General features: G+C 56.7%; 55 protein-coding genes and 1 tRNA gene (2 of these 56 running past the window's edge). 21 read left to right on the top strand and 35 right to left on the bottom strand.

The genetic code is table 11. The features are described from left to right. From xerD to der, 8 genes are all read left to right on the top strand, one after another. Positions 1-713, top strand: the 3' portion of a protein-coding gene (gene xerD / locus QP752_RS05335) for a site-specific tyrosine recombinase XerD (RefSeq protein WP_070362504.1). It extends 205 nt beyond the left edge of the window; the window shows 713 of its 918 coding nt (coding positions 206-918); its start codon lies beyond the left edge, outside the window; its stop codon occupies positions 711-713. A 50-nt stretch (positions 714-763) separates the two neighbouring features. Further along, positions 764-1,798 carry a hypothetical protein gene (locus tag QP752_RS05330; RefSeq protein ID WP_284804745.1) on the top strand — a complete coding sequence of 345 codons (1,035 nt, stop codon included), beginning with the start codon at positions 764-766 and terminating at the stop codon, positions 1,796-1,798. A 67-nt stretch (positions 1,799-1,865) separates the two neighbouring features. Further along, complete coding sequence (locus QP752_RS05325) at positions 1,866-2,738, top strand: ParA family protein (RefSeq protein WP_070362502.1); 873 nt, start codon at positions 1,866-1,868, stop codon at positions 2,736-2,738. Positions 2,739-2,749: 11 nt separating this feature from the next. Beyond that, a complete protein-coding gene (locus QP752_RS05320) occupies positions 2,750-3,568 on the top strand; it encodes a ScpA family protein (RefSeq protein ID WP_070977091.1) in 819 nt (272 codons plus the stop codon). Between the two features lie 17 nt (positions 3,569-3,585). Continuing rightward, positions 3,586-4,140, top strand: coding sequence for an SMC-Scp complex subunit ScpB (gene scpB / locus QP752_RS05315; RefSeq protein WP_070362500.1), 555 nt, complete (start codon positions 3,586-3,588; stop codon positions 4,138-4,140). Positions 4,141-4,202: 62 nt separating this feature from the next. Then, positions 4,203-5,129, top strand: a complete 927-nt coding sequence (locus QP752_RS05310; protein WP_070362499.1) for a pseudouridine synthase — start codon at positions 4,203-4,205, stop codon at positions 5,127-5,129. 12 nt (positions 5,130-5,141) lie between these two features. Continuing rightward, positions 5,142-5,834 carry a (d)CMP kinase gene (gene cmk, locus QP752_RS05305; RefSeq protein WP_070363526.1) on the top strand — a complete coding sequence of 231 codons (693 nt, stop codon included), beginning with the start codon at positions 5,142-5,144 and terminating at the stop codon, positions 5,832-5,834. Further along, entirely contained in the window at positions 5,831-7,324 is a 1,494-nt protein-coding gene (gene der / locus QP752_RS05300; RefSeq protein WP_070362498.1) for a ribosome biogenesis GTPase Der, read from the top strand. Before cmk ends, der begins: the two co-directional genes overlap by 4 nt. Positions 7,325-7,326: 2 nt before the next feature. Here der and QP752_RS05295 read toward each other — a convergent pair whose 3' ends face one another. Then, positions 7,327-8,100, bottom strand: a complete 774-nt coding sequence (locus QP752_RS05295; protein ID WP_256008191.1) for a class I SAM-dependent methyltransferase — start codon at positions 8,098-8,100, stop codon at positions 7,327-7,329. A gap of 44 nt (positions 8,101-8,144) precedes the next feature. Here QP752_RS05295 and QP752_RS05290 point away from each other — a divergent pair, with 44 nt between their 5' ends. Genes QP752_RS05290 through QP752_RS05280 form a run of 3 tightly spaced genes read left to right on the top strand, consistent with a single transcriptional unit; the run spans position 8,145 to position 10,665 of the window. Continuing rightward, complete coding sequence (locus QP752_RS05290; protein ID WP_256008190.1) at positions 8,145-9,143, top strand: PHB depolymerase family esterase; 999 nt, start codon at positions 8,145-8,147, stop codon at positions 9,141-9,143. After that, entirely contained in the window at positions 9,140-10,087 is a 948-nt protein-coding gene (locus QP752_RS05285; RefSeq protein ID WP_176754856.1) for a diacylglycerol kinase family protein, read from the top strand. The genes QP752_RS05290 and QP752_RS05285 overlap by 4 nt, the downstream gene beginning before the upstream one ends. A 41-nt stretch (positions 10,088-10,128) precedes the next feature. After that, positions 10,129-10,665 carry a gamma carbonic anhydrase family protein gene (locus tag QP752_RS05280; protein ID WP_256008189.1) on the top strand — a complete coding sequence of 179 codons (537 nt, stop codon included), beginning with the start codon at positions 10,129-10,131 and terminating at the stop codon, positions 10,663-10,665. A gap of 68 nt (positions 10,666-10,733) precedes the next feature. On the opposite strand, the gene QP752_RS05275 is transcribed toward QP752_RS05280, so the two are convergent. The 3 genes from QP752_RS05275 to QP752_RS05265 form a co-directional block, all read right to left on the bottom strand. Continuing rightward, positions 10,734-10,807, bottom strand: a tRNA-Pro gene (locus tag QP752_RS05275). A gap of 74 nt (positions 10,808-10,881) precedes the next feature. Further along, complete coding sequence (locus QP752_RS05270; protein WP_070477164.1) at positions 10,882-11,247, bottom strand: YchJ family protein; 366 nt, start codon at positions 11,245-11,247, stop codon at positions 10,882-10,884. 1 nt (position 11,248) lies between these two features. Beyond that, the gene (locus QP752_RS05265) at positions 11,249-12,421 is read right to left on the bottom strand and encodes an alpha/beta fold hydrolase (RefSeq protein WP_070976963.1); all 1,173 of its coding nucleotides are present in this window, start codon (positions 12,419-12,421) and stop codon (positions 11,249-11,251) included. A gap of 158 nt (positions 12,422-12,579) precedes the next feature. On the opposite strand from QP752_RS05265, the gene secA2 reads away from it, so the two are divergent. The 5 genes from secA2 (at position 12,580) to QP752_RS05240 (ending at position 17,490) form a co-directional block, all read left to right on the top strand. After that, complete coding sequence (gene secA2 / locus QP752_RS05260; protein WP_284804740.1) at positions 12,580-14,871, top strand: accessory Sec system translocase SecA2; 2,292 nt, start codon at positions 12,580-12,582, stop codon at positions 14,869-14,871. 117 nt (positions 14,872-14,988) lie between these two features. Continuing rightward, a complete protein-coding gene (gene odhI, locus QP752_RS05255) occupies positions 14,989-15,420 on the top strand; it encodes an oxoglutarate dehydrogenase inhibitor Odhl (protein ID WP_070362492.1) in 432 nt (143 codons plus the stop codon). Between the two features lie 82 nt (positions 15,421-15,502). Continuing rightward, positions 15,503-16,213: a MerR family transcriptional regulator gene (locus QP752_RS05250; RefSeq protein ID WP_336621660.1), complete on the top strand. Its 711-nt coding sequence runs from the start codon at positions 15,503-15,505 to the stop codon at positions 16,211-16,213. Continuing rightward, positions 16,188-16,790 (top strand): bifunctional nuclease domain-containing protein, encoded by a 603-nt coding sequence (locus tag QP752_RS05245; RefSeq protein ID WP_284804738.1) that lies wholly within the window; start codon positions 16,188-16,190, stop codon positions 16,788-16,790. The genes QP752_RS05250 and QP752_RS05245 overlap by 26 nt, the downstream gene beginning before the upstream one ends. A 124-nt stretch (positions 16,791-16,914) precedes the next feature. After that, a complete protein-coding gene (locus QP752_RS05240; protein ID WP_070362489.1) occupies positions 16,915-17,490 on the top strand; it encodes a MerR family transcriptional regulator in 576 nt (191 codons plus the stop codon). Positions 17,491-17,574: 84 nt separating this feature from the next. Here the strand turns inward: QP752_RS05240 and QP752_RS05235 are convergent, their stop codons facing one another. Genes QP752_RS05235 through gndA form a run of 6 tightly spaced genes read right to left on the bottom strand, consistent with a single transcriptional unit; the run spans position 17,575 to position 25,166 of the window. Continuing rightward, positions 17,575-18,966 carry a hypothetical protein gene (locus QP752_RS05235; protein WP_284804737.1) on the bottom strand — a complete coding sequence of 464 codons (1,392 nt, stop codon included), beginning with the start codon at positions 18,964-18,966 and terminating at the stop codon, positions 17,575-17,577. Positions 18,967-19,017: 51 nt separating this feature from the next. Continuing rightward, the gene (locus QP752_RS05230) at positions 19,018-19,884 is read right to left on the bottom strand and encodes a 3-methyladenine DNA glycosylase (RefSeq protein WP_256006599.1); all 867 of its coding nucleotides are present in this window, start codon (positions 19,882-19,884) and stop codon (positions 19,018-19,020) included. Then, a complete protein-coding gene (locus QP752_RS05225; RefSeq protein WP_071572636.1) occupies positions 19,881-20,933 on the bottom strand; it encodes a hemolysin family protein in 1,053 nt (350 codons plus the stop codon). The genes QP752_RS05230 and QP752_RS05225 overlap by 4 nt, the downstream gene beginning before the upstream one ends. Beyond that, positions 20,930-22,324: a hemolysin family protein gene (locus QP752_RS05220; protein WP_070477150.1), complete on the bottom strand. Its 1,395-nt coding sequence runs from the start codon at positions 22,322-22,324 to the stop codon at positions 20,930-20,932. Before QP752_RS05220 ends, QP752_RS05225 begins: the two co-directional genes overlap by 4 nt. Before the next feature lie 3 nt (positions 22,325-22,327). Further along, positions 22,328-23,635: a DEAD/DEAH box helicase gene (locus QP752_RS05215; RefSeq protein WP_070477214.1), complete on the bottom strand. Its 1,308-nt coding sequence runs from the start codon at positions 23,633-23,635 to the stop codon at positions 22,328-22,330. A 46-nt stretch (positions 23,636-23,681) separates the two neighbouring features. Next, positions 23,682-25,166 carry an NADP-dependent phosphogluconate dehydrogenase gene (gene gndA, locus QP752_RS05210; RefSeq protein WP_284804736.1) on the bottom strand — a complete coding sequence of 495 codons (1,485 nt, stop codon included), beginning with the start codon at positions 25,164-25,166 and terminating at the stop codon, positions 23,682-23,684. A 36-nt stretch (positions 25,167-25,202) separates the two neighbouring features. On the opposite strand from gndA, the gene QP752_RS05205 reads away from it, so the two are divergent. Further along, the gene (locus tag QP752_RS05205; RefSeq protein ID WP_070362482.1) at positions 25,203-25,625 is read left to right on the top strand and encodes a PaaI family thioesterase; all 423 of its coding nucleotides are present in this window, start codon (positions 25,203-25,205) and stop codon (positions 25,623-25,625) included. On the opposite strand, the gene QP752_RS05200 is transcribed toward QP752_RS05205, so the two are convergent. Together QP752_RS05200 and QP752_RS05195 are read right to left on the bottom strand one after the other, a co-directional pair. Continuing rightward, the gene (locus tag QP752_RS05200; protein ID WP_284804735.1) at positions 25,622-26,695 is read right to left on the bottom strand and encodes a magnesium and cobalt transport protein CorA; all 1,074 of its coding nucleotides are present in this window, start codon (positions 26,693-26,695) and stop codon (positions 25,622-25,624) included. The genes QP752_RS05205 and QP752_RS05200 overlap by 4 nt on opposite strands. A gap of 142 nt (positions 26,696-26,837) precedes the next feature. Then, on the bottom strand, positions 26,838-28,175 hold the full coding sequence (locus tag QP752_RS05195; protein ID WP_284804734.1) for an NAD(P)/FAD-dependent oxidoreductase: 1,338 nt from the start codon (positions 28,173-28,175) through the stop codon (positions 26,838-26,840). A gap of 135 nt (positions 28,176-28,310) precedes the next feature. Between QP752_RS05195 and QP752_RS05190 the strand changes: the two genes are divergently transcribed. Further along, on the top strand, positions 28,311-29,639 hold the full coding sequence (locus QP752_RS05190; RefSeq protein WP_284804733.1) for a cyclopropane-fatty-acyl-phospholipid synthase family protein: 1,329 nt from the start codon (positions 28,311-28,313) through the stop codon (positions 29,637-29,639). 129 nt (positions 29,640-29,768) lie between these two features. On the opposite strand, the gene QP752_RS05185 is transcribed toward QP752_RS05190, so the two are convergent. Both QP752_RS05185 and QP752_RS05180 read right to left on the bottom strand, forming a co-directional pair. Next, positions 29,769-30,479 (bottom strand): YceI family protein, encoded by a 711-nt coding sequence (locus QP752_RS05185; RefSeq protein WP_070362479.1) that lies wholly within the window; start codon positions 30,477-30,479, stop codon positions 29,769-29,771. 6 nt (positions 30,480-30,485) lie between these two features. Next, a complete protein-coding gene (locus tag QP752_RS05180) occupies positions 30,486-30,833 on the bottom strand; it encodes a hypothetical protein (RefSeq protein WP_071572633.1) in 348 nt (115 codons plus the stop codon). Between the two features lie 128 nt (positions 30,834-30,961). Here QP752_RS05180 and QP752_RS05175 point away from each other — a divergent pair, with 128 nt between their 5' ends. Continuing rightward, the gene (locus QP752_RS05175) at positions 30,962-31,339 is read left to right on the top strand and encodes an RNA polymerase-binding protein RbpA (RefSeq protein ID WP_070477143.1); all 378 of its coding nucleotides are present in this window, start codon (positions 30,962-30,964) and stop codon (positions 31,337-31,339) included. Positions 31,340-31,415: 76 nt separating this feature from the next. On the opposite strand, the gene QP752_RS05170 is transcribed toward QP752_RS05175, so the two are convergent. From QP752_RS05170 to pdxS, 14 genes are all read right to left on the bottom strand, one after another. Next, entirely contained in the window at positions 31,416-32,288 is an 873-nt protein-coding gene (locus QP752_RS05170) for a polyprenol monophosphomannose synthase (RefSeq protein WP_284804732.1), read from the bottom strand. Further along, positions 32,242-33,870, bottom strand: a complete 1,629-nt coding sequence (gene lnt, locus QP752_RS05165; RefSeq protein WP_284804731.1) for an apolipoprotein N-acyltransferase — start codon at positions 33,868-33,870, stop codon at positions 32,242-32,244. The genes QP752_RS05170 and lnt overlap by 47 nt, the downstream gene beginning before the upstream one ends. Beyond that, positions 33,867-34,406 (bottom strand): FxsA family protein, encoded by a 540-nt coding sequence (locus QP752_RS05160; protein ID WP_070363522.1) that lies wholly within the window; start codon positions 34,404-34,406, stop codon positions 33,867-33,869. The genes lnt and QP752_RS05160 overlap by 4 nt, the downstream gene beginning before the upstream one ends. Before the next feature lie 27 nt (positions 34,407-34,433). Then, on the bottom strand, positions 34,434-35,648 hold the full coding sequence (locus QP752_RS05155; protein ID WP_284804730.1) for a lipase family protein: 1,215 nt from the start codon (positions 35,646-35,648) through the stop codon (positions 34,434-34,436). Between the two features lie 12 nt (positions 35,649-35,660). After that, positions 35,661-36,800 (bottom strand): Xaa-Pro peptidase family protein, encoded by a 1,140-nt coding sequence (locus tag QP752_RS05150; protein WP_284804729.1) that lies wholly within the window; start codon positions 36,798-36,800, stop codon positions 35,661-35,663. A 30-nt stretch (positions 36,801-36,830) separates the two neighbouring features. Beyond that, positions 36,831-39,605: an RNA helicase gene (locus QP752_RS05145; protein WP_284804728.1), complete on the bottom strand. Its 2,775-nt coding sequence runs from the start codon at positions 39,603-39,605 to the stop codon at positions 36,831-36,833. A gap of 4 nt (positions 39,606-39,609) precedes the next feature. Next, on the bottom strand, positions 39,610-40,527 hold the full coding sequence (tatC, locus tag QP752_RS05140; RefSeq protein ID WP_070362473.1) for a twin-arginine translocase subunit TatC: 918 nt from the start codon (positions 40,525-40,527) through the stop codon (positions 39,610-39,612). 115 nt (positions 40,528-40,642) lie between these two features. Further along, the gene (gene tatA / locus QP752_RS05135; RefSeq protein WP_070362472.1) at positions 40,643-40,933 is read right to left on the bottom strand and encodes a Sec-independent protein translocase subunit TatA; all 291 of its coding nucleotides are present in this window, start codon (positions 40,931-40,933) and stop codon (positions 40,643-40,645) included. A gap of 36 nt (positions 40,934-40,969) precedes the next feature. Next, complete coding sequence (locus tag QP752_RS05130; RefSeq protein ID WP_252930890.1) at positions 40,970-41,911, bottom strand: YafY family protein; 942 nt, start codon at positions 41,909-41,911, stop codon at positions 40,970-40,972. Next, a complete protein-coding gene (locus QP752_RS05125) occupies positions 41,908-42,864 on the bottom strand; it encodes a YafY family protein (protein ID WP_070477132.1) in 957 nt (318 codons plus the stop codon). The genes QP752_RS05130 and QP752_RS05125 overlap by 4 nt, the downstream gene beginning before the upstream one ends. Next, on the bottom strand, positions 42,854-44,269 hold the full coding sequence (gene pafA, locus QP752_RS05120) for a Pup--protein ligase (RefSeq protein WP_284804727.1): 1,416 nt from the start codon (positions 44,267-44,269) through the stop codon (positions 42,854-42,856). Before pafA ends, QP752_RS05125 begins: the two co-directional genes overlap by 11 nt. Continuing rightward, the gene (locus tag QP752_RS05115) at positions 44,266-44,451 is read right to left on the bottom strand and encodes a ubiquitin-like protein Pup (protein ID WP_070362468.1); all 186 of its coding nucleotides are present in this window, start codon (positions 44,449-44,451) and stop codon (positions 44,266-44,268) included. Before QP752_RS05115 ends, pafA begins: the two co-directional genes overlap by 4 nt. Beyond that, complete coding sequence (gene dop, locus QP752_RS05110) at positions 44,444-45,955, bottom strand: depupylase/deamidase Dop (protein ID WP_284804724.1); 1,512 nt, start codon at positions 45,953-45,955, stop codon at positions 44,444-44,446. Before dop ends, QP752_RS05115 begins: the two co-directional genes overlap by 8 nt. A gap of 41 nt (positions 45,956-45,996) precedes the next feature. Continuing rightward, positions 45,997-46,890, bottom strand: coding sequence for a pyridoxal 5'-phosphate synthase lyase subunit PdxS (pdxS, locus tag QP752_RS05105; RefSeq protein ID WP_284804759.1), 894 nt, complete (start codon positions 46,888-46,890; stop codon positions 45,997-45,999). Position 46,891: 1 nt separating this feature from the next. Here pdxS and QP752_RS05100 point away from each other — a divergent pair, with 1 nt between their 5' ends. Further along, complete coding sequence (locus QP752_RS05100) at positions 46,892-48,325, top strand: PLP-dependent aminotransferase family protein (protein ID WP_284804722.1); 1,434 nt, start codon at positions 46,892-46,894, stop codon at positions 48,323-48,325. On the opposite strand, the gene arc is transcribed toward QP752_RS05100, so the two are convergent. From arc to QP752_RS05085, 3 genes are read right to left on the bottom strand one after another with little or no spacing between them, the layout of a single operon-like run. Beyond that, on the bottom strand, positions 48,314-49,831 hold the full coding sequence (gene arc / locus QP752_RS05095) for a proteasome ATPase (protein WP_284804720.1): 1,518 nt from the start codon (positions 49,829-49,831) through the stop codon (positions 48,314-48,316). The two genes, QP752_RS05100 and arc, sit on opposite strands and share 12 nt — an antisense overlap. 10 nt (positions 49,832-49,841) lie before the next feature. Next, a complete protein-coding gene (locus QP752_RS05090) occupies positions 49,842-50,675 on the bottom strand; it encodes a tRNA (adenine-N1)-methyltransferase (RefSeq protein ID WP_070477125.1) in 834 nt (277 codons plus the stop codon). A 15-nt stretch (positions 50,676-50,690) separates the two neighbouring features. Continuing rightward, on the bottom strand, positions 50,691-51,935 hold the full coding sequence (locus QP752_RS05085) for a M18 family aminopeptidase (RefSeq protein ID WP_256059482.1): 1,245 nt from the start codon (positions 51,933-51,935) through the stop codon (positions 50,691-50,693). A gap of 44 nt (positions 51,936-51,979) precedes the next feature. Between QP752_RS05085 and QP752_RS05080 the strand changes: the two genes are divergently transcribed. Next, on the top strand, positions 51,980-52,789 hold the full coding sequence (locus tag QP752_RS05080; protein ID WP_284804719.1) for a RecB family exonuclease: 810 nt from the start codon (positions 51,980-51,982) through the stop codon (positions 52,787-52,789). Positions 52,790-52,818: 29 nt separating this feature from the next. On the opposite strand, the gene QP752_RS05075 is transcribed toward QP752_RS05080, so the two are convergent. The 4 genes from QP752_RS05075 to hisG form a co-directional block, all read right to left on the bottom strand. Further along, a complete protein-coding gene (locus QP752_RS05075; RefSeq protein ID WP_070976923.1) occupies positions 52,819-54,510 on the bottom strand; it encodes a formate--tetrahydrofolate ligase in 1,692 nt (563 codons plus the stop codon). A 15-nt stretch (positions 54,511-54,525) separates the two neighbouring features. Continuing rightward, entirely contained in the window at positions 54,526-55,839 is a 1,314-nt protein-coding gene (locus QP752_RS05070) for an anaerobic C4-dicarboxylate transporter (RefSeq protein WP_070362460.1), read from the bottom strand. Positions 55,840-55,943: 104 nt separating this feature from the next. Further along, positions 55,944-57,365 (bottom strand): aspartate ammonia-lyase, encoded by a 1,422-nt coding sequence (aspA, locus tag QP752_RS05065; RefSeq protein WP_070477119.1) that lies wholly within the window; start codon positions 57,363-57,365, stop codon positions 55,944-55,946. A 101-nt stretch (positions 57,366-57,466) separates the two neighbouring features. Then, on the bottom strand, positions 57,467-57,671 hold the final stretch of the coding sequence (gene hisG / locus QP752_RS05060) for an ATP phosphoribosyltransferase (RefSeq protein WP_070362458.1). It continues 644 nt past the right edge of the window; 205 of the gene's 849 nt are visible here — the last part of the coding sequence; its start codon lies beyond the right edge, outside the window — the gene reads right to left on this strand; the stop codon is at positions 57,467-57,469.

Raw genomic sequence — 57,671 nt, 5'->3', positions numbered from 1 at the left:
CTGCGCCGTTGGCGGCATCTTCGGCTGCGCGCGCACTTGTGGTTGCCCGCGGACTACACAAGTTTGGGGTGCTTGAGGGCGTACTTGCAGGTGATGAATCAGCCCAAGTAGCTCCACCTTCGCCTGGTAAGAAGCTGCCCGATACGCTAAGTATCGAAGAGGTCGGCAAGATGCTGGACTCGTGCCCCACGGAGGAGCCGATTGGGTTACGAGACAAAGCGTTACTGGAGTTGCTCTACGCCACGGGGGCGCGTGTGTCGGAAGTACTGGCGCTCTACGTCGATGACTTCATGGCGCTCGAAGGCGAACAGCACGCGGTACTGACACTGACAGGCAAGGGCAATAAGCAGCGCATCGTGCCGGTGGGGTCGATGGCGAAGGAGGCCGTCGAAAAATATCTGGTGCGCGGACGCCCAGCGCTGGCCAAAGGGCGCTCTCATTCGCTATTTCTGAACGCACGCGGCGGCAGCTTGTCTCGGCAAAGTGCTTGGACGGTCATCAGACGGGCCGCTGAGCGAGCCGGGATCACCAAGCATGTTTCTCCTCACACGTTGCGGCATTCTTTTGCAACACACATGCTCGACGGCGGCGCCGATGTACGAGTAGTGCAAGAACTGCTTGGGCACGCATCTGTGACGACTACCCAAATTTACACACACGTTACTGCGGAAAGCCTTCGGGAAGTCTGGCACGCTACGCACCCTCGTGCATAGGTATGTAGGGTTGACATGTTCTGATGCACGACCGGAAGGATTCTTGCCACATGGCTTTTCGACGACCCCACGTTCTCGCAACTGTCGCTGCTGCTACATGCGCTCTCGGGCTGAGCACCTCGGGAGTTGATATGAACGCGTATGCGCAGTTGCCGGAGGGGCTTGATCCTGCCGCGATCCAGCAGGCCATCCCTTCCGAGATCCACGTGCAGGCCGGGCAGACTACGACTGTCGACACCGGTGTTCCGCTGAGCCTCAATTACAGTTCGGGTGGCTGGACCGTTGTATCATCTGGCACTTCTGTGTCCGTGACTGCTCCTGATACTCCAGGTGCAACGGTGAGCGTTCCGGTCTCCGCTGGGGGATACTCGGCGACCGTGAATCTCGTCGCAGTGGGCGGTGGTGAGACCGTTGATGCTCCACCTGAGAGCGCTGCGGAGCCTGAAAACAATGATGGTGCTGGCAAGCCACATGGCGATAGCGTTGATGACTCAAACAGGGAAGGACACGGATCCGAGACTGGTTCAGACTCAGATCAACGTGTGCACGACGCGCCCGCTGCGCCACAGGCCCACCGTGTCCCAGCCAAGGAGGTGGATACCACGAACGCGAAGCGCTTGGAGTTCGAGGGCGTCATCGAGGACAACAGCATTGTGGTGAAGGTGCCTCTGAGTAAGGCCGGACAGCTGATGAAGTACGCTAAGACCGATAGGGAAGGCGCCACACTTCGTTATGTAGACGTGGACGGCAATATCATTGAAGGCGTGAAGCGTGACGTGGACGTAGCGTCGCGCACGCTGACATTAACGTACCCGGAGGGACAGACGCCGGATAACCCCTTCATCATGGAGGTTGTCCGGGATGGATCGGCGGCGGAGTTCATCGCGGTGATAACGTCAAAGAACGCTCCGACTGCTGCACCAAAGGATGGAAATACGCAGGGAGGCGACAGTCAAGCGGAAACACTTGACGAATCGAGGGCGAATGACGGCCTTCTTGCCCTGGGCATCGCAGGAATTGCGGCACTGGTGGCCTTGCTGCTCATCGTGTTCCTGATTCGAAAGAGGCGACAGGCACATAACTAGGTATGGCATTGTAAGATGATTGCGTCAAGGGCTTACACGTGACGCGCATTGGACGGAAGGGATGACAATGGCAGGCAACGCATTGTTTGACGCTGCTGAAGAAAAGAAGTTTCTCACGGGACGTCCATTCCGCGAGTTCCCTCAGCCTGAACCGCTCGAGCACCACGGCCCGGCGACCATCCTATCGATGGTGAATCAGAAGGGTGGCGTCGGCAAAACGACGTCGACAATCAACCTGGGTGCATGTCTCGCAGAGCAAGGGCGCAAGGTGCTGCTTGTTGACCTCGACCCGCAGGGAGCGCTCTCTGCCGGTCTTGGAGTGTCCCATGATGAAGAGCAAGTCACCGTGTATGACTTGCTTTTTGACAACACTGCGTCGATCCACGCGGCCATTCGGCACTCGAATATGCCGGGGCTGGACCTTGTCCCCGCGAACATTGACCTTTCTGCTGCGGAGATTCAACTGGTCAATGAAGTCGGCCGTGAACACACATTGGCCCGTGCGCTCCGCCCTGTACGAAATGAATACGACATCATCATCATCGACTGTGGCCCTTCGCTCGGCCTGTTGACCGTCAATGCGCTGGCGTGCTCGGCGGGCGTGATGATTCCGATGGAGTGCGAGTACTTTTCGCTCCGTGGTCTTGCGCTGTTGACTGACACAGTGGAAAAGGTGCGAGACCGCATCAATTTCGACCTTGACATCGTAGGCATCCTGGTCACGATGTTCGACCGCCGCACTACACACGCGCGAGAAGTGATGGATCGAGTCGTTGAGGTATTCGGCGAGCGAGTTTTTGACACGGTGATTACCCGAACGGTTCGATTCCCGGAGACCTCGGTTGCCGGTGAACCGATCATTACTTGGGCGCCGCACTCCCAAGGCGCAGAGCAGTACCGGCAGTTGGCGCTTGAGCTGCTCGAGCGCATTGATAAGTAGTTTGTTGCACCGTGTCTGAGGACGCCACCACGGGAGTCCAGCCCGAGATCACCGGTTTTACGTTGGCCCTCCAGAACTTTGAGGGGCCGTTTGATCTGCTCCTGCACCTCATCCACTCCAAGAAGCTGGACGTGACCGAAGTTGCACTAGCTGAGGTGACCGACGAGTTTATTGCATACACGCGTGCGCTGGGTGCAGCAGCGCAACTTGACGAAGTCACTGAATTTCTTCTTGTGGCTTCCACACTGCTGGATTTGAAGACTGCGCGGTTACTTCCGCGCGACGGAGATACAGAGATTGAAGATCTTGAGCTCCTGGAGGCCCGGGACCTGCTCTTTGCGCGTCTCCTCCAGTACCGTGCGTATCAGCAGGTCGCTGACGAGTTCGTGGCCTGGCAACGCAACGCGAAGCGGAGGTACCCGCGTGCGGTCTCAATCGAAGACCGATTCGCTGCGTTGCTTCCACCTGTGCAGCTGGGGCACACGCTTGATTCCTTTGCGGAGTTGGCCGCTGCTGTGTTTCGGCCCCGCCCACCGGAGGAAGTGCGGACGGACCACTTGCACGCGGTCAGCGTTTCGGTGCCCGAGCAGGCCGGGAAGCTACTGAGCGCGCTGCATCTCCTTGGTGCGGAGCAGTGGGTCGCATTTGAGGTGCTCACGAAGGACTGTAGTTCCTCCATGGAACTCGTGGGGCGCTTCTTGGCGTTGTTGGAGTTGTACAAGGCTCGCGCGGTGGAGACCGAGCAGCCAGAAGCCCTCGGTAGCCTGGAGGTTTCCTGGACAGGAATCAACGTCGATCCTGCTGTGGTTGCGTCAAGCAACTGGGAATAGCGATAGAATGCCAGACCATGAATGCTCCCCAAATGGTTTCGCAGCTTCGCGCACGTATCGAATCGATTTTGCTGGTCGCGGACAATCCAGTCACGGTAGATGCATTAGCGTCGGCACTGGGGGCGGAGCTGGGAGACGTCGAGAAGCAGCTCGAGGACTGGTCCGAGGAATGCGAACTGCGCGGCAGCGGGATCGACGTTCGGCGGACAGCTGAGGGGTGGCGATTGTACACGCGCCCAGAATACGCAGACGCCGTGGAGGCATTTCTGCTTGATGGTGCACAGACGAAGCTGAGCCGCGCGGCAATGGAGACGCTTGCGGTGGTTGCATATCGCCAGCCGGTGACACGCACGCAGGTTTCCGGAGTACGCGGCGTCAACGTTGATGGTGTGATGAAAACGCTGACGCTGCGAGGGCTCATTGCCGAGGTTGATCCAGACGAGTCGACCGGCGCGCACCGTTACGTCACTACCGAGCTCTTTCTTGAGTTGCTGGGCATAGATTCACTTGAGCGACTGCCGAACCTGGCGCCATTGTTGCCTGAGATCGACGATATCGAGGAAGCATGGTAAAGGCTGCTACACTTGCGGTCGTTCGAAGAACTGTATAACTCGCAAAGAGAAAAGGACTCAAGATGAATCCTCCCGCTCGCCGAGATGGCATACCGGAACAAGGAAAGAACGAGCCGTTCTATCCTTCGTATGCGAAACCGGCACGTAAACAACATGTCAAGCGTGACAAGCGCGCCAAGGCTGCCAATGAGGCTCCGAACCCACTCGATGACAACTGGTGGGACGACGAAGAAACAAAGCAGCGCAAGAAGAACACCGACGGGATCCGTCTGCAAAAAGTGCTCGCACAAGCAGGCGTCGCGTCGCGACGGCACTCTGAGATTATGATTGATCAGGGGCGCGTTGAGGTCAACGGGAAGATCGTTACCGTCCAGGGCACCCGTGTGAATCCGAACGTCGACGTGATTCGAGTTGACGGTGCACGCATCAATGTAAACGAGGACTTGGAGTATTTCGCGTTTAATAAGCCGCGCGGAGTACACACAACCATGCAAGATGAGCATGATCGCGCCTCTGTTGGTGACTTCGTTGCTGAGAGAGTCGCTGCAGGTCAGCGTCTGTTCCATGTCGGGCGTCTCGACGCCGACACTGAAGGGCTCTTGCTGCTTACCAACGACGGCGAGCTTGCAAACCGCCTCATGCACCCGCGCTACGAAGTTCGAAAAACGTACTTGGCCACGGTACTCGGCGAGTTTAAATCCGCTGATGCTAAGCAGTTGCGCGACGGTATTGAGCTCGATGATGGTGTGGCGAAGGCAGACTACGTGCAGATCGTCGATGTGCACAATGGTCAGTCGATTGTGCGCGTCGAACTACACGAAGGCCGCAAGCACATTGTCCGTCGGATGCTGAAAGCAGCTGGTTACCCGGTACAGCGTCTGGTGCGAACGAAAGTGCACACGGTGCAGCTCGGCGATATGAAGCCAGGATCGATGCGCGCACTTAACTCATCTGAGTTGGCATCACTGTTCAAGGCGGTGGGGATGTAAATGGAGGAAACGATGTTGAGTAACCAGCCAGATAATGGTCTGCTGCTCGCAGTGGATGGGCCGTCGGGTACTGGCAAGTCGACAATGTGCCGAGCGTTAGCCAAGAAGCTTGACGCAAAGTACATCGACACGGGCGCGATGTATCGAGTTGCGACGTTGGCGGTGTTGGACGCCGGCGTGGATCCGGAAGACACTAGTGCAGTCATCGCTGCTACTGCTGATCTGCCGATGGAGGTTTCCGACGACCCCGATGACAAGGCTGTTATTTTGGGCGGCCGGGACGTCTCCAACGTGATCCGAGGGGCGGAAGTAACCAGTGCAGTTTCTGCTGTTGCCGCGATCCCAGAGGTCCGTGAAAATTTGGTGGCCCTGCAGCGTCGCCTCGCCTCTGAGGCGCATCGCGCCATCGTTGAGGGCAGGGACATTGGCACCGTAGTTTTGCCAGATGCACCGGCCAAGGTGTACATGACGGCGTCAGCCCAGGTGCGTGCACAGCGCCGGTTCGACCAAGACACAGCAGCAGGCCGCAAAGTAGAGTTTGAAAAGGTGCTAGCAGACGTGGAACGTCGTGATGCCCTTGACTCCTCCCGTGAGACCAGCCCACTGAAGCCAGCTGATGACGCATTGATCGTAGACACCTCTGAGATGGCTCCTGAACAGGTGCTGGCGGCCCTCGTCGACGTGATTGAAAGGAGCAGCAAATGACCACAGGAGATTCCTTTCCACAGGATTTCAATGAAGCTGACTTCAACGATGCGGATTTCGGTGAGGCGGACTTCGGAGATCTCAACTCCGCTGAGGAGTACACCGAGGAAGAGTGGGCAGCCGTTGAGGAAGCGTTCGGCATCTTCAATCCTGACTACATCGAAGAGGCCCTACCGACGGTGGCCATCGTTGGACGCCCAAACGTGGGCAAGTCCACACTGGTAAATCGATTTATTGGGCGTCGTGAAGCCGTGGTCGAAGACCACCCTGGTGTGACTCGCGACCGGATCAGTTACATTACTGACTGGGGAGGGCGACGTTTCTGGGTGCAAGACACTGGTGGCTGGGACCCGGACGCGAAAGGCATCAACGCGGCTATCGCGCACCAGTCGGAAGCTGCTATGGAAACTGCAGACGTCATCGTTTTTGTGGTCGATTCCCACACCGGCATCACGATGTCAGATGAGGCGATGGCTCGCAATCTGCAGCGTTCCGAAGTTCCAGTCATTTTGGTCGCGAACAAGTTTGAGTCCGAGTCGCAATGGGGCGACGTTGCTGAGCTGTACGCGCTCGGCCTCGGGGACCCGTGGCCAGTCTCAGCATTGCACGGTCGCGGCGGCGCGGATGTACTCGACGAGATTCTGCGACTGTTTCCGGATGAGCCGCGCGCGAAGGACTCCATCACAGATGGCCCACGCGCAGTTGCGCTGGTTGGACGCCCAAATGTGGGCAAGTCGAGTTTGCTGAACAAGCTTTCCAAATCGAAGCGCGCCGTAGTCGACAACGTTGCAGGTACCACTGTTGACCCTGTTGATGAACTGATCCAGCTCGACGGCAAACTGTGGAAGTTCATCGATACTGCCGGGCTGCGGAAGAAAGTCAAGAATGCGCAGGGGCACGAGTACTACGCCAGCCTTCGTACCCGAGGCACCATCGAGGCAGCGGAGGTGTGCGTCGTGCTTATCGACGCCTCCCAGGAGATTTCTGAGCAGGACCAGCGAGTGATCTCCATGGTGCTTGAAGCAGGCAAGGCGATGGTCATTTGCTTCAACAAGTGGGACTTGATGGATGAGGACCGTCGTTACTACTTCGACCGCGAGTTTGATGAGATGGTCGGGCACCTCCCGTGGGTGACGAAACTCAATATCTCGGCAGACACTGGGCGCGGGCTGCACCGCCTTGAGCCGGCGATGGAGGAAGCACTTGAGAACTGGGATCGTCGAATCACCACGGGACAGCTGAACAACTGGCTGCGCGATGCGATTGCCGCAAACCCACCGCCGATGAAGAACAACCGGTTGCCGAAGGTCTTGTTTGCCACCATGGTTGGCACGCGCCCACCGACAATCGTCCTGTTTACCACGGGGTTCCTAGACGGCAGCTACCGCCGCTACTTGGAGCGAAAGTTCCGTGAGCAGTTCGGCTACCACGGCACGCCGATTCGGATCGCAGTTCGTGTGCGTGAACGTAACCCGCGGCGTCGTAAGTAGCATTATCTACGGCCGTACAGGAACGCGTCGGTCCTGTACGGCAGTGGTATAAGTTGGCCAGGATCGAATCCGAGGCGCTCATGCAGGTACCAGGTGAGGTTGTTCGTCATTTTGTCCCGAGTGCGCTGGTTTGCGCGAAGCCAATAGGAACGGGTCGCCATGAGCGTGAATAGCTGATCCGTCCGGATCGGTTGAATCCACGTTGTTCGTAGTTCCCGCTTGAGGTGCCAAGGCTCGAAGACAGTGGGGTAGAAGCCTTTGGTAAGCACATCGCCAGAGTGCATAATCTTTGCCAGACGTAGTACCCACGGATGCTCCACTTCGAGGGTGTTCCAGCATAAGAGAAGTTCGCCGTCATCTTTGCTGATTCGGGCAGCTTCTGCGCTAGCGAGGTGTGGGTCGACCCAGTGCCACGCTTGGGCGAAGGTGATGGCGTCGAAATGCTTGGGTGCTGATGCGGTGCACTCGGCGGTTGCGCGCCATACTGGAAGCTCTGGGTGTCGGGCGCGCAGTGTATTCGCCATGTCTGGTGAGGGTTCACAGCAAGCAACTCGGTGCCCGGCGGCCTGCAGTTGTGCAGCAAAAATTCCGGTACCGGAACCAACATCTAAGACAGTGCGGACGACTCCGCGACCGGCAAGTAGCTCAACTACTGAGTCCGGATATGACGGTCTGACCGCATCATAAGTGTCTGCGCCGACTGTGAACGCGCGTGACGAATTCAGCCGGTGCTCACTGCTGTGAAACAGTGGTTGGTGCTTTCCGCTTGGCTTCATAATCAACTAACCTAACAACCTGTGACTGTCAGGAGAATCCGCGAGTGAACATTTCCAACACGATGAACCGGCGCTGGTCGTTGCGTACGGTGCTGCTCGCTGTGCTGCTTGGCTGCGCAGTCATGGCTGGCTGTAGTGGAGACAACGAGGAGCCGGAGGCAGCCGATGCGCTGCCGAATCCCCTGCGTACAGTGGAAAACGGTAGTCGGCCTGACACGGTTGCGGAAGTCGAACCGTGGAGCTCTGCATCAGTCGAGTCACGGACGATCCCGGCTGGGGGACTGCAGCGCGAGTACATACTCTCGCTACCAAAGGGTGCGCAGCAGCGAGAAGGTTTGCCACTCATACTCGTATTCCACGGTTACACGAGCACAGCTGCGTCGATGCAGCGCACGACGGGCCTTAACAACGCGGACGCGGTTGTGGCGTACTTGCAAGGTGTGAACAAGGCGTGGGCGCCAGCACCGTATGCAAATACGAACGCACGTCAGGACCTGGCATTCGCTGACGCCGTGCGGGCGCAGCTACAACAAGAGTTTCACACCCAACCTGCTCGTACATTCGCCGCAGGCTTTTCAAATGGTGGAGGGTTCGCGGAGTTCCTGAGCTGCCAGCGGCCACAGGATTACACCGCAGTGGCGACTGTGTCAGCCGCCGTCTATGACGCGGTGCTTGAGGGATGCTCGGCGATCCCCGTCAAACGCATCGACATTCACGGGACCGCTGACAGCGTCATTGACTACAGCGGAGGAACCCGGCACAAGACGCACTACGCTGGTGCCTATCAAGACGTTGAGCGAGAAGCTCGACGCAACCACTGCAAAGCCACTGACGAGGAGGCGCCGAAACCAGAGTGGTCAGAAGCACTGCCCGGTGTAGCAAAAGCTGAATGGGTCGGCTGTGATGCGGGGCTTGTGCATTACAAAGTGGATGGCGGCAAGCACGAATGGCTTGGGCCTGGTACTTCGCCGGCATCGAATTTGCCGATCGGTTTTGCCAGTGAAGCAGTACTGGAATTCTTCGGAATAGGGATGCAAAAGTGACTTCGGAAAAGTTGTTTCATCGCACCGCTGTGGTGGTGTATAACCCGACGAAGATTCGCGCTGCGGTTTTGGAGCGCTTTGTCGAACTCTACGCTGACCCTCGCCGCGAAATTTGCTGGGTACCCACGACAAAAGAGGACACGGCACTTGCTGGCTTCGCGACTGCACTCACCGAGGACGTGGACGTGGTACTCGTCGCGGGAGGTGACGGTACTGTCCGCCGCATCGCTCACGTCCTAGCAGACACCGGCATCAAGATGGGGATTATCCCAGTTGGTACCGGTAATCTACTTGCGCGAAACCTTGGCTTGCCATTGGATCCTGAGAGCGCGATACGCCGTGCGTTTACTGGAGAAGAGCACGCTGTGGACCTTTGCGAAGCCACAGTCACTCGGCGCGACGGCTCGCAGGAGACTTATGGGTTCACAGTCATGGCTGGAGTGGGCCTTGATGCGCAGATGGTTGAACGTACCAGGGAGGAATTAAAGCGACGCATAGGTCCGCTGGCATACATCGGCGGGATCGCACGATCGCTGGGCGGTGGTAACAGTGTGGAGGCTACCGTAACCGTCGACGACCATCCCTCGAACAGGCGTCGCTTGCACACCATGATTTTCGGCAACTGCGGTGACTTGGTGAATAAAATCCCGCTGTTCCCCGATGCGCTCCCCGACGATGGCGAAATTGATGTCGTGGCGATGTCTCCGCGTGGACTTATCGGATGGTTGCTGATTGGCCTACGCATCGTGTTTAACACTCTGCGTGCACTCCTCGGTGGCGGGTGGCAGGGTATCCCAGCTCCGCAGATGGACTATTTCAAAGGACACACGATAAGCGTTTCTTTCGCTGCCCCCGAAGTATTCGAAGTTGATGGCGACACTATCGGGTCGATCGAAGCAGCCACTATCCGGGTGATCCCACAAGCGTTGGTGCTGATGCGATAGATTCCGCTGCAGGGCCAATAGGGTTTCGGCATAATGGCGACATGATCTACTCATTTGAAGGTAAAACCCCGAAGATTCATCCGTCCGCATTCGTGTCCGATGAAGCCACGATTATCGGTGATGTCGAAATTGCCGAGGATGCCAATATTTGGCCCGGAGTGGTGATTCGTGGTGATGTTGGCGCGATTCGAATCGGTGAAAGGGTCAACGTGCAAGATGGATCAGTGCTGCACGTTGATGAGAACGGGAAGACCATTCTCGAAGCCGACGTGACCATTGGCCACCTTGCTATGGTGCACGGGTGCCATATTGAACCTGGGTGCCTAATCGGCATGAACGCGACCGTGCTGTCCGGGGCTCGCATTGGCAAGGGGAGCATCATCGCCGGTGGCGCAGTGGTGCTTGAAGGGCAAGTGATCCCAGAGTTCTCGCTTGCCGCGGGAGTGCCGGCGAAGGTCAAGCGTGAGCTTGAGGAGTCAACTTACGCTGCGCGTGAACGCCACGCAGCCCTTTATGTTGAGTTGGGGAAGCGCGCGGCGAGTGGGTTGGTACCGGTAGAACGCGCCGCAACTGAGTAGCTTACGAAAACTAAAACCCCGCTCAATCAGGAGTTTCGCCTGGTCAAGCGGGGTTTTGTTGATAGTTGTCGGACTGACAGGATTTGAACCTGCGACCCCCACACCCCCAGTGTGGTGCGCTACCAAACTGCGCCACAGCCCGTTGCCTTCATCCGGCGAATACCGGAACAGCTCCGATAGTTTAGCGCACAGTTACTTCAACTATGAAACCAGCTGTTAGAAGGCAGTGCCGTTGAGGTACACCCATGCGCCGCCCTCGCGAATGAAACGGGAATGTTCTCGCTGGGTGCCACTCGGGTGAAGGGCCTCGAAGCGGACCTCTCCGTAGGTATCCGTTGGGCCACCTTGTTCGGAGTGGAGAACTCGCAGCGCAATATATGGTTCGCCACCTGGTGGAAGCTCCAACGATGCCGGTCGTGTGCTCGAAGCCCAGGTGCGCAGCAAGTAATCCGCATCGCCGACGACGAACGCACTGTAGCGTGCCCGCATGAGCGATTCTGCTGTGGGAGCAGGTTTGCCTGCGTGCAGGGCGCCGCAGCACAGGGGGTATGGGCGATCGAGGCCACATGGGCAGCGTTTCACGTCAGCGCACCACGTCGATGGTTGTCTGCACCGAGGCGCTGTGAACGTAGCCGTCGACGGTTGAGCGTTTGCCGGCCTCCATGAGCGTCTGGGCCTCGGCGTCGCTGAGGTCGCCGAATAACGTGATGTCACGTGTGAAGTGCCCCTCGCCGAGATGCGTGACCTCCACGCGCACGTCGTTGAGCGCAAGTCCTTTCGCGGCGGAACGAATTGCCTGGGAACAAGATACTGCCAACGCGGACATGTACAAGCCTGTCGACGTCACGCCCTGGCCCTTGCCGCCAGCATTCTTAGCCCGGTCAGTTGCGATCGCACGATTGGAGGTGCGAACTACGTCGCCATACTTCGTCCCGCGGGCGGAGTAGGAGACTGCGTTGGAGTCGCCGGTGGCATCCGGGACAAATTCGGGGGTGATGTATTGCATGACCCACGAGCCGATAATGTCGGCTGCACGCTGTGCGGTGCCTTGGCGCGTCAATAAATGATCGGCCTTGTCCAGCGCCATGAGTGACTTCGGGTAGCGGGTGAGGCTAAAAATTGACTGGGCGTTATCAATGCCTACCGTCACATCAATAGGCGAGTGGACCAGCAATAGTGGCTTGCGCAGTTTCGGCAGGTATTCTTCGGGGTTCGTGTCGGCGAGATCCTCAAGGAAGTCGCGTGAAATGATGAGCTCCCTGCCGCCGAGGATGACGGGGACATAGCCGTCGCGGTCCGCGTCACCAATCTTATCCGCATAGTGCAACACCGAGTGAGCAGGGTCGAACGGCGCACCGACTGTCGCTACGGCTTTGAGCGTCTTTTTGAGATCGGGATGGGTCGCCGCTTTCAGTGCTGCAGCGCCCCCGAGCGAGTGGCCCATGATAAGCTGTGGCGCTTTGAACTCTTTGGCTAACCACTTTGCTGCAGCCACGATGTCGTCAACGTTTTGTGAGAACGAAGTATCGGCGAAATCACCCTCAGATTGTCCGAGACCAGGAAAATCAAATCTGAGCGTTGCAATGCCGAACTCTGTTAACCGCTTGGAGATTCGCGAAGCACCAGGAGTGTGTCTGGACCCCGCAAAACAGTGCGCGAAAATCGCGTAGGCTTTCGCCGGCCCGTCAGGCCGGTCAATCGTTCCGGCCATCATCTTGCCCGTCGACGACGGCACCTTCACGTTCAGCGATAACATGTGGGCTTTCCTCCTGAGAACGGGGACGCATTCGGTGGTCTTTGCTTGAACAAGGATAGAGTACATTGACGTGAGCGAGTGAGAAGCACTTACCATGTAGTCCAGGTAGTGCGAGAGGCAAAAGGCCACTTTTGCCGTGACGAAAGGTCGTATGAGGAATGGCTGCATTTGGCTGGTTTTGGAAAGCAATGGGTGCAACGTCCGAACGCAACAACAAGAAGTCGAAGGGGATCGTGGCGAAAGCCCACGAGCTCATTGGAGAGTTCGAAGCTCTTGACGACGCCGCGCTGAGCGCCGCTGTGCGTGACACCGTGCGTGACGGAGAGGTCGTCGACAAGCCTCGCTTCCTCGCAATTCTGTCGGTTGCCGCCACTCGAACCCTTGGGATGACCCCGTTCGACGTTCAAAACCAGGCGGTTTTGCGCCTACTCGAAGGCGATGTAATTCAGATGGCCACCGGCGAGGGCAAAACGCTCGTTGGAGCTATCGCTGCGACCGGTTTTGCGCTCACTGGTAAGCGGGTGCACCTCATCACCGTGAATAACTATCTCGCTGAGCGCGATGCCACGTGGATGCGGCCGCTTGTCGAGTTCTTTGGGCTCAGCGTTGCCGCTGTAACGGAATCGACGCCACGTGAACAGCGTGTAGAGGCATACCGATGTGACGTCGTCTATGCTCCGGTGACCGAGATCGGCTTTGATCACCTTCGTGATAATCAGATCACGCACCGCTCTCAAACCGTTCAGTTACCAGCCGAGGTTGCTCTTGTCGATGAGGCCGATAGTGTCCTTGTCGACGAAGCCCTCGTCCCGCTCGTCCTGGCTGGTTCTGAAGGTACGCAGCAGCCCACAGGCAAGATCACCGAAGCGGTCTCGCACCTTGACGAGGAGAAGGACTACGAAACTGATGCCGATGGTCGCAATGTCTTCCTTACCGAGGAGGGGGCGAAGAAAGTTGAACGTTTGCTCGGTATCGACTCGCTCTATTCTGATGAGCACATTGGCACCACACTTGTCCGGGTCAACCTTGCGTTACACGCTCGAGCACTGCTGATCCGCGACGTACATTACATCGTCGAGGACGGCAAGGTGGCGCTTGTTGACGCCTCCCGCGGCCGCGTCGCTGAACTGCAGCGTTGGCCTGACGGATTGCAGGCAGCAGTCGAGGCAAAAGAGGGACTGAAGGTCTCCGAGGGGGGCCGAATTCTCGACTCGATCACGCTGCAAGCACTTATGCGTCGCTATCCGACGGTCTGTGGCATGACTGGAACCGCCGTAGAAGCCACCGATCAACTGCGTTCATTTTACGACCTGCACGTATCTGTTATTGACCGCGCAAATCCGTTGCAGCGATTTGATGAAGCCGACCGGATCTACGCAACGATGGAGGAGAAGAACCAAGCGATCGTCGAAGAGATCGCTCTGCTTCACACGAATGGTCAACCTGTTCTTGTAGGGACTCATGACGTAGCGGAGTCTGAGGCTCTCGCTGAGGCATTGAACGAGCGTGGGATCAGCGTGAACGTGCTCAATGCGAAGAATGACGCTGAGGAAGCACGCATTGTGGCTGAGGCTGGAGATTTAGGGCGGGTGACCGTGTCTACACAAATGGCAGGCCGCGGTACCGATATTCGTCTAGGTGGCGCTGACGAAGGAGATCACGACAAGGTTGCGAAGCTGGGTGGTCTCGCCGTTATCGGTACAGCACGCCATCGCACAGCGCGGCTCGACAATCAGTTGCGCGGACGTGCAGGGCGTCAGGGCGACCCTGGCCTGAGCCTGTTCTTTGTTTCCCTGGAAGACGACATTGTTGTTACCGGGGGAGAGGATGAGCGCATCACCGTACATCCCGACGCGTCGGGACGGATCGAATCCTCGCGTGCACAGCAGTTTGTTGACCACTGCCAGCGCGTTACAGAGGGCCAGCTGCTAGAAATTCACTCGCAAACGTGGAAATACAACAAGCTCATCTCGGATCACCGTACAATCCTTGATGAGCGGCGAGCATCATTGCTCGATACCGACGCGGCGTGGCGTGAGCTTAGCGAACGAGCACCGGAGCGCGCCACCGAACTGGATGCCATCGATGCTGACAAACTACGGCAGGCAGCTCGGGAGATAATGCTCTACCATCTCGACCATGAGTGGTCTGAGTACCTCGCGCTCATGGACGATGTTCGCGAATCTATCCACCTGCGCGCCATCGCCCGTGAAACGCCAATCGACGAATACCATCGAATCGCCATTCGTGAATTTAAAGAACTAGCGAATCGTGCCGTAGATCAGGCCGTCGATACTTTCAAGAAAGTCGTGATTGATAACGATGGAGCACACCTCGAAGATGCTGGTTGGAAGCGTCCGAGTGCGACGTGGACCTACATGGTGTCGGATAATCCGTTGGCGGGTTCGGGGAACTCGGTGATCTCCGGGATTGGAAATATTTTCCGTTAATCCTCATGTTGAGGTTCAGAGCGTTACACTAGAACCGCAACAGCACGTTGACCCACAATTGGGTAATATTGCGATTTAGAATTTATTGACTTTCAAAAACACCGTCAGGAGTTTGGAATGGCCGAAAACAAAGATGCAGACATCGTCCAGGTCGAAACGACCTCCGTCTTTCGCGCTGACCTTTTGAAGGAGATGGAGAACGGCGCTGCTGCAGCCAACGATAACGTCACCAGCACGGAGAATTTGCCGGATGGTGTTGCGTTGCTCGTGGTGAAGCGCGGACCGAACGCTGGTGCAAGGTTCCTGTTGGACCAGGACGCAACCACCGCAGGTCGCCATCCTGAGGCCGACATTTTCCTTGATGACGTCACGGTGTCCCGCCGACACGCTGAGTTCCGCCGCGATGGTGACTCTTTCGAAGTTGTTGACGTGGGATCACTGAACGGCACTTATGTGAACCGAGAGCCAAAGGACTCGCAGGTGCTCTCCTCCGGGGATGAGATTCAGATTGGTAAATTCCGCCTGGTCTTTATCGCCGACGAAAAATAGTATTGTCCGTTTGTCTGCCCCTGCCCATTAGAAGAGATTAATCATCACCGTGAGTGCAATACGTCGAGCTGCTACAGAGCAAATGGGAGCCACCGTCGCCCCGTCAGGGACAAAGACCATGTCTATTGGTGTTGTCCTGAAACAGTTGCGGGAAGAGTTCCCTGATGTGACTGTGTCGAAGATTCGCTTTCTTGAGTCCGAAGGCCTGATCACTCCACAACGCACTGCGTCCGGATACCGGCGCTTTACAAGTGATGATGTCGAGCGACTTCGCTACATCTTGGTTACCCAGCGAGACAATTACCTTCCATTAAAGGTGATCCGCGAGCAGCTCGAGGCCATGGATTCCGGTCAGGTCACCGCGATCATGAGCGCGAGCGAAGCTGATCCACTAGTTTCTCCAGATAGCTTCCGCGCACCAACTTCGACGCACTTGAGCGACCGAGACGTTGCCGAGCAGGCTCAAGCAGACCAAGAACTTGTCGATGAGTTCGTGCGTGATGGATTGATCGTTCCTGATGTGGCTGGTCATTTCACCGCCGACGACGTTCGCGTGGTTACTGCAGCCATGGCTCTAGCGGAATTCGGTTTGGATTCTCGCCACCTCAAGACGCTGCGGACTATGGCTCGTCGCCAGGCTGATCTCATCTCTCAAGTAACGGAACCCGTTGCGAAGTCCGGTAAGGAAAATTCAGCACAGCAGGCGGAAGAACTTGGACAGCAGCTTTCTGCCCTGGTCGTATCACTGCATGCTTCGCTGCTCAAGAATGAGCTGCGAAATTCCGGGTGCTGAGATGCGGTCGCTGAATTTGCTCGGGGTCTACCCGGTCGGCCCGGAACACTTTCTGTGCGCGTTGCTGCACACACCAGAGCAGAATCTATTCCTGCCAATTTGGCTTTCGCCATTTTCTGGAGGCAAACTGGCCGCGCTCATTGATGATGTAGGCCCCCTGAACCCGAGTATTTACGAAACGTATTTGGAAACGTTAAAGGATCTCGGCGCTCAAGTGCAGGCCGTGCGCATTGCGAGCTATTACGAAGGCGTGTTTCATGCCGAGGTGTTGCTGAGTACTGGCAGCAAAGTAGACACGAGCATGTCCGACGCGCTGCTTTTGGCTTGGACAGGGGATATTGCTCTCGAGGTTGACCCTCAGGTTTTGCGGCAAGCCGGCATACGGATTTCCGTGGCAGATGCGAAAGGTATCTTTGACCTTGATCTTCCCGTTGTCGAAGGGGACGCTGAAGACGGAAGTGTTTCCGCAAGCGGTGACCCAGAAGCAGACCGCGATTTTGAGCAGCTGATGAAGAGCCTTGGCGCGGATGATCTTTTTACTTCCGATGATGAAGATGGAGACGGGGCTGCCAACTAAACCTCCCTCAATGTAAAGTAAAGGTTGAGACTTCGGCGTGTCGGCCCGAGCTGATAGAGTCAAATGCCTAAGCTATCGGTACAAATACTGTTAGCCGAGACATTAGAAAACGGGAGTATGGAAAATGAGCGATCTGCAACAAGAGCTTGAACTTTCCGCAGTGGAAGGGCCTGTTCAGGAAACGCTGTTTGATATCGGGCCTTCTGACGAAGTGGGGTACCGAGTTCCGATTGCATGCCAGGTAGCAGGCATCACGTACCGCCAGCTCGATTACTGGGCGCGCACTGACTTGGTGAAGCCTTCAATCCGTGGCGCAAAGGGCTCCGGCTCCCAGCGTCTCTACTCCTTCAAGGACATTCTGGTTTTGAAGATCGTGAAAGGTCTCTTGGATACCGGGATCTCACTGCAAAACATTCGCCTGGCCGTGGATAAGCTCCGTAACCGGGGTGTGAATGACATCGCCGAGATCACGTTGGTCTCTGATGGCGCTACGGTGTACGAGTGCCGCAGCAACGAGGAGGTCATTGACCTTCTCGGCGGCGGCCAGGGTGTCTTTGGTATCGCGGTCCCGCAGATTATGAAGGATCTCACTGGCACTATTGCTGACTTCCCAGCAGAAACCATCAACCCCGAACTCAATGACCCTCAGCCTGCCGGGTTTGATGAACTCGCAGATCGTCGCCGTCGTAAGTCTTCCTAGAGAGTTCTGAAAGGCTGCAGCCCCGCCGTTTACTCCCCGGCGGGGCTGCAGCCTTTCGTACTGCTGTGGGTCTAGCGCAAGTGGTTAGTCCACAACGGCGGTCAGAGCGGCACTGACCTGCTCAGCGGATGGAGCCTCTTTCACCACGGATGCGACATCTGTCACAGCCGTATCTGCAGGGCTATCGCCTACACGAACGACGTCAAGCTTGATTCGCTCACCGAGCCGGTCCTGCAGTGCTGCTGCCGCCTGTGGTGAACCATCATCATCGGCGGTGCCGGTGGTAATCAACACGATGCGAATATCGCGATCGAGCTCACGCATGGCATCGGCGGCAGCGAAGAGCGCTTCCCGAGTCTGCGGAGCACCGCCGGTGCCAAGCAAGCTGGCGGTGTATGCGACGTCCTCGGCATCACTGGTCATAGCAATGTTGCTGCGCCAACCCTTCGTTACACCAGGGTTCAGTGGGGAAGAGTAGTTCCAAAGCGCTACTTGATGGCCAGATTCGGTGACACGGTATGCAGCATCGCGTATCGCGGTGTCGACTGCTGGCTTGAAAGGCTGCATCGCATCTGACGTATCGTACAGGAATAACGTGTCCAGAGCTTGCTGTCGGTTCTCGGAACCAACTTCTTTCTGTTCCTTTTCTGTTTCATCGACCGGAATTTCTGCCACCTGGGACCAAACCTGATCAGGGACATCAACCACCTGTGATTTGCTATCAGTTTTCAACGTTGACGCCGCGTACTTCATGAGGTCCTGCCCGGCGCGAGACTTATTCTCATCGACGTTATCAGTACTGTTCAGCGGTATACCGACGTAGTTCAAAACTGCATCTAGCGATGTGAAAACCCGGTCACCGGATGCTTGTTCAATAGCTGCTGCGTATAGACTCTGTTCATCTTGGATTGACTCTATATCTTCCAATGCCTGCTGTTGTAGGACATCTACGGCGCCTGCCTCATCTTTGGCAAGCAATGACGCAACAGCAACAGAGGCATCCGAGCGTTCAGGCAACACAAATCGCACTGACTCCAGCTTAAGTGTCGCTGGATCAGTAGAAGTTTGCCCCTCCACGCCGAGAGGCGCCGCGTAAACAATCTGTGGGTCAGGTACCGCCGCCGAGCGTTTTGCGTTCCTAAGTACGGCGTCTGGGTTCGCGGTTTCCGGAGCGAGAAGGATAGCTGCGTCCTCGACCTTATCGACGAGCTCTGCCTGCATACAGTAGTCCCGCACAACACGGTGCGACTCGTTGTACGCGGCTACGATCGCTTCACCGACCGATCGTTCCGTAGACGCTACTGGCAGTGAGAGTTCTCCAGACACGCACCGTGCTTCAGAAGCATCATCGGACTGTTCTGGCTTCAGCTTCATCATCAAAATGGCACTCAAAATCACAGCGAGCGCGACCAGAATGACCAGGATCGCTCCACCGGACAAGCGATAGTTACTCTTGCCATCAGAATGTCGGCCCATGCCAATACCGTCCTTACTTCGTGTACAACCCGTCTAGCGTTGTCACACAGTCTATCGCCCTAGAACTACGTCGAGGAGAGCGACGAGCCGGGAGCGTAATTCTTCTCCACGCGCGCTGAGCGCTCGTTGGCGCTGCACGTACGTGGCTTTTCCCTCGGTAGTCTCCACAGGAACGATGTCGAAGCCGAGTTCCCGGCAGTCGTACGGGGATGCCTCCATATCGAGGCGACGCGCGTCCTTGGCCAATTCGAAACAGTCAAGGAGGAGCTCACCAGGGACCAATGGGCCCAGTTTCAAAGCCCACTTAAACAGATCCATGGTGGCGTGCACACAGCCTGGTTGTTCCCTCGATACCTGGTCTTCCCTCCGCAACGCCACAACGTTGAGGGGGCGAGCTGGGGGAGTAAAGAAACGAAACGCGTCGAAGTGGCTGCATCGAAGCTGATGAGATTCAACCACTGAGTTCGTGCCGTCTGCTCCGAGACGAAGCGGAAGATCATGACGAGGGCGTTCCTCGCGGTACAACATTGCCCATTCATGCAAACCGAAGCAGTCAAAGTGCGCCGAACGAGAGGCTGTCGCGCGAAGTAGTTCGTCAATTTCCCGAACGTCTTGTTCACGGTGCTCAAGAAACGACGCGATGTTTGCGCACACGTGCCTGCTGTCTACAACTTGGTAGTCGCGCCATGAAGCTTGAGGAAGCGTAGAGGCGTCGAGAAGCACTGTATTTGCGCCAGGATGCCACTTCTTAAGGTGTGTGGGGCGGAACCTGTAGTAGTCGAACAGGAAGTCCCACACCGGGTGCTTCTGTGCGCGACGACGGCGAGCTAGGTGTGGCTCGACGAATCCGGCCGCACGTTCCTCATGCGACGCGATCCGAGCCTCGTATTCGGCTGACTCCAGGAACGTACGAATCATGAATTCTCGTGGGTCCAGTCTGCGACCGTGCCCACGTACTCCTCAATGACGTCCTCAAGAGCAAGTACGCCAACGAGGCGACCTTGATCGCGGACCTGAGCCATGTGTGCAGAGCGACGGTGCAGCGACGTCAGCGCACTATCCAGCGACTCAGAGCCATCAATCACCATCAATGGGCGGATGCGGCTCACCGGTACCAGTGGATCATCCTCATCGGACTCCATCAGGTCCAGAATGTCCTTCACGTGAATATATCCAACGAGAATGCCGGAAGGCCTAGCAACGGGGAAGCGCGAATATCCGGTTTCACGTACAGCTTGCTCGATTATCGAAAGCGCGACGCCCTCAGGGTAAAAGGGGATGGTTGTCAGACGATCGAGCGGGATCATTACCTCTTTGAGGTTCCTCGACTCAGAGCGCAGCGCCTTTGAAAGGCGAGCTGTTTCCTCAGCGTCAAGAAGACCCTCTTCGCGTGATTCACGAATCATGTTCGCCAGCTGTTTCTGGTCCACAGTGGATGAAAGCTCATCGCGCTGTTCAATACCAAACAGAGCCAGCGTCTTACGCGCTACCCAGTTCAAGAAGCGAATAAACGGCCCCGTGGCCTTCATCCAAAGCGTCATAGCGGGGGTAAGCCAAACAGCAGTTGACTCTGGTCCGGCAATCGCAATGTTCTTCGGCACCATCTCGCCGAACAAAATATGCAAGAAGGAGATGAACGCCAGCGCAATCACGAAGGAAACAGGATGCAGCCACTCACCCGGCAACCCCATCGCGAGAAACGGAACTTCAACATAGTGTGCAACCGCAGGCTCAGCGACCTTACCAAGCACGAGCGACGCGATGGTGATGCCCAGTTGGGCACCTGCGAGGTAAATCGAGAGGTGTTCCGTCGCGTACAGCACGCCAGTAACATTTGTCTTGCCTTGTGCCTGCATTGACTCCAATCGATCGCGCCTGGAGGACACGAGTGCGAACTCGGACGCAACGAAGAACGCGTTGAGCGTCAGCAGGACCAAAATGAGAAGGAATGCTACCCAAATATTCACTGTGCTGACCTCCTCTGAAACTCGATTGCTTCCTCTGGAGAAATCGGACTCAAAATTGCCCTGTCGATCCTGCGATCATCCATTGTGGAAACCCTTGCGAGCCAGTGGCCGGCGCTGCCTGTTTCAAACTGTTCCTGGAAATCAGCTGTACCGGAGGGGAGCACTACTTTGTCGCCAACTGTTGGGATATGTCCAAGTGCTGACATAATCAGTCCTCCAAGAGTTTCGTAAGGCCCCTCGGGTGCAACATAACCGAGCTCCTCCTGCAGTTCATCGAGCCGCACCAAACCAGAAATCTCCCACGACGTTCCGACGTGCAAAAAGTCCCGCTCGGATTCGCGGTCGTCGTACTCGTCGTACACCTCACCGAGGATCTCCTCGACCACGTCCTCAATCGTGACCAGACCTTGCGTTCCGCCGAACTCATCTGCAACCAGCACTACCTGTGAGCCCGCGGAACGAACCCTGTTGAGCACCGCATCGCCGTCAAGCGTCCCGGGGATAAACGGAACTGGCTTGGCCAGCGTTGACAGCTTGGTGGTTGCACGCTGCTTCTTATCTACAGAAAAGGCGTCTTTGATGTGGACCACGCCTATTGTGTCGTCCAAGTCACCGCGGCGGACGGGGAAGCGCGAATGGCCTGTCTCACGTGCAAACGCAATCAAATCCGCTACGGTGTCCTCAGCGTCAAGCGCATTAATGGTTGAACGTGGCGTCATCACGGCTTCGGCGGTGGTCTCTCCGAACTGCAGCGATCTGTCGATCACCGCTGCGGTATCTGCGTCAAGGTCTCCAGACTCCATCGAGTTTCGGACCACCGCACCCAGCTCTTGGCCAGAACGAGCGGAGGCTAGCTCATCTGCTGGCTCAATCCCGAGTTTTCGCACAACCCAGTTCGCCGAAGAATTGAGCCACTTAATAAACCAACCAGCTGCGGTATTAAACGCATTCACAGGAGGTACCACGACCCGCGCAGTCTTCAGCGGATCCGTAATCGCCATGTTCTTTGGAACAAGTTCGCCAAAAACCATCGAGAGCAATGTCGCAATCGCCAACGCAAGGATCAGCGCTACTGTCGTTGAGGCCGCTTCACTCAGACCAACGAGCTCAAGCAGGGGGGTGAAGAACTTGCCCAACACCGGCTCGGCGAGGAAGCCAGCTGCGAGCGTCGTCACGGTAATACCGAGTTGCGCGCCTGACAACACGAACGAAAGGTTCGCGTGGTCTCGAGCGACGGCTTTCGCCGTGCGGTCGCCGACCTCCCGGACGTGCTCATCGATAGTTGAGCGCTCGAGTCCTGTCATTGCAAACTCGATTGCAACGAACAGGCCCGTTGAGGCCGTCAACAAGATGAAGCCCAAAAGAGCAAAGATTGAAATGACTATATCCATCGACTATGACCGAGGCGTCCGACGCCTACCGCTCCTTCCCGTCGACCGTCGTCGTTGAGCATTCGCACTGGGGCGTTTCGAACGCCTGGTTGCGTTGTGGTTCTTTCGCTGATGTGGTGGCTGGCCACCAGGCGGTGGCAGGGGCTTCCCAGACGGCTGCCGAGCTCCGGTGATCTCAACGACCTCAGGTGTGAGCTCCTGCGCCCGGACTTCGGTCGCTCGCACTCCAGCTTTGTTTAGAAGCGAGCGAACCTCCTTACGCTGTTCATCCATGACCAACGTAACAACGTTGCCCTCAGTGCCCGCACGCGCTGTACGCCCCGCGCGGTGCAAGTATGCCTTGTGTTCTGCAGGCGGGTCGATGTGGACAACGAGTGAGACTCCCGAAACGTCGATTCCGCGTGCTGCGATGTCCGTCGCAACTAAGACTGGAGTTGAACCATCAGCGAACCCCTCTAGTGCGCGAGTTCGAGCACCTTGACCTTTGTCACCGTGAATTCCCTGCGCGTGAACTCCGGCGCGACGAAGCTTCTTCACCTGCCTGTCCACACCATGCTTCGTGCGCATAAACATGATCGTCTTGCCTTCGCGTGCGGCGATTTCCAGCACTCGAGCATTGCGCGACTCGCGGCTGCCACACAACAGGACGAAGTGTTTCATGGTCTTTACAGCTGACTTCGCTGGAGCTGTGGAGTGCGTAACCGGATTATGCATGTACCTGTCAACGATTCTCTGTACATCGCCATCGAGCGTTGCAGAAAACAGTAACTTCTGGGAATCCTTTGGCGCTCGGTCGACAAGCTTGATGACCTGAGGCATGAAGCCCATGTCGGCCATCTGGTCGGCTTCATCAAGCGTGACGATCTCCAGAGCCCGAAAATCGAGGACGCCACGCTGCAATAGATCCTCTGCACGGCCCGGTGTCGCCACCAAGAGGTCGACTGGTGCCGCCAAAGCGCGGATCTGCGTATTGATATTGACGCCACCAACTACATCCAGCACGCGAAGGCCTTGTGCGCTCGCGGGGCTGTTCAATCGCTGTTGAATCTGGCTTGCCAATTCACGCGTCGGTGCGAGCACAAGTCCACGGGGCCGTCCAGGCTGACTTGGCGCACCACTCAGACGCGCCAACATCGGCAAACCAAACGTAAAAGTCTTGCCGGAGCCGGTCGGACCACGCCCAAGCACGTCTCTGCCTGCTAGGGCATCAGGAATAGCCGCTTCCTGAATTGGAAACGGCCGAGTAATTCCTTCTGCGTTGAGCGCGCGCACCAGGGGGTGGGGAAGGCCGAGATCGGCAAAACTTTTCATTGCAAACACCCTAGTGCCTTTTTGTGGTCAGGTGCTATCGCCACGCTTAGTAACGAAGCTCCTTGCGGTCGCCAGACCACGCGATATGGAACGTGCCGTCCATATCGACGCGCTTGTAGGTGTGCGCACCGAAGAAATCACGTTGTCCCTGAATCAGCGCCGCAGGCAAGCGGTCTGCACGCAAGGAATCGTAGTAGGAGAGCGAGGACGCGAATACCGGAACCGGAAGCCCGAGCTGCGTAGCCGTTATGACGACGCGACGCCACGCATCAATGACGCCGCCCTCCAGCTCATTGCGGAAGTAAGGGTCGAGCAACAGTGATGGCAGCTCAGGGTTTTTCTCATACGCCTCGGTGATGCGGTCGAGGAACTTCGCGCGGATAATGCAGCCACCACGCCAAATCTTCGCCAGCTCACCAGGCTTCAGACCCCAGTCGTACTCTTCGGAACCCGCAGCAATTTCATCAAAGCCTTGCGCGTACGCAACGAGCTTTGAGGCGTACAGAGCACGCCGGACATCCTCGACGAACTGCGCCTTGTCCAGACCAAGGTCAGCGAACGAAGCTTCTATGCCACTAGGGAGGTTGGCCTCCAAGGCCGCGGTGCGTTGCGCAGTAGAAGAAGAAAGCGCACGAGCAAACACTGCTTCGCCGATGCCAGTGACTGGGACGCCCAAGTCTAGGGCCTCCTTCACAGTCCAGCGACCCGTGCCCTTCTGGCCAGCCGCGTCCACAACGACGTCGACAAACGGTTTGCCTGTTTGCTCATCGACTTGCTTCAGTACCTCAGCGGTGATCTCGATCAGGTAGGAATCCAGGTCACCCTCATTCCACTCGGAGAAGATTTCAGCGATCTCCGCCGGCTCCAACCCAGCTGCGTAGCGAAGCAAATGGTATGCCTCGCCGATGACCTGCATGTCGGCGTACTCGATGCCGTTATGCACCATCTTGACGAAGTGTCCGGCACCATTTGGGCCAATGTGGGTCACGCACGGAACGCCATCGACTTTCGCGGCAATATCCTCAAGGAGTGGGCCAAGCGCCTCCCATGACTCGACAGGACCACCAGGCATGATCGAAGGACCAAGCAGTGCACCTTCCTCGCCGCCAGAGATACCTGCGCCGACGAAGTGGCGCCCCTTTTCAGCGACTTCTTTCTCACGGCGGATCGTATCGGTGAACAACGAGTTACCGCCATCGATGATGATATCGCCCTCATCCATCGCTTCGACGAGCTGATTGATCACTGCATCCGTAGCCTTGCCAGCCTGGACCATGATGACAGCACGGCGTGGACGCTCCAGCGAGGCAACAAAGTCCTCAATCGTTTCAGATGGGATAAACGAGCCCTCATCCCCGTGCTCGGCCATTACGGCGCGAGTCTTCTCAGGGGACCGGTTGTAGATAGCAACCGTATGTCCGTTGCGGGCGAAATTACGTGCTAGGTTCGAACCCATCACCGCCATACCGACAACGCCGATCTGGGCGAGATGAGTCTGGGACTGATTCGTATCATGCTCGGTGGTAGTCATGCAGACAATACTACGCTGCTGAGAGGAAAGAACGGAATGAGTTTTCTATTCGAAAAAGTTGATCGCGAGCTCAACGAGGAAGAATTGCGGACCCTCAACGAATACAACAACGGTTACGCCAACACGATCGGAATGGTGATCACGGCGTGTAGCCCAGAGTGCGTAACTGCACATATAGACGTCGGACCCCAGCATCTTCAGCCTGCCGGGATCGTCAACGGGGGAGTCTATGCCGGTCTCGCGGAAACGGTAGGTTCCGTTGCAGCGATGGCGACAGCTGGCAGACCTGCTGTCGGCATGAACAACAACACCGACCTCCTACGAAGCGTCCGTGACGGGCGAATCGAAGCATCCGCGCGCCCAGTTCATGTCGGGCGGCGAACCCACCTCTGGCGCATCGAAATGCATCACGAAGGCAAATTAGTGGCCCTGACGAATCTGAAGCTCCTCGTACCCTAAAGCCAGCGGTTCTTCCTGAACCACCAATACATCAGTGCCATGGTCAGGATCATTACGCCGAGCACCACCGGGTAGGAGTACTTCCAAGCCAATTCCGGCATATTCTCGAAATTCATGCCATAAACACCGGCAATCATGGTCGGGGCCGCAGCCATACCAACTACTGCAGATATCGTACGCATATCGGAGTTCTGTTGCATCGAAACCTTCGCAACCGAGGCGTCAAGCAGGGAGGAAAGGCGTTCATCGAAGCCTGAGAGGTGGTCACTCACGATCGTCGCGTTGTCCTGCACGTCACGGAAGTAAGATCTGAGCGCTTTCCGCATCAGATCACGGTTGTTGGTCAAACCATTCTTTAACGCCGGTGCAAGTGGGTCGATCGCGTGGCGCATCTCCAAGATCTCACGTTTGTAGTTGTAAATCTTGTCAATGTTAATGTCTCGCCGAGGCGTAAACACCTCGTTTTCCAGCTCATCGACGTCGCGGCTCAGGTTGTCTGCGACCTTCAAATAGTTATCGACGATGTAGTCGGACACCACCCATGCGACGGCACTTGGGCCAAGCACCGCAAGCTCCTCCTCGCTCTCTAGTTTGCCAGTCAAATCAGGCAGTGGTGCGCCGTGCCGGATCGTGATCGCAAAGTTTGGACCGGTCACAATTTGGACTTCACCAGTGGAAATGATTTCACGGGCATCCGCAACCTCCTCATCGTCGCGGTAATACACCGAGCGCACGACCATGAACAGCTGCTCATCGTAGCGCTCAACCTTCGGCCTCTGGTGGGCATCGACTACGTCGTCAACGATCAGATCGTCAATGTCGAAAAACGACGAGATCTTGGTCATCTGCTCATCTGTCGGACCTTTCAACGAGACCCACACAAACGCGTTATCGTGCTCCCGTGCGACCTGCAGTGCCTGTGGAATCCGATAGTTGCCAGGGATGCGCTTGCCATCGACAAATACTTTGCAAAAGTCGATCGAGCGTTCCAGAGGGACCTTCACCGGTATGCGCGATGGTTGAAGCGTGCTTTTCGACGACTTCCTCGACAACGGGATCCTTGGTGGCATAGTGGCCCCCTTTACTACCTGCGTCGCGCCAATCAAGGGCGAGGGATACAACAACGCTCGAGATACTACGCCCTTCGAGAACGGAACACGAACGCGCCTCTCCAACCGTATACAAAGGGGAGAGGCGCGTCAGCAGAGTCATTTAGTTCTCTGAGTTTTCGGATTTCGCGTGGCGTTGGCCGGGTGTCGTCGGAAGGTTGTATCGCTTCGAGCTCAAAGCGTTGTAAACCCACGTCAACGCTGTGACAGTGCGGTTGCGCAGTCCAGTGAGGAATGAGACGTGGACGTAGAGCCACATCAACCAACCCAAGAATCCAGCGATTTCTACCTTGCCCATCTTCACGACAGCGTTAAAGCGAGTGACGATAGCCATCGATCCCTTGTCAAAGTAGGAGAATGGCTCGCGCTGTTCCGGCGTAATCTCGTCTTCAACCTGTGCCTTCAAAATCTTTCCGACATATTCACCGGACTGGATTGCAACCTGAGCGACGCCCGGCAAGCGGTCGCGGCTCATCATGTCGCCCACGATGAATACATTCGACAGTTCGCCAACGGACAGGTCGGCGTTCACCGGCACCTTGCCGTTACGTTCAGCCTCTACACCAGCTTGCTCGGCGACCTGCTTGCCCAGCGGGGAAGCCTGGACACCAGCAGACCAAATCTTCGTTGGAGTGTAGACAGTGGTCTCTTCGTCGGTCTGGGTGTTCTTGTACGTGACGCTTTCGCCGTCGACGTTGGTCACAATGGCATTCAAGATGACAGTAACGCCTGCCTTCTCCAACTCGCGCTGCGCCTTCCGGCCAAGACGCTTTCCAAATGGTGGCAGAACCTGTGGCATGCCGTCGATAAGAAGGATCTTGGTCTGATCTGGTGAGAACGAGTACTGGCTTCCAGCAAATGCGCGGTGCGCCAACTCGGCGATCTGTCCAGCGAGCTCAACACCAGTTGGACCGGCGCCGACGAGCACAAAAGTGAGCAGCCGTTCGCGTTCTTCAGCGGAAGTAGCTAGCTCAGCTTTCTCGAAGGCATCAAGAATGCGCGCGCGCACCTCGAGCGCGTCATCGGCTGTTTTCAAACCAGGTGCGAACTCCGCAAAGTGATCGTTGCCGAAGTAGGACTGGCCTGCACCCGCTGCGAGGATCAATGAGTCGTAGGCATACTGTGACGACGCACCATCATCGGAAGCAGTGACGATCTGATTCGCGGTATCGATCTCGTCAACATTGCCGCGCACAACGCGAACGTTGTCCTGGCTTGCCAAAATCTGGCGAACCGAAGAGGCAATTTCGCCGACAGACAGAAGACCGGTCGCTACCTGATAGAGCAGAGGGGCGAAGATGAAGTGGTTTGTGCGGTTAATAATCGTAATGTCTACGTCTGCATCCGCGAGTGCATGAGCAGCGTTAATGCCACCAAACCCCGCACCTACGATCACGACGTGATGGCGGTTTCCAGCGGGGCGGTATGGTGTCTGAGTCATAAAAGTGTCGCTCCTTGGGAAAGCTGTTTGAATTTTCTTCCCTTTATAGTACGCCCATAATGTTAGAACGGTATGGTTTTGGAGATGAAGCGTCGAAAACTCCGCTGAAAGTTTGACCAAGTAAGGTGGGGAAGCGTGCCGATTCCTGAACCAGTACCAACGCATTTACACACTGTTGACGCCACAAAGTGGCCACGGCTAGTGCAGCCGTTGGATGGGTTTGCTCTGAAAACTCGCGCCAGGCTTGCAGAGGCCGAGTTTGCTCGAGCCTGTGACGCCGCGGGTGTAACGCTTTCTGGTGACGACGCCGACATTCTCGTGAACCATGAGCGGCTTTTTGAACGAATCGCGGCTGCTGGCTGGACAGGCCTGGCAGAGGGGTACATGGCAGGCGAGTGGTCAGTGACCTCATCGGATGTACTTGTTGAAGTCATTGCGAAGCTGCTGGGGCAGGGCTACGTACCCCGCCGTACATCGTGGAAGCCACGGCCGGAAACTGTTGGAGCGATGCTGCCGAGTTCTCTCGTACAGCACTTTTCGGGCGATCGTGTGAGTGCTTTCCAGGGTCATTTCGCTACAGGTGTCGCAACTACCGAGCGCAAACTGACCAAGTCCTACCCGGAGCAGCGTGCCAAACAGCGTGGCGCGAAGCGCCGCTATATCGATGTGACCACCTACGAAGCACCGCTCGATGCGGATCGAGCCGACTTGGGTGATATACAGGCGCGGAGCGCTCAGCAGTTGCTGGACCTAGTCGGTGCAGGGCGCGGTACGAGAATGCTCGAGTATCCGAACTCGGGAGGTGCTGTGGCTCTGGCCGCGATAGGGCGCGGAGTGGTGGTTGATACTCTCGCAATTAGCCATGACAGTGCCGCTCATCTTCGGGAATACCTCATTCTTAATGGCGCTGCGAACGATGTGCGCGTTGCCGTGGGCAAACTTGGTGACGCTCAATGGGCCCAGCAGCATGGGCCGTATGATGCAATCGTTTCATTTAGTCAGCTTGAATCATGCCCGAAACGCGATAAAGTGCAGTACCTTCGCGCGATGGACCGCATGCTACTTCCAGGCGGGCGTATCGGTGTGCAATCGGTGATGGCACGTCGCGTGCAATCAAAATCCGTGAACCGAGCGTGTCGGAGTGCGCTTCAGGTGCTTGGTGCGTATGTATGGCCAGGTATGGAGTATCAATATGAAGTCGATTTTCTGAAGCTAGTTGAACAGCAAACGCATCTCCAAGCGATCAGTATTAGCCGTGCGCCGGAACATCTTCGGTTGTCGATTCGTTTGCAGCGTCAAATGTTTGAAGGGCGGCTCCGTGAAGCCGCGGCCGATGGCTATGACGAAGTATTTCGCCGACTATGGCTCTGGCAGTTTGCGGTTCGCGAAGCAGTTGCATCAGTAGGGGGCTTGGATCTGGCACAGGCGGTATTGGTACGGAAGCACCGGGGTGGGCGCCGATAAGAAGCAAGGGTCAAGTGCCTTAGTTGACATAATGTACATTATCGGACATTTCCACAACTTTGCATATAGATAGCGGAAGCCCGCCCAATAACGTAACGTGACGTAATTGGGCGGGTAATTCTGGACAGTCTACTTGGTCATATTGAGGCGAATATTGAGTAGCCCGCTCTCGGCAATCTTCGCTGCGACAAATTCAGGCGTCTCAACGCCGTAGTCAGCTCTATCAAACGGTACATCGCCCGCGACGATGAGATGGCTGCCAGACAGGGCTACGTCAAAAGGTGCTGTGACGCGATTCGTCTCGCCATGGATGGTCAAGTCTCCGACCACGTTCACGGTTCCAGCGGAACCGTCTGATGGAACCTTGGATAGATCAATCGGCTCGGTGATCGTGAAGCTTGACGTCGGGTATTGATCCGTGTGAAGAATCTTCCGGCGTACGTTGTTGTCTCGAACATCGCTGTCTGTAGTTAAATTCGTCATGTCGACTACGATTTCGCCAGATTGCAGTACACCCGACTCAATATGTACTTCGCCTTCAACGCCTGTCGTCGATCCTGAGGTCGTCTTTGCTTCACCAGGAAGAACTTCATCGAACGTGAACCCAACGGACGTCGAGTTGACGCCAGGACGCTTTTGGATCTTCCAAACGCCGTTGATGTCAGTGTCCGCCGGTTTAAGTCGGTCTGTATCAATTCCTTCTGTCTTGACTCCACCGCCACCAAACATGTTGAGCAGCAATGGGATTATCGCGATTAGGACCGCGAGCACCGCAATTCCCGCAACAATGACCATCAAGAGCTTCTTCTTGCGGTCGCTGGGAGCTTGCACTTCCTTCATGGGTACTTACCTCAACTTCTCAACTGTTCGCGCTAATTCAATTAATTCGTCACACATGTTACGTAATTCATCCGGGTTTGCACCTTCATCCACCGCTGTCCGGATATCTTCCGCTGTACAACGCAAAACGAAAAGGTTGTCGCGGAGCATCGACACAGTTTCCGGTTTAAGGATGGCTGCCCCTTCATCAATCGCAGTGCCGGCTACAAAGTTACGCTGTTCATACGCGCGCTGCTTACATGACTGGCTGCAATATTTTCGGCGGCGTCCTCTTCCCTGCTGACGAGCCATTTCTTTGCCACACCACTGACACGTAGGCGATTCGCTCTTCGCGTACACATCACTTTCTGGCATACGGGTCAGCCTAATACACACCTTGAACGGAATGCATGTCCGGTTCAATACTGCGGGAACAAAATCTAAAAGGTGAACGTTATAATAGGGCGACTGCATTTAAATGTGTTTAGAAGGGACAATTGAGTATGGCTGATCGTGTTCTTCGCGGAAGTCGAATGGGCGCTGTGAGCTACGAGACGGACCGAGACCATGATCTCGCGCCTCGGCAGCAAGCGCGATACCGCACTCCGAACGGCGAGATTTTCGAAGTGCCGTTCGCAGATGATGCAGAGATTCCAGAGGAATGGATGTGCAAGAACGGCCAGCTCGGCACCCTTATGGAAGGCGAAGGCGTCGAGTCGAAGCCGACGAAGCCACCCCGTACTCACTGGGATATGCTTCGCGAACGCCGTACTATCGAAGAGCTCGACGTGCTGCTTGAAGAGCGCCTTGAACAGCTGCGGAAACGTCGTCGCGCTGCTGCGCGCTTGGCGAAAGAACAAGCAGCAGAAAACAAGAAGTAAGAGCTAGTTATAGCCCGAAGGCGAGAGGCCACATATTCTGTAGCTTCTCGCCTTTCGTCTAACTGTCAACGCGAAGTTACTTACGCTTCGAAGCGATGAATTCCTTGGCAACCTCTACGACGTTGCCCGCGAGCTGAGGCAGGTCGTTCGCCTTGCTCAGCAGCTCGTTTGCTTTAGAGCGCTTGGCCTCGTAGCTGAGCATTCGGAATCCCTCTTTCGCCATCTCCCGTGCGGTGCCAAACTTTTCGGTGGCACCCCACTTGGTGACTTCCCAGAGAGAAGTTGTCGCGAAGCTTGCGTCTAGCTTAGATTCGCCCAGCGTGCGGTCCTCGAATGTGATCGGTACTTCGCGAACGTCGAAACCGGCAAGCTCGGCCTTGTGCGCCATATCGACCTGGAAGATATAGCCCTTGTTGGACAACTCCTGGAGGTCGATGGTCTCGAGGACCTCGCGTCGAAAAGCGCGGTAACCTGCGGTCATGTCGCGAACATCGCCACCCAGTGCAAGGGAAACATAGGCGTTTCCCAGCTTGGAAAGCAAGTAGCGCTGCTTCGGCCAATTTTTAACCTCCCCGCCGTCTACATACCGCGAACCGATTACGACGTCTGCGCCGCTTTCGATCTCCTCCAACAAGCGGTGAAGCTCCTCAGGTGCATGCGAGCCATCGGCGTCCATCTGGCAGACAACCTCATAGTCACGCTCGAGTCCCCAGTTGAAACCGTCGCGGTACGCGGCGAGTAGCCCTTCCTTGCCAGCACGGTGCAGGACGTGCAGGCGATCATTCGCTTCTGCCAGTTCGTCGGCCTTCTGCCCCGTTCCGTCGGGAGAATTGTCGTCGACAATAAGGATGTCTACATCATCGTTTGCATCGAAAACCCGGCCAACAATAAGGGGAAGATTTTCAATCTCGTTGTACGTCGGGATGATCACTAATGTCGAATTCGCCACGGTGGCTGCTCCTTTTCCAGCAACGTTTCTCGCCGTTGTTCAAATGTTGTCTAGCATACTCCCTGGGTCGGCGGACTGCTGCACCGAGTATGAGCATGAGTCCAATCCAAACGAACGCAGCCTCGAGGATGTCCCCAAAACGCACAGCAAATGTCCGCGTTGTATGTAGCGGCAGGCGTTCAATCAGGTGGTTAGCTTCAAAGATAGAAGTTTCTTGGCTCACCGTTCCGTCAGGGTGCACGATTGCTGACACACCTGAAGTAGCTGCAACAACCACTGCCCTATCCGTTTCAATGGCACGCAGCCTGCTCATTGCCAGCTGCTGATAGGTCATATCGCTAAACCCGAAAGTCGCGTTATTCGTTGGTGTAGTGAGAATTTGCGCACCATTATTAATTGCCATCCGGTACGCCGGGTCTTCTGCCACTTCATAGCATGTGGCAACCCCAACAGGGATGCCTCCCATGTGGACGACACCTGGGCCGTTGCCGGGCTTGAAATCGCTGGCGAGGTCCACGAGGTCCGTGATTTTCCGGAAGAAGTCGCGCATCGGCATGTACTCGCCAAACGGCTGCAAGAAGCGCTTATGGTGCATTTCGCCTGGCCCTTTTTCCGGGTCAAACACGACCATCGTGTTGCGCGCACCTACCACGTCGCGAGTGAGTGTCCCGACAAGCACCGGGGCGTCTGCTGCGCTCACAGCGCGCTCGATTGACGACGCCGCCAAGGGGTCTTGAAACGGATTTACATCAGATGAGTTTTCCGGCCATATAACGAGGTCAAGCTTTTCACCTTGTTTTTGGGCATCATTCGCTGCGCGAACAGTTTCATCGACGTGATTTTGTAACACGGCTCTGCGCTGAGCGTTGAAGTCAAGCCCGAGGCGCGGCACATTGCCTTGAATCGCTGCGACCAGTACGGAGTTGCCCTGTGCCGTCTGAGCCTCTGTCCCCTCGCCATCGAAACTCGGGCTGATAAGTCCTCCGAGCCCGATCGGGAGCGCGAAACCTAACGCAGCTACCCTGCGGGTTCTCCCACGCGTGATGAGAAACGTCACGAGGCTTACACCAGCGAGACAGGCGGCGAGAGAAACTAGCGCTGGACCACCAATTGAAGATAGCCACACCAGAGGCCCATTGACCTGCCCCCATGCCAGCCGGACCCAGGAAAATCCGCCGAATGGAAGCGACGAGCGGAGGAACTCCACCGCGATATACACAAATGGAAAAGCAAGGAACCCATACTGGCAACGGGCAATGCGGACGCCAACCGCGCCAGTGATAAGCGCTGAGAGCGCCAGCGTGATAGCGAGCGCCACGTAGGGCATCGCGCCGACGAATGCTCCGATCCAGGGCAGGAGGATCAAGTAGCACGTGGCGGCATGGGCAAACCCGAGCAAGCAGCCAAATGCTGCACTTGGCGATGGCTTCGCTGCTGTAGCAAAACGTTTCCACGGCATCAGAGCGAGGTAGAACGCACCAACGCCGAGTACTGCGAGGAACCAGTACCCGAACGGCTCATAGGAGAACGCAACCGCAACGCCGGAAAGTACCGCGAGGACAAGTCGGAGTGACGCATTCACGACCGTGGTCCCTCTTCCCCACCTTCTGATCGGCGTTTGTGCTCTTCGTAGAGCCAGTCTTCAATTTCATCCGTGTCAATGACGGGGTGCTCATCGTCGCTGGCCCCACGCTCAGGAGTTGGCCGCGTGAACGAGCCGTAGGAAGCAGAGTTTCGGGACATCGGCGTCGATTCGTACATCCTGATTCCAACATTTTCCACGCGTTGCCGCAGAGAGCGTGAAAGGTGGTTTCGGAGTATCGAGCGAGTAGGGCTGAAGACCAAGAAGAACCCCAGGATTGAAGAAACGAAGCCCGGGATAATGCAAAAAGCCCAGCCAACCATGAGAAGCGCAGAGTCGCCTGCTAGCTTCCCTACAGATGTTTTGCCACGTGCCGCCTTTGCGAGTTCGCCGCGGAGCGTGAGCGTCGCCAGTGCACCGCCTAGCACCATCAGCGCGAAGATTGCCAGCAAAGCCCAGCCAACGCCGATTGACTTCGCGACAAGGAAAAACGCCAGCGCTTCTACGAGGAAATACGTCAAAATGTAGATTGGCATGCCGACCATCTTAGCCGGACTACACGGTTACTTGCCTGAGGATTCTAGCTGGCTTAATAGCCACAGGACGTCCTTTCGGAGGTGCTGGAAGTATGGGGCGAAGTGGTTGATGCCAGTTCTTCCCGGAAGCTTGGGAAGTTTTCGCATTTGAACGGGTCTATCCCACCTCTCCCCTAGTTCGGCGACCACTTGCCACGGGACGATGTCGTCGTGCTTACTGCCCCACAGTCTGAGTGGGATATCGAGTGGTGTACGAGTACCTAATGCTTGATCGTCGAGCGCTGCGGCTGTTTTCGGAAGATCCTCGAGGAGCGTAGACATTGGGATACCTGCTGCCGTCCAGTGTACGGTGCTTGCCCAAGCATGTCGGAGGACCGCGCCCACTGCACAGATGTTCGCATCAAGGATGACAGCGGACATACCAACGGGGCTGAGGTGGGGCATCAGCTCTTCCGTGATCTCTGGGTCGGATGCTAGAAGGGCGGCGACTGCGTAAAGAATCATGATGGACGGAAGCGTCCCATCGATGCGGTCGAGCATCGCAAGCAGATCTGCAGGTGGTGCTCCGACGACTGCGGCACGCAGATGTAGTTCCGGCGCGTACTCGGGTTGCTCTAACCATGAAGCTGCGGCGCCCCCGCCCTGAGAAAAACCCCAGAGACCAAGCTTTTCGACGCTGCAGCCTAGGCCTACGCTGGCGCGAACTGCATCGGCGAGTGCGTGGGCTGCTGCGCGGTGGAAGCAATAGAGCTGCACATTGTCTTCGGGATCTCGTGGATAGTCCGTCAACACGACATTCGCTCCCGCGGCGAGCAACATGTTGATCGCAGGCTGCTCGTAGGCAGCGATAAGGTCCAGTGGTTTGCGTCGAAGTCGAAGTCCCACTGTGCAGGAGTAAGAAGGGTCACATGCCGGGGCAACGCCTTGGGTGGAGGGGGCGAACGCGACGGTTGGACGCTGTCCATTGCCATGCCAGGGACGCTTGCTGAGGAACACCGCGCCGGTAGCAGACATCACGCGTTCCCGCTCGTCGGTCGTGGTGTATTCAATTCTGAATGCGTTGGCACGATTGAGCCTGTACTGCAGCCCTATAGGACGGATCGGCGTTGCTTGCAACAATGTGCCAGGACTAGCGCCGACTGCCCAGGTTGCTTTGCCATACTCCGCATCCGTGATCGGATGTGAATGCGTGAGGTCAACGCTAAGCGGCAGCAGTGTGCGAAGAGTTAAGCCGAACTCCATGTATGTGCTTTCCTAGATCTTCGGAGTGTCTCGCGGGTGGGGCTGCAAAGTCTTTGGCCTGGTGTTCAGCGCGTGTGCACCGTCTGCCTGAAGATGCACTATGTCCTCGATACGCATTCCCCAGCTGCCTGGTTTGTAAATTCCTGGTTCGATGGAAAAGACCATTCCTTCATCTAGGACGAGATCATTGCCGGTGACCAGGAACGGCGGTTCGTGGCCAGCCAACCCAATGCCGTGCCCGATTCGGTGCGTAAACCACTCGCCGTACCCGTGCTCGGAGATAATGTTCCTCGCAACCGCGTCGAGCTCTTCTGCTCGCATTCCAGGCCGAGCGGCGTCGCAAGCTGCCTGTTGCGCTTGCAAAAGCACTTTGTAGGCATCGAGCTGCTCTTGGCTACCCGGTGCTCCTTCGACAAGATACGTTCGCGTGCAGTCGGAGTGGTAGCCGCTCGCGATCGTCCCTCCGATATCGACGACGACGATGTCCCCTGCTTCAATGATTCGATCGGAGAAGTCGTGATGAGGGTTTGCGCCGTTGGGGCCAGAACCGACGATGATGAAGTCTACTGCGGTGTGCTCCTCCAGGATCGCCGTGTGCAGTGCGTCGGCCACAGCGCGCTCGGTAATACCTGGGGTAAGTAGCGAGGGAACGAGGGCATGAACGCGGTCGATTGCTTCGGCGGCCTGAGCCAATTGCGCAATCTCGTCATCATCCTTGACCATAAACAGACTAGACAATGCGTCCTGCGCAAGACAGGTCTTGAATGGGTATCGCTGCAAAGCCAGCACGTGATCCGCGGTGAGCGTGCTGCCCAGGCCAATGATCGGAGGCGTTGCGCTGTCGGCAGGCGATGCGATGAGTTTATAAACAATTTCATAGGGGTCTTCGCCATCGTGCCACCCAATGGGGATGAGCGCCGGGTCGTCTGAGGGGAAGGAGCCCGCGTCGGTGCTGGGGAGGACAACGGTAGCGTTTCCTTCATCGGTGAGCACGATAGCGGAGAGCCTCTCGTGCGTATCGATTTGTGTACCGGTCAGGTATTCAAATTCCGGGCCAGGGCCGATGATCACGGCGCGCAGGTGATTTGCCGCAAGAAATTTGCAGGCTGCTGCGCGACGACGTTCAAATGTATCGCTTCCGAAGAAAGTCATACGCCCATCGTAGGCGCACTAGTACTCGCACTAGTTCCCGATTGCCACTACACCGCGTCGAATAGCTTCTATCGCGCGGTTCGCATTGTTGCGAATCTCATCGCTGTAGCCGACCTTCTTCACCTGTTCTAGCAGGTCGATCACCTGCCGGCACCATCGGACAAAGTCGCCCGCGGTCAGTTCCGCGCCAGATTCTGCCGCGGCTGCAAGCGCGTACCCAAGCGGTGCGCCGGCGGTCCATTGGTGCAACGCGAGTGAGAAATGTGGGTCTGGCATTCTGGTGAGTGGAAGCTTGTGGCGCTGCTCATCGGAAACGAGTTCGCCGTACACACGCATCGTTTCATTCATTGCGTGGGCCATTGGCTCTGTAGCGGCCTCCGGGGAGCCTCCCGTGGTACGGCGGTTCTCAAACACGACCATCGAGACGACACCGGCGAGCTCGGCGGGGTCCAACTCGTCCCAGATCCCGCGTTTTAGGCACTGCGCAACGAGAAGGTCCGAAACATTGTGCAGCTTTGCTAAACGCTCGCCCTCATCAGTGACTTGGAATTCGCCTTCCACGAGCTCCACGTAGTCGAGTTCTTGCAGGAGCCCGATCAAGCGCTCGAATGTTCTGCCAAGTGTGTCGGTGGCGTTGTCTACTTGTCTGCTCAGCCGGTCAAGTGCGCGCTGCTCCCGGGCAAGCTTCTCGCCTACTCGGGCCAGCATTTCGCGGTCCGTGGCCGGCCATGAGTGGACGGGGTGCGCATGAAGTTGCTCGCGAAGTTTGGTGACGGATTTTGGAGTGCGATACCGGGCTTTCTCACGCAGTCGCTTTGGTGCATGCACCGGGGCGTGGCGAAGCTGGCTTGCGATCTTTTTCGCAAATCTGCGTGGTTGGTCCCGCGTATGCCGCGGAACTTTCATTCGTCCTACGACGAGCGGAGTGTTCTTGAAAAAATCAGCGTTGATGCGGCTCGACCAGCCGCGCTCGGTGGTGACCCAGGGGCGCGGATCGTCGTGTCTGCCGGCGGGCTGAACCACGACCGCGAGCTCCGGTTGACGTTTACCAGGAAGCGCGATGATCTCGCCGACTTCCAGTCGGGCCAGCACGCGGGCGACCTCGGTGTGCCGGTTGTCGAGCGCGTCTCTCCGTGCTTTCTTCTCCTCCACGCTGAGAGCATGTCGGATGTCCAAGTACTCCAACAGGTCCTCAATCGCGTGATCTGATGGTGGCGCGTACGAAGAGATATCGCGGGATAATTGGGCGCGAAGTCGAGCAACTTTGCCTTCCAACCGCTCTAGGTCCCTCACCTCGCCAACCACGGATCGGTCGGTTTGGAACTGAGCAAATGACTGCTCGATAAGTCGAATGGAGTCGTCGAAACCATTCATGGCAAGCATGTTGATAGCCATGTTGTAGCCGGGAGCAAACGGTGAAATGAGAGGATACGTTCTTGTCGACGCCAATCCAGCTACATACTGCGGGTCCATCGCTGGCGCCCACTGCACAACAGCGTTGCCGAGCACATCGATCCCTCGCCGACCGGCGCGCCCCGTGAGCTGGGTGTACTGCCCTGGTGTGAGGTCTACGTGGCCCTCGCCGTTGAACTTGACCAACTTCTCCAGCACGACGGTTCGGGCCGGCATGTTGATGCCCAGGGCCAGCGTTTCCGTCGCAAACACCACCCGGACGAGCCCTTCCACAAATAACTGCTCGACGATGTGCTTGAACGCGGGCAATAGCCCTGCGTGGTGCGAAGCGAACCCCCTCAGCCACGCGCTGCGAAGCTGCCGGTAGTTCAGTACTTTGAGATCCTCTTCCGGGATGCCTTCAACACCCGCGTCGATGATCTCGGCGGCACGTGCACGTTCCTCTTCTGTCGTGAGTTCCTTCCGCGAACGGAGGCATTGGTAGAGAGCGCCATCGCATCCCGCTCGAGAGAAGATGAACACAATTGCCGGAAGCATCTCTAGCCCATCGAGCACCTCGACAATTTCCGGCCGCCCAACCGGGCGGTAGCGGTCTTGTTGGCGCGTCCTCCCATGGCGACGTCCACTCGAGCGGGCACGGAACCCGCGACCTTCATGAAAGTCATCCGCGCCTTCTTCCGTCGTTCGAGACTCGATACGGGCGATCTGATGCGCCAAAGCCCTGTTAAGTTCGGGCTCGGAGGATGGGTTGGCAGGCTCGAACAATGGAAGGACCTTCTTGCCAACCATCATGTACTGACTCAACGGAACCGGACGGTCTTCGGAAACAATCACGGTCGTATCGCCACGAACAGTGTTGAGCCATTCACCGAACTCTTCCGAGTTCGACACAGTCGCCGAAAGCCCAACGATCTGGACGGAGTCGTCCAAGTTGAGAATGATCTCCTCCCAAACAGGTCCACGTTCCGGATCTGCGAGGAAGTGGATTTCATCCATTACCACGTGGGTTAGTCGGTCCAGGCGAGGTGCTTCCGCGTACACCATGTTTCGGAGCACCTCTGTCGTCATCACGACGATGTCCGCCGAACCATTGATGCTCACGTCGCCTGTCAGCAGTCCAACGGATTCTTCGCCGTATGCCGCGACGAAGTCGTGGTACTTCTGATTGCTCAGCGCCTTAATTGGTGTGGTGTAAAAGCACTTTGTGCCTCGCGAGAGCGCCAGCGCAACGGCGAACTCACCGACTACGGTTTTCCCGGATCCCGTCGGGGCGCAGACGAGCACGCCCCGATCGTCTTCGAGTGCCTGGCAAGCTTCAATTTGGAATGGGTCGAGCGGAAAATCCTTCGAGGCTTGAAACTGTGCGAGAAACGAGTCAGAGGAAGCGGACATGCCCCTACAGTACGTCGTTGAAGGGATCCTCGGTAAACGTGTGCACGGGCTTTGGCTTCTCTACGGCCGCTACGTTACCAATCGGTGCTGCCTTTTCGATGGGCGAAGCTGCGTCGATAGGTCCTGAGGACTCGTCGTCGTCGAGGTCGAGCCAGTCCGGTCTGTTCCTGGCGTGGCGCTTGTCATTGATCCTGCAGAACTGGAATGCGCACTCGACGAGGAGTGTGATGGAGAGCGCCAGCGCGACCATCGAGAACGGGTCCTGGCCGGGTGTCATAAACGCCGCAAAGATAAAGATCCCAACGATGATGATCCGGCGCTTATCCTTTACCTGTTCATAACGAATGATGCCCGCGACGTTGAGCATCACGATGATGAGGGGGACTTCGAAGCTCACACCAAAGACGACGATGAGCCCGAGCAAAAAGTTATAGTAGCTTCCACCAGACAGTGCGCCAATCTGCACCTCGCTGCCCATCGTCATCAGGAAGTACAGTCCTTTGTCCAAAACAAAGTACGCAAGCATCGCCCCGGCCACGAAGAGCAGTACCGCAAGCGTCACAAACGTGAATGTGTACTGTTTTTCATTCTTGTGGAGCCCCGGCGTGATGAATCGCCAAATTTGGGTCAGCCACACTGGTGATGCCATGACGAGCCCAGCGAGCGCGCCTACCTTCAGCCGCAGCATGAACATTTCGAAGGGGCCCGTCGCTAAGAGACGACAATTGCCATCACCTGTGAAGTCTGCTCGAAGCTCAGTCGGGAGGTTGCAGTACGGGCCTCGAATGATTTCGCCGAGTGGGTACCAGTGAAAAGGCGCAGACTGATACCAAATGAATCCCACAACGGTGCCGACGCACACTGCGACGAGCGAGACGATGACGCGGCGTCGTAGCTCTTTCAGGTGTTCAACGAGCGTCATCTCGCCGGTAGCATTCTTTGGCTTCCGACGAAATCGACGACCTGCCTTTTGTGCAGGCGGAACTTGCTGTTGCCCCACTGAACTACGACCTCCAAGAATTCCTTAACAACAAACGCTACTGGCGGTGCTGGTTCTCAGGCGCGTCCCAAAAGCTTTGCTGAGCGTTAGGACCTGTTTGCTGCTGTGGATTCGATGGAGGAGCGATTTCTTTAGGTTCCTGGCTCTGCGCAGGCTGCTGCGGAGTAGCTTGCGTCTCGTCGTCGTTGCGCAGCTCCTTGACTTCAGACTTGAAGATACGGGCGGAGCGACCCATCGAACGTGCCAAGTCGGGAAGCTTGTTTGCCCCGAACAATAACAGCACGATGGCCAAAATAATGAGGATTTCCATCCAACCTAAATTCGGCATTGGATTCCTTTCACACTGCTTGGGTAGAGTCCTCCGCTATTCTAATGCCTCTAAGCCGGAAAACGCACGACGGCGTGCCTCATCAGCCAGCTCTGGCGGACCGATGAGTTCGATGCGGTCTCCTTGGCTAAGGCAGAAACGGATAAGCCAGTCCGCGGACCCGTAGACCATGGTTGCCTCAATCCGTCCGTCATCATAGGCATCACCGATTTCGATTTCCCAGTAGTCCGCAAGCCATGTCGCATCGGAAGATACGAGTAGGTTAGCGATGTTTTCGGAGTCGAAGCCAAACGGGTCGGAGCCGTCAAACGTCTTGCCCACCGCAGAACGGTCGGCTGGAACTTCGGTCAACCGAGCTTCACGAATTCGGTCAGTTCGGAAGCTCTTCTCCTCTCCTCTATCCAGCGCCGTGAAATAGGTGTGACCACCTTGGTGAAAGAACCGAATACCGGTCAACTGGCGCTCACGAAGCGTATCGGAGGAAGGCGAAAAGTATGTCACCTGCACTTGAACGCCTTGCTGCAAACCACTTTGAAGTATCCCCAGGATGGATTCTTGATCGCTTTGCTCCCCATCCGCGTCAAGCACGGAGGTACTGCCAACTACAGCTCGCAACTTCTCTGCTGCAGAACTCAGCGCCGCTTGGTCGAGCAGGCCTGGCATGGTCTCGAATGAGTCGAGCAGTAGTAACAATGTGTTTGCCTCGGTTGGTGTGAGACGCAAGGGCCGACTCAAACCTTGGTCGTCAATGACGGTCACCTCGGTCCACGAATGTTTGAGATCAATCATCTCCCCGGGGCCATTGCCAACTCCCGACAAATGGAGCATCGCCAAGTCGCTTTTCACCTGTTCCGCGTCAGTTCCGATGTCCCGCGCTATTTCCATTGGTGAACGATCTGGGTGCTGCGACAGGTATGACAACAGGTTTAAAAGCCGTGCCAGACGCACCTGGCGTTCGACAGCAGTGTCTTGCTTCATGCTTCAACTCGTTCCTGTCCTCGAAGCTGTTTGCGCAAGAGCGCAGATACCTCTTCGTGGATATCGGGCGGCGTAATTGAGCGCACATGCGGAGCAAGGCTCGCGAGAGTGCGCACGAGCCAGTCGCGTTCGACCCCACTGACAGCTATCCGGTCCAGACCCGCTGCAGAGCCTTCTGAGCGCTCTCCTTGCAGCGATAGCTCCTCGCCTACACCAGCTGAAATTTCCACCACGGCATCGGCAAGCGGGCCACGAAGTACGTTCTGAAGTACGTCACGCGGGTCCTTGGTGGCGTCGTGAAACGATGTCTGATTCTTCGACTTCCTGATGTTGCTCACCTTCATCAGTCTGAAGACGCGCTCTTGGCCGCGATCGCAGTCCCAACCAACAAGGTAAGTCTTGTTATTGAGAGGTACGACGCTCCACGGGTCGAGCGTTCGGCGCTGGAGCGACGTACCTGGAGCTGGCTGAAAATCGAACGTCATGCGGGTCTTGGTGCGTGCGCAAGCCAAGGCCGCCTTGAGTACATCAGGGTCGAGGTTGATGATGTCGTTGTCGACGAACGCAATGGTTGGGCTATCAAACATCCTGGTAACGCCAGATGCCGCGATCTTTGTCCAACCGGATCGCGCAAACGCGCCTAGGCGTCCCGCCTGGCTGAGATCAACTACGAGACCAAGCGCCGTTGCCTCCTCAACAGTGAGGTTGAGCGGCTCGAGTTCATATTTATCGTGTTCGATCCATGCCTCGCCTGCTCGAGTTTCTGCGGGCACGCCAACACGGCGAAGGTCGTCGACGTCGCGCTTAATCAGTTTCTCCAGGGCCTCTGGAGTTCGATCAGCGTATCCGTCGACGTGCTTGGCAATCCACTGCTGTGTCCTCGGACGCGGTGACCCCAGTAACGCGAACGCCAAGTTCAGCTGCCGGGAAGTCATTACATCACTACGTGTCATGATGCTCCTGCTGATGGTTGTCCACGATGTATTGGATCAAGGCGTCGACGTCAGCGTTCTCGGTTTCGAAGGGATCGAGAAGCTTGAGCGTTCGAGGCTCTGGACGGTTTACTTTCAGGTGCACCCAGTCGACGTTGTGCTCCGCGTTGTAGTCCCGAGCAGCTGAGAGGAACCTGCCCCGCAGCGCGGCGCGAGTCGTGGCAGGAGGCTGCTCAGCAGCCATTCGAATGTCCGCGTCGGTAGTCCAACGCGCCGCGAGGCCTTTGCGTTGCAGCAGGTAGAACAGACCACGCTCCGGGTTGATGTCGTGATAGGTCAAATCAATCTGTGCCAATTTCGGATGTGACCAGTCCGTGTCTAGTTTTTCACGAACTTGCTCTAAGAGCTTGTGTTTGATCACCCAGTCGATCTCTGTGTCAACCGCAGAGAAATCCTGCGTCTCGATTGCAGTCAGCACTCTTTGCCATAGCTCCACTACCCGACCGAGTTCCTCGTTTGAGGTTCCCTCGTCTGGCCGTTGTGTCAGCCATTTTGTGGCGGCGTCAAGAATCTGTTGCTGCACCGCGAGTGCTGTAACAGTTGAACCATCTTTACAAGTAAGGAGCGTTTGGCCAGTCGGGTCGAGCGCAATCGCTCGAATATGCTTGATCGGATCTTCGAGCTCCACGTTCGGCATCGGGAAGCCAGCCTCGAGCATCTCAATGACCAGCTGCGTCGCGCCTACCTTGAGCGCGAACGTAGTTTCCGACATGTTGGAGTCACCGACGATGACGTGCATTCGGCGGAATCGATGAGAATCTCCGTGTGGCTCATCTCGAGTGTTAATAATGGGACGCGTGCGCGTGGTGGCAGATGAAACCCCTTCCCACACCTGGTCGGCGCGCTGGGACAGCACAAACTTGCCCTTATTGATCATTCCTGCGCCGCATATTAGCTGTCTCGTAATCAAAAAAGGCAGGAGCTGCTTGCTGAATGACTTCAGGACGATTTCTCGACTCACTAGATAATTCTCGTGTGCACCGTAAGAGTTGCCCTGTGAGTCGACGTTGTTCTTAAACAGGTACACCTGGGCCGGAGTCCCCTCCTGTGCAAGGGCTTCCTCTGCATGCAGCGCAAGCTGGTGGTAGAGCATCTCGCCAGCCTTGTCGTATTGCAAGAGCTGCATCAGTGAGTCGCACTCTGGCGTCGCGATTTCAGGGTGCGCACCTACGTCGAGATAGAGCCGAGAGCCATTCTGGGTGAAGATATTCGACGACCGATAGCGCGAAACTACCGGCCGGAACAAGTAGCGCGAAAGCTCTTCCGGGCCAAGGATGGATTGCCCATGTGCGTAGGCGGCGAGCCCAAACTCCGTCTCTACCCCCATGATTCGGCGCGCATACAGCGCAGGGTGTTCGGAACTCATTGGCCACCTTTTTGAACGAATGAGCGCACAAACTCCTCAGCGTTCGTGTCAAGCAAGGCATCAATCTCATCGAGTAAATCGTCAGTGCCTGTCACCTCGACCTGGGCTTGGGCGCTGTTGCCTTCTTCATTCTGCGGTTCCGGGGTGTCTCCTCCACCGAACATTTGTTGCTGCTTAGACATGCTTATACCCTAGCGCGTTTAGCAGCTCCGATGCCGTTGTAGCGCGGTTGATGATTTGGGCAGTTTGCTCATACGTCCAGCCATTGACATCGTCGAGCGGCACGCGGACCATTCGATCCTCAATCCTGAAAACGATGGACTGCCAACTTGATGCCGCGATCTCTTCCCCAAACTTTTCGGTTACCTTGCCACGGAAGTATGCACGGGAGTTTCTCGGCGGGTTCTTTGCTGCGTGAGTAATCTCCTCATCGCCTACTAGCGTCCGTATCGATCCTTTTCGGACGAGTGCGTGATACAGCGATTTCGCAGGATCTATGTCAGCGTACTGGATGTCGATCATTTTCAACTTTGGGTCGTCCGCGGCTACTCCTCGGTCCATGAACGAGCGCACAAGCGCCCACTTGGCCGTCCAATCAAGGCGATCCGCGGTGCGCAGTGGGTCGACTGCGAGATCATCGAGCACTTCAGCCCAAAGAGCGAGCACTCGCTTATCGACGTCCCCTTCGTTTGGCAGCCCCTGCACCCGATCTCGGATTTCCCGGAGCACCTCGATTGCTGTGCAGCGCCTACCGTTGGCAAGAAGTAGTTTGTGTGTGCACGTTGGGTCGTGGGAGATGCGTTGCAGCTCAGCAACCGGGTCCTGGATGGTGAGGTCCGAGAAGTCCACTCCAACTTCGATTGCGTCGAGCACGAGTTTGGTCATGCCCATCTTCAAGAAGTTGGAGTACTGGCTCATGTTGGCGTCACCGATGATGACGTGGAGGCGTCGAAACTGTGTAGCGTCAGCGTGTGGTTCGTCGCGCGTGTTGATGATGCCTCGGTTCAGTGTCGTTTCGAGTGAGATTTCCTGCTCGAAGTAGTCTGCGCGCTGTGAAATCTGGAAACCGGCATGTTCACTTTCGCGCCCGATGCCGACTCGTCCGGCGCCAACGATGACCTGCCGAGTGACGAAGAACGGAATGAGCCCCTCTACCACCGCTGCGAAGTCAGTGTGGCGTGAGTACTGGTAGTTTTCGTGACTGCCGTACGACTGGCCCTTGCCATCGACGTTGTTCTTGTAGAACTTAATGGGTGGGCATGGTGCGGCGCCGTCAAGCACCGAAATACCTTCGTCCCAGAGATCGCGGATGTCGTCCATGGACTGCCGCAGGTAGAGATCACCAGCGGCGTCGTACAGCATGGCGTCCCAGGCGTTATCAACTTCCGGGGAGGAGTATTCAGGATGGCCGTGGTCGACGTAATACCGAGCACCGTTAGTAGTCACCACATTAGCCACGCCAATCGCGTTTGGGTCGACAACAGGAACCGTCCGATAGCGTTGGAGGTCGTATCCGCGAGCATCCTTCAGCGGGTGTTCCTCCGCGTAGTCCCATCGGCTTCGAGCACTCGTATGCATCGCAGCGTATGCCACGACAGCATGCGTCGAGGTTATGAGCGGGCTGAGCGTCGGGTCGCTCGGAGTCGTGATGCCATACTCAGTTTCTGTTCCCATGAAACGTCCCATGGCTCACGACTGTACCGCGACGCTACCTCCCGTGCTGGCATTTACCAGCCGCGCTCAGCCAAGCGATGCGGCGCAGGCAGATCGCTGACGTTAATGCCAACCATTGCCTCGCCAAGGCCGCGTGAAGCTGCTGTGACTTCGGCGATGTCTTGCCAGTTGCGGGTTGCACGAACGACAGCTTCCGCGCGCTTCTCTGGATGCTCGGACTTAAAGATACCCGAGCCAACGAAGACGCCGTCAGCGCCAAGCTGCATCATCAGAGCTGCGTCAGCTGGTGTTGCAACGCCACCAGCGGTGAACAGGGCAACGGGAAGCTCGCCGTGTTCAGCAACGTACTTCACCAGATCATATGGGGCTTGCAGCTCTTTCGCCGCGACGTAGAGCTCATCTGGGTTAGACGCTACCGTAGCCTGCAGCTTTGCGATTTGGGCTTTGATAGTGCGGATATGTTTCGTGGCCTCGGAGACATCACCAGTACCAGCCTCGCCTTTGGAACGAATCATGGACGCGCCTTCATTGATGCGGCGAAGTGCTTCACCCAAGTTTGTCGCACCGCACACGAAGGGGGTGTCGAATGCGTTCTTATCGATGTGGTTGACATAGTCAGCTGGGCTGAGCACCTCGGACTCATCGATGTAATCGATTTTGAGATGCTCCAAGATCGCGGCCTCGACCGTGTGTCCGATGCGCGCCTTTGCCATGACTGGAATTTCCACCGCGTCGAGGATCTCTTCGATGAGGTCGGGGTCGGACATACGCGCCACCCCTCCCTGGGCACGGATGTCTGCCGGGACTCGCTCAAGTGCCATGACGGCAACGGCGCCGGCATTCTCCGCAATCTTCGCCTGCTCTGCGGTCACGACGTCCATAATGACGCCGCCGCGCAAGCTGTTGGTCAACTCTGCATGTTTCGAAAAATCAGTCATGGGTTCCATCATGCGGTACGATCTGGACGATTACGAGGTCCAGTTTTACAGCAATATTTTGTACCAGTTGGTGAGTATGTTCTTTCCAGTCTCGCGTAACGCATCACTTTCACTTCCTGCCCAAATCGCAGCGCAAATCCGAACCGCGGTTGCCGAAGGCACACTGCGACCCGGAGACACCATCGCATCTACCCGCGAGCTTGCTGCCCAACTCGGCGTATCGCGTGGGACCGTGGTCAGCGCGTTCGATCAGCTCATCAGCGAAGGCTATCTGGATACCACGCAGGGAGCACCAACAAGGATTCATCCTGAGCTCCGAGTACCGAAGCAGTCGATACAACAGAGGCAAAGAGCATCCAACGAGGCGTCAACACCTGCAGTACTTTCGCTGGTCCCAACATCAGGTATCGACGGCATGATCCGGCCAGCAGCCTGGCACCGTGCATGGCGCGAAGCCTCATATTGCGTGCCGAAACAGGCCGACCCACAAGGCGAGCCGAAACTACGGACTGCAATCGCCGAGCACCTGCGAGTAGCTCGTGGGCTTCACGTTGCTCCGGAGGAGGTCATCGTCACCGGGGGGACCCGCGAAGGACTGCTGCTCACGCTGATGTCTATTGGCAACAGCGTCCGAGTTGGTGTTGAAACTTCGGAGTCCAGCGGGCTTCGTTCCGTGATCGCTCTCGCAGGCCATGCGACGGTGCCCTGCCAATGTGACGACGAAGGCGTCTTAGTCTCGCAGCTTCCGTGCGACATCGACGCACTGCTCATCACGCCAGCCCACGTGCCGCCGTTTGGCGGTGTCATGACAGTACGCCGACGCGTTGAGTTACTCGAATGGGCATCGGCAACGGGTACGTTGCTCATTGAGGATGACTTCAACACAGAACTGCGCTACCGAACCGCTCCCCAACCGACACTGAGCGCTCTACCGAACTCAGGCAGCGTGCTCACGCTCGGTACTTTCACAACGCTGCTGCACAAGCAGCTTTCCGCCGGCTACATCGTCACCACACCGGATACGTTTTCCTCGGTGCAAGAGACCCGGGAAGTGCTAGGAATGCCGGTATCGACAGTTACCCAACACGCGATCGCGCACCTACTGACTGATGGCACCGTCCGGAAAAGCACCAAGGCGTTTCACACTCGGCTTGCGAAGCGGCGTCGACAGGTAACCCCACTCCTCGAGCGTATTGCCGAAGCCAGTGGTGCGAGCAACGCCACCATGAGCAACACGAGTAGCGCTGACATTATCGTTGAGTTTTCTCATCAACGCGATCTGCAGCGCTTCAGGGAGCAGCTGAAACGCGTCGGCTGCGTTTGCGCGACCGGTGATTCAACTGGCGCTGGCGAAGACTGTTTTGCACTGCTCAGTTTCTCAACGCTGAGCGACCAAGACTTTGATGCCGCAACGCGCTCCCTCGCTGAGTTTCTAGGATGCTGACCTAGCGACGACCTCCACAGCGACCACTTGCTTGCCATGTCGACCGGCTAGGCGCGACCAAGTATCTGGGTCGGCAGTATTTGGCAGGTCCTCATTTTCCTGCTGCTCCGCGCGAACCGCCGCACGCAGGTGCTCCGCAGTAACGCCGGTATCTGACTCGCCGGAAATAGCGTCCTTGATAGCAAGCTTTTTGGCGCGGCTGACAATGTTCGCGATCATCGCACCAGACGCAAAGTCAGAGTAATGCAACGTCTCCTCAGAGCCATCAATCAACCGGAGACGGACGAAAGGCCGCGGCGCAAACAACTCCTCGACGGCAATCTCAGAAAGCTCCTCGATAGGAGCTGCGTGAGGGACTTCAGGGCGTAAGTACCGGCCGAAGATATCGAGGGCCTCAGCTTTAGTCGGGCGTGAAATCCGCACCTTGATATCGAGGCGTCCAGGTCGGAGAATCGCAGGGTCAATGAGCTCTTCCCTATTCGTCGCGCCGATGACGATGACGTTCGAAATATCTTCTACGCCGTCAATCTCTGTGAGCAGCTGCGGCACAACTGTCGTTTCCATATCGGAGGACACCCCCGAACCGCGGGTACGGAAGATCGACTCCATCTCATCGAAGAAAATGATCACGGGGCGACCTTCCGAGGCGAGCTCCCTCGCACGCTCGAAAATCAGCCGGATTCTACGCTCGGTCTCTCCCACGAACTTATTCAGCAGCTCGGGGCCCTTCACGTTGATGAAGTGCGCCGACGCACTATGACCAAGCCGGTGCGCCAACGAATTCGCGACCGCTTTCGCAATCAGCGTCTTACCGCACCCGGGCGGGCCGTACAGTAGCAGGCCCTTCGGGGGCTTCAAGTCATACTGCTGGTAAAGGTGAGGGTGCGCGAACGGCAGCTCAACCGCATCGTGGATGAGCTCAATCTGTTCTTGGAGCCCGCCGATGTCCTCATACGTCACATCGGGTACTTCTTCGAGTGAAAGCTGGTTCACCTCGGTCTTTGCAATGCGCTCAAACGCGAACTGTGCGCGCACATCAGTAAGCAACGTGTCACCGGCACGGCTTTCACGCTGTAGCTCGTCTGTAAGCCGTACGACGTGCTCCGTTCCCTGGATGTCTTGCACAATAGCGCGACCGGCGTCCAGCTTTTCAACGAGCGTAGCTAGCTGGCCCACAGCAGGATATTGGCAGACCTCGAGTACCACGCTGCCATCGCCAAGCCTCACTAGCGACCCCGGCTTCACTCGGTCGATCGCGATCGTTGGCGCGACCTTGACACGCATATGCCGACCGCTTGTAAAGACTTCAGCGTCTGTCCCATTGCCAGTGGACGCAAGGAACAGGCCGTACGTCGAAGCTGGGTCGCCGAGGGACTCGACCTGTTCGTAGAGCTCTTGCAGCTTGTCCCGACTGGTTTTGAGCATGCCCGCAAGCTGTGCATTGCGCGCGCGGAGCTGCTGGTTGTCGCGTGTGAGTACCTGGACTTCGGGCAAGCGTTCAGTCATACAAGGAATCTTAGCGACGCGCGCGCCGTTGCGGACGAGGTGGTGTCACTCCGTCCGCGAGTCGGCGCGTCCACACGAGAAATGCAGTGTGCGCGTTCATACGGTGTTCTGGCCGAGTTGCCAGACCTTCGACCTTCCATTCACGCAGCAGGGTTTCCCATGCGCGAGGTTCCGTAAAGCACTTTGCCTCGCGGATGCCCTCCATAATGTTCATCAGCTGCGGGACGGTTGCCACGTAGGTCATGAAAACGCCACCGGGGATCAACACATTCTTGACGGTGTCGATGAAGTGCCACGGCTCAACCATGTCCAAGATCACGCGGTCAACTGGTCCACCAAGGTCCTCTTGAGTGACCTCACCGAAATCTCCCAGACGTGGTGTCCACCAATCAGGGCGACCGTTGAAGTAGTCCTCTACGTTGTCTTTCGCGAACTTCAGATGATCATCGCGGATCTCGTAGGAAAACACATGACCATCGGGACCGACAGCACGCAAGAGCGACATCGTGAGAGCACCGGAACCTGCGCCGGCCTCCAACACGCGCGCACCCATAAAAATGTCGCCCTCGACAAGAATCTGAGCGGCATCCTTTGGATAAATGACCGCGGCGCCACGTGGCATGGATAACACGTGATCAACAAGCAGGTGCCTGAAACAGAGATAGTCCGCACCCAAGGTGGACTTCACCACCGAGCCTTCGTGCGCGCCGATGATGTCGTCGTGGCTGACAATCCCCTTATGTGAGTGAAACTGCCCTCCTTCAACGAGTTGGATGGTGAAGTGGCGACGCTTTGCGTCCGTGAGTTGGACTTTATCGCCAACGCGAAATGGACCTGAATACATGTTGTTCAGTATGCCTTACACTCGCGCATCCGTGTAAAAGGCGTGGAGCGCCTGTACAAACCACTTCATATCCTCTACCCCACACATTTCACGGGCGGAGTGCATCGAGAGCAACGGAACACCAACATCCACGGTAGGGATGCCAAGGCGCGTCGCGGCGATAGGTCCGATCGTCGAACCGCAAGGGACGTCGTTGTTTCCGACGAACACCTGGTTCGGCACACACGCCGCCTCGCAAGCGCGAAGCCACGTTGCCTCAGTTTCCGCGTCGGAGGCGTAGCGCTGATTTGCGTTCACCTTCAGGACAGGCCCGGCGTTCAGCAAGGGGCGGTGCGAAGGATCGTGCTTTGTTGCATAGTTCGGGTGCACCGCGTGAGCCGCGTCGGCTGAGATCATCGAAGACCTAGCGCAGAGGCTCAGGAAGTCATTGACCCCCAGCCCGGACGCGATTCGTCGTAGGAATCGCTCGAGTAGTGGGCCTGCTGCGCCCGTCGGTGAGTTTGAACCGACCTCTTCGTGGTTGAACGCGACGAGAACCAATACATCGGAATGCGTTGCCTCACGTTGGGCTTCAATCAGCGCTTCTAGGCTCGCCCACACACTGGTAAGGTTGTCAAGCCGACCAGCCATCAGCATGTTACCAATCACTGCACCAGGCTGCGTATCTACCGTAATCAGCTCGTGCGCAGCAATTGACTCGCCACCCAACCCAATTTGCTCACCGATGACTTCCAAGAGCGGACGATCCACGCCGAGCACCGGCTGCGTGTGTTGTTGGCGCTCAACCGGAGGCGTATCCGCTCGGTACAAGTGAATTGCGAGGTTCGGGACCCGAGCAGTCGGACCAGAATTTACCAAGTGGGTCTTCCCACTCGAGTCAACCACACGCCCCGCAAAGGCAAGGTCACGGTCGAACCAACTCTGCAAAATCGGCCCGCCGTAGACCTCAACTGCCACCTGATGTATCCCCTCTCCCTCAACGTCAGGCCTCGGCTTCACCATAAGCCCCGGGGAATCCGTATGTGACCCAACAATCCGAAATCGGCTGGTCTCGGAGTCAAACTCTTCGGGTATCCACCACGCTACGACTGCCCCTCCTTCGACGGCCACATGGCCACCCGGAGTCGTGGGAGATGCAGTGGAGCTGGCGTCGTCAAGAAATCCTTTGCCTACGAGCAACGAGCGAACTTGGTTAGCTGCGTGGAACGCGCTCGGGCTCGCACTAAGAAATCGAAGAAACGAATCAATCGATGTAGTCATACGTGCGAGTCTAGCTCGAGAGAAACCACTAGGATAGGACGAATATGAAAGCGAAACCGTTAGCCCTGTCCCCCTCGCGCGCGTCCGACTACCAGCAGTGCCCACTGCTCTACAGGCTGCGAGCGATCGACAAAATCGAAGAACCCAAAACTGAACCCCAGGTCAAAGGCACCCTCGTGCATGCCGTCCTCGAGGAACTGTTTGGGATGGAACGCGAACAACGCACCTACCCTGCGGCGGTGAAACTCATCGTCCCCGCATGGCAGAAGATGTGCGAACAGGACCCCAGCGTTGCAGACCCCATCGAGGACGAACAACTGCTTTTTATCGACGCCCGCACGCTCCTACGCGGATATTTCCAGATGGAAAACCCACTTGGCTTTGACTCACACAAGCAAGAAATGTATGTCAATACTGTGCTGCCCAACGGTGTGCCCGTGCGAGGCTTCATCGACCGCGTTGACGTCGCGCCAACTGGTGAAATCAGGGTCGTTGACTACAAGACCGGCAAGAAACCACAGCCAAGGTTCTCACACGACGCGAAGTTCCAGATGCGCTTCTACGCACTGGTGTACTGGCGGCTTTTCAACGAAATACCTGATCAACTGCGGCTCATGTACCTCAAGGTGGCAGATTCACTCTTCCTTACCCCTTCAAGTGAAGAACTCGAGTACTTCGAGCGCGACCTCGGTGAACTTTGGGCCAAAATTACCCGTGACGGTGAATCCGGACAGTTCCGACCAAAACGTTCCAGGCTCTGTGATTGGTGTGCGTTTCAGGCGCACTGCCCGGAGTTCGGAGGGACGCCACCGCAGTACCCTGGGTGGCCGGGGTCCGCGGCGGATGTGGAGTAAACACCGCGACGGACCACTGCAGGCTAAAACTAGAATAGCCCCTTGATGTTGCCACTCGAATCGACATCAATGTTGTTGGCTGCTGGTTTTTTCGGCAGGCCAGGCATTGTCATCACAGCACCAGTGAGTGCTAGTACGAATCCGGCACCCGTACGCGGAATGAGCTGACGCACATGCAACGTGTGGCCCTCGGGCGCTCCGAGGCGAGAGGGGTCGTCGCTAAACGAGTACTGCGTTTTCGAGATACATACCGGTAGGGCATCTGCGCCACTCGCACGCAAGTTCTCGAGGTCTTTCCGCGCCGCATCCGAGTATTGAACATCTGCCGCGCGGTATACCTCGCGGGCAATCGTCTCGATTGACTGCTCGACGCCTTCCTCCGGGTTGTACAGCGACGAAGAAGCACCGTCGACCAGGTTGTCAAGGACCGTCTTTGCCAGCTTCTCGGCGCCTTTACCGCCATGCGCCCATACCTCGGCCTCTTCCAGTGCAACACCGAAATCCTTTGCCCACTTTGCCATCCAAGCGCGTTCGCGATCCGTGTCAGAAGTGAACAGGTTGAGCGCCACGACAGGGCGGACACCAAATTTACGAAGGTTTTCGACGTGCCGCTCAAGGTTCACAATGCCCTTCGCCAGCGCATCAATATTTTCAGCCTTGAGATCGGAGCGGTCAACACCACCGTTGTACTTGATAGAACGGATAGTGGCGACCACTACCGCGCCAGCCACGTCGAGGTCACCGTAATGTGACTTGATATCGAAGAACTTTTCCGCGCCGAGATCAGCCCCGAATCCCGCTTCCGTAAAGACGTAGTCAGCACACTTCTGTGCTGTCTTCGTGGCAATCAAGGTGTTGCAACCATGGGCAATGTTTGCAAACGGACCGCCATGGATAAATGCAGGAGTGCCACCCATGGTCTGCACAAGGTTCGGCTTCAATGCGTCTTTTAGCAGCGCTGTCATAGCCCCGGCTGCATTAAGCTCACCCGCAGTCACCGGCTTGCGATCGTAGGTAAAACCGACAGTGATTTGTGCCAGGCGTTCGTGGAGGTCGTCAAGGTCGTTCGCAAGACCGAGGATTGCCATAATTTCCGAAGCCGCAGTAATCGTAAATCCAGTCTCCGTCGGTACTCCGTGGGCTGGTCCCCCCAGACCAGTTACTACGTTTCGCAGGGAACGATCGTTGACGTCCAAGCACCGCTGCCACGTAATACGCCGCGGGTCGATATTCAACTCGTTGCCCTGGTGAATGTGGTTGTCGATCATCGCAGCCAACGTATTGTTCGCACTGGTAATCGCGTGGAAGTCCCCAGTGAAGTGGAGGTTAATGTTCTCCATCGGAACCACCTGCGAGTAGCCACCACCTGCCGCGCCGCCCTTCAAACCCATCACAGGGCCGAGAGAAGGTTCCCGCAAAGCAACAATGGCGTTCTTGCCGAGGTTTGTAAACGCATCAGTTAAGCCAATCAGTGTGGTGGATTTCCCCTCCCCCGCTGGGGTTGGGGAAACACCTGTGACAAGAATGATCTTGCCTTGCTTATCGTCCTTGACAAGCGAGGGGTCGACCTTGGCCATGTACTTGCCATATGGAATCAGCGCATCTTCGGAAATACCGGCCTTGAACGCAATAGTGGAGATCGGTTCAAGCGTATGCGCTTGAGCGATCTCCACATCAGTTAGAACTTCGGACTTGGGGCTGTCGTGATGTTGTGTAGACATGCCCCTAGTTTAGCTTTAAATCAGCACCGCCCCAATGAGGTAGCCGAGAATTACCGAGACTGCGATGCAGACGATACCCGGCAGAATGAATGGGTGGTCGAAGACGTACTTGCCGATTCGGGTCGAGCCTGTATCGTCCATCTCCACTGCTGCAAGCAGGGTTGGGTACGTCGGAAGCACGAACAGTGCGGACACTGCTGGGAATGCTGCAACAGCGGTGAGCGGGCTGACGCCAATTGCGAGAGCAGCTGGGATAAGTGCCTTCGCGGTGGCAGCCTGCGAGTAGAGCAGAGATGCGGCGAAGAACAGAACGACTGCGAGCAGCCATGGCTGTGCCGTCAGGACGTCACCAGCAATGTTTTGAATGTCCTCAATGTAGTGGTTAATAAAGGTCGTACCCAGCCATGCAACACCAAGCACACACACAGAAGCAGACATGCCGGAACGGAACACCTGGGTGTTCAAGACCTCAGCTGCGCGAGACTTCGTAATAAGCAGGATCGCAGCGGCAGCGGAAAGCATGATCGCCATGATTGCCTCGTTACGAGGGACGGTTGGGTTCTCGATGAGACCGATCTGATCGGAGATGATCGTCGCGTAGAACATAACGATGACAATCGCGACAAGGAAGATCCACACGGAGGCCTTTGCGCCATCCTTCGGCTTGTAGCTGTCTTCGGTGGTGCTCGACTTTGCTACGAGACCGTCTGCGAGGCGACGCTGGTACACCTCGTCGTCAACGAGGTCTTTACCAAGCTTGTTCGAAACCCAAGCGGTTGGGAAAATCGCGAGGAAGGTCGCAGGAATCATGACGCCGAGCAACTGCAGGTAGCCGACGCCCAGAGGCTCAAGCACGGAGGCCATAAAGACGACTGCTGCCGAAATCGGGGAAGCCACGATTGCCATCTGCGATGCGATGACTGCGACCGAAAGCGGGCGGGATGGGCGAACTTCGCCCTCCTTAGCAACCTCAACGATAACTGGAAGAGTGGAAAAAGCGGTGTGGCCAGTGCCTGCCAGCACGGTCATCAACCAAGTAACGATTGGCGCGTACACCGTGACGCGCTTTGGATTGCGGCGTAGGAACTTCTCAGCGAGGTACACGAGATAGTCCATGCCCCCCGCCAGCTGCATTGCAGAAATAGCAGCGATCACACACATGATGATGCCGATGACATCAAAGGGGATGTCATCGGCGGTTACGGACATACCAGTGAGTCCGAGAAGCAAAACGCCAAGGCCACCGGCAAAACCGATAGCAATGGAACCCATCCGGGCGCCGAGAACAATGGCGCCGAACAGGATGATGAGTTGTATCACAAGTAACACAGGAACTCCCCTGATTCGGTCGAATTAGTATTCGCTTCCATTATCGCTCTAAGAGGCGATAACTACCGAATCAGGGGAGTGTGAGATTTACTACTTTTGGTTGATTAGTCCTCGTCGAAAAATACGCCGCGGTACTCTGGGTGCATCAAGTTGTCCTTGCCCAGCACAACCTTCAGCTCCTCCTCCGTGAGCAGGCCACGCTCGAGAACAAGATCACGAACGCTCTTACCCGTAGCAGCAGCTTCCTTACCGATGACGTCACCATTGTGGTGGCCGATCACTGGGTTCAGGTATGTGATGATGCCGATGGAGTTGTTCACAAAGGCCTCACACACATCCTTGTTAGCGGTGATGCCAACGATGCACTTCTCACGCAGCGTACGGACTGCGTTGGTGAGGAGACGGATGGAATTGAACAGGGCCTCGGCAACTACCGGCTCCATGACATTGAGCTGGAGCTGGCCAGCCTCAGATGCGGTCAGGACGGCAACGTCGTTGCCGAAGACCTTGAAGCACACCTGGTTTACAACCTCAGGGATGACAGGGTTCACCTTCGCAGGCATGATCGAAGAGCCAGCCTGCATTTCCGGCAGGTTGATCTCGTTCAGGCCAGCACGTGGGCCGGAGGACAGCAGGCGCAGGTCGTTACATACCTTAGAGATCTTCATCGCGGCGCGCTTCAGTGCGGAGTGCATCCATACGTAGTCGCCAGTATCGGACGTTGCCTCAATCAGGTTCGGTGCGCCCTTGATATCCAGCTTGGTGACTTCCGCGAGAGCCTCAACGATCTTCTGACGGTAGCCGTCTGGAGTGTTGAGCTCGGTACCAATTGCGGTTGCACCGAGGTTGACGGTCAGCAGTGCTTGTGCTGCGGACTTGATGACGTCCAGTTCCTCCTCAAGCAGTGCGCCGAAGCCAGTGAATTCCTGGCCGAGCGTCATCGGGACTGCGTCCTGGAGCTGGGTGCGCCCCATCTTGATGATGTCGTCGAACTCTTCACCCTTAGCGTTGAGCGCCTTGGTGAGCTCCTCAAGCTCGGTCAGCAGGCCCTGGACGGCGTAGTACACACCGAGGCGAAGGCCGGTCGGGTATGCGTCGTTGGTGGACTGGGACATGTTGACGTCATCATTCGGGTTGATGATGTCGTAGCTACCCTTTTCTTCACCGAGGATCTCAAGAGCGAGGTTTGCGACAACCTCGTTGGTGTTCATGTTCAGGGACGTGCCAGCGCCACCTTGGAACTGGTCGATTGGGAACTGGTCCATGCAGCGACCGTTGTCGAGGATCTCGTCGCAGGCCTTGACGATGGCGTCCGCCTTCTTCTTTGGCAGAACGTGGAGGCGGTTGTTGGCCAGTGCGGTGGCTTTCTTTACTTCCACCATGCCACGAATGAACTCTGGCAGGTCATTGATGGTCTGGCCGGAGATCGGGAAGTTGTGGACGGCACGCAGGGTGTGGATGCCGTAGTAGACGTCGGAGGGCACTTCGAGTGTGCCAAGCAGATCTTCTTCAATTCGATTACTCATGCCACTGATTGTACGCAAATTCGACGCTATACAACTTTTGGGCCACCTAGTCACCCCAATAATAGGGATAGGGGTGACTTATCGGTGATTAATTGAAAATCCTATAGGCGTGCAATGCGCAGCTGAGTGGCCAAAATGGCTTCCGCGCCAATTTCAGAGAGAGCGTCCATAACCGCATTCGCTTGGGTTCGCGGAACCATAGCGCGCACCGCGACCCAGTTGTCGCGCGACAGCGGCGAGACAGTCGGCCCCGTCATGCCTGGTGTAAGTTCGCTGGCTTTGTCGAGGTCATCTCTGCAAATGTTG

This window comes from Corynebacterium sp. UMB10321, from assembly GCF_030228725.1.
In the GTDB taxonomy this organism is placed as follows: domain Bacteria; phylum Actinomycetota; class Actinomycetes; order Mycobacteriales; family Mycobacteriaceae; genus Corynebacterium; species Corynebacterium pseudogenitalium.
This window is presented reverse-complemented; position numbering and strand designations above follow the sequence as displayed.

Coding starts and splice junctions, on each gene's coding strand:
- QP752_RS05330 (WP_284804745.1), top strand. CDS start 764: ATGGCTTTTCGACGACCCCACGTTCTCGCAACTGTCGCTGCTGCTACA.
- QP752_RS05325 (WP_070362502.1), top strand. CDS start 1,866: ATGGCAGGCAACGCATTGTTTGACGCTGCTGAAGAAAAGAAGTTTCTC.
- scpB (WP_070362500.1), top strand. CDS start 3,586: ATGAATGCTCCCCAAATGGTTTCGCAGCTTCGCGCACGTATCGAATCG.
- QP752_RS05310 (WP_070362499.1), top strand. CDS start 4,203: ATGAATCCTCCCGCTCGCCGAGATGGCATACCGGAACAAGGAAAGAAC.
- cmk (WP_070363526.1), top strand. CDS start 5,142: ATGTTGAGTAACCAGCCAGATAATGGTCTGCTGCTCGCAGTGGATGGG.
- der (WP_070362498.1), top strand. CDS start 5,831: ATGACCACAGGAGATTCCTTTCCACAGGATTTCAATGAAGCTGACTTC.
- QP752_RS05295 (WP_256008191.1), bottom strand. CDS start 8,100: ATGAAGCCAAGCGGAAAGCACCAACCACTGTTTCACAGCAGTGAGCAC.
- QP752_RS05280 (WP_256008189.1), top strand. CDS start 10,129: ATGATCTACTCATTTGAAGGTAAAACCCCGAAGATTCATCCGTCCGCA.
- QP752_RS05265 (WP_070976963.1), bottom strand. CDS start 12,421: ATGTTATCGCTGAACGTGAAGGTGCCGTCGTCGACGGGCAAGATGATG.
- secA2 (WP_284804740.1), top strand. CDS start 12,580: ATGGCTGCATTTGGCTGGTTTTGGAAAGCAATGGGTGCAACGTCCGAA.
- odhI (WP_070362492.1), top strand. CDS start 14,989: ATGGCCGAAAACAAAGATGCAGACATCGTCCAGGTCGAAACGACCTCC.
- QP752_RS05250 (WP_336621660.1), top strand. CDS start 15,503: ATGGGAGCCACCGTCGCCCCGTCAGGGACAAAGACCATGTCTATTGGT.
- QP752_RS05245 (WP_284804738.1), top strand. CDS start 16,188: ATGAGCTGCGAAATTCCGGGTGCTGAGATGCGGTCGCTGAATTTGCTC.
- QP752_RS05240 (WP_070362489.1), top strand. CDS start 16,915: ATGAGCGATCTGCAACAAGAGCTTGAACTTTCCGCAGTGGAAGGGCCT.
- QP752_RS05235 (WP_284804737.1), bottom strand. CDS start 18,966: ATGGGCCGACATTCTGATGGCAAGAGTAACTATCGCTTGTCCGGTGGA.
- QP752_RS05230 (WP_256006599.1), bottom strand. CDS start 19,884: ATGATTCGTACGTTCCTGGAGTCAGCCGAATACGAGGCTCGGATCGCG.
- QP752_RS05220 (WP_070477150.1), bottom strand. CDS start 22,324: ATGGATATAGTCATTTCAATCTTTGCTCTTTTGGGCTTCATCTTGTTG.
- QP752_RS05215 (WP_070477214.1), bottom strand. CDS start 23,635: ATGAAAAGTTTTGCCGATCTCGGCCTTCCCCACCCCCTGGTGCGCGCG.
- gndA (WP_284804736.1), bottom strand. CDS start 25,166: ATGACTACCACCGAGCATGATACGAATCAGTCCCAGACTCATCTCGCC.
- QP752_RS05205 (WP_070362482.1), top strand. CDS start 25,203: ATGAGTTTTCTATTCGAAAAAGTTGATCGCGAGCTCAACGAGGAAGAA.
- QP752_RS05200 (WP_284804735.1), bottom strand. CDS start 26,695: ATGCCACCAAGGATCCCGTTGTCGAGGAAGTCGTCGAAAAGCACGCTT.
- QP752_RS05195 (WP_284804734.1), bottom strand. CDS start 28,175: ATGACTCAGACACCATACCGCCCCGCTGGAAACCGCCATCACGTCGTG.
- QP752_RS05185 (WP_070362479.1), bottom strand. CDS start 30,479: ATGAAGGAAGTGCAAGCTCCCAGCGACCGCAAGAAGAAGCTCTTGATG.
- QP752_RS05180 (WP_071572633.1), bottom strand. CDS start 30,833: ATGCCAGAAAGTGATGTGTACGCGAAGAGCGAATCGCCTACGTGTCAG.
- QP752_RS05175 (WP_070477143.1), top strand. CDS start 30,962: ATGGCTGATCGTGTTCTTCGCGGAAGTCGAATGGGCGCTGTGAGCTAC.
- QP752_RS05160 (WP_070363522.1), bottom strand. CDS start 34,406: ATGCCAATCTACATTTTGACGTATTTCCTCGTAGAAGCGCTGGCGTTT.
- QP752_RS05155 (WP_284804730.1), bottom strand. CDS start 35,648: ATGGAGTTCGGCTTAACTCTTCGCACACTGCTGCCGCTTAGCGTTGAC.
- QP752_RS05150 (WP_284804729.1), bottom strand. CDS start 36,800: ATGACTTTCTTCGGAAGCGATACATTTGAACGTCGTCGCGCAGCAGCC.
- QP752_RS05145 (WP_284804728.1), bottom strand. CDS start 39,605: ATGTCCGCTTCCTCTGACTCGTTTCTCGCACAGTTTCAAGCCTCGAAG.
- tatC (WP_070362473.1), bottom strand. CDS start 40,527: ATGACGCTCGTTGAACACCTGAAAGAGCTACGACGCCGCGTCATCGTC.
- tatA (WP_070362472.1), bottom strand. CDS start 40,933: ATGCCGAATTTAGGTTGGATGGAAATCCTCATTATTTTGGCCATCGTG.
- QP752_RS05130 (WP_252930890.1), bottom strand. CDS start 41,911: ATGAAGCAAGACACTGCTGTCGAACGCCAGGTGCGTCTGGCACGGCTT.
- QP752_RS05125 (WP_070477132.1), bottom strand. CDS start 42,864: ATGACACGTAGTGATGTAATGACTTCCCGGCAGCTGAACTTGGCGTTC.
- pafA (WP_284804727.1), bottom strand. CDS start 44,269: ATGAGTTCCGAACACCCTGCGCTGTATGCGCGCCGAATCATGGGGGTA.
- QP752_RS05115 (WP_070362468.1), bottom strand. CDS start 44,451: ATGTCTAAGCAGCAACAAATGTTCGGTGGAGGAGACACCCCGGAACCG.
- dop (WP_284804724.1), bottom strand. CDS start 45,955: ATGGGACGTTTCATGGGAACAGAAACTGAGTATGGCATCACGACTCCG.
- pdxS (WP_284804759.1), bottom strand. CDS start 46,890: ATGGAACCCATGACTGATTTTTCGAAACATGCAGAGTTGACCAACAGC.
- QP752_RS05100 (WP_284804722.1), top strand. CDS start 46,892: ATGCGGTACGATCTGGACGATTACGAGGTCCAGTTTTACAGCAATATT.
- arc (WP_284804720.1), bottom strand. CDS start 49,831: ATGACTGAACGCTTGCCCGAAGTCCAGGTACTCACACGCGACAACCAG.
- QP752_RS05090 (WP_070477125.1), bottom strand. CDS start 50,675: ATGTATTCAGGTCCATTTCGCGTTGGCGATAAAGTCCAACTCACGGAC.
- QP752_RS05085 (WP_256059482.1), bottom strand. CDS start 51,935: ATGACTACATCGATTGATTCGTTTCTTCGATTTCTTAGTGCGAGCCCG.
- QP752_RS05080 (WP_284804719.1), top strand. CDS start 51,980: ATGAAAGCGAAACCGTTAGCCCTGTCCCCCTCGCGCGCGTCCGACTAC.
- QP752_RS05075 (WP_070976923.1), bottom strand. CDS start 54,510: ATGTCTACACAACATCACGACAGCCCCAAGTCCGAAGTTCTAACTGAT.
- aspA (WP_070477119.1), bottom strand. CDS start 57,365: ATGAGTAATCGAATTGAAGAAGATCTGCTTGGCACACTCGAAGTGCCC.